Here is a 56,656-nt window from a genome sequence, read left to right as displayed (position 1 = left end):
ATCCTCTTCGTCGTCCGAGCCGGCGCGCCGCCGCGCGCGGGACGGGTGAAGCGGACTGTTGGCCGTGACCGGGGCAGCCTCTTCAAGTTCCTCGCGCCGCATCCGGGCGTGTTGCCGGGCTGTGTATCCGAAGCCCACGAAGGCGAGCACGCCGAAGGTGATCCACTGCAGGGCGTAGGAAAGGTTGGACCCCTCCTGCACGGATGGTGGGGTCAATTGCAGCGGCGTTTCATCCGGTCCGGGAGACTCCGAAGCCATCAGACCATAGCTGCCCGTCATTAGTGGATACGCGAGCTGGCGCGTGTATGCCACCAGTTCGATGCTGGCCAGCTGGCCCTCGGGCGCGGCACGGCCCAATCCGGGCTCCGCGGGCTTCAGCCGCACGACGGCGTCGATGGTTCCTTCCGGAGGAGCAGGTACGGCATCGGGGTAACCGGGCTTGAGATTGCCGATGGGCAGCCACCCCCGGTTGATCACGATTGTCTCCCCGGAAACCAGTCGAAAGGGAACCAGGACCTCATACCCGGGAGCGGAATTGTTTGGCCGGTTTCTGACGATCCGCTGATCAGACGCCAGGTAATGGCCGCGCACCGATACGGGCGTCCACTTGGCTCCGGGTCCGGCTACTTCGAAGTGCCTACGGGCAGATTCGAACGGGATGGGTTCTTTGTCATAGTTTTGTTGGACACGTTGGATCTCTGCCACGGCCTGATTCCGGCGCTCCAATTGCCAGCTTCCCAATCCGACGCAGGCCGCGGCGAAGAGTGCGGCGAGCCCCAGTATCCCCAGCCACTGCCGGGTCAGAAGGAACGAGTACGTCACTGGCCGGACCGAAGTAGCGTCCCCGGCCCCAGCGCGCCGCGCCTGGTTCCGGCAAGGCAAGGCCTGCCCGCACCTCGCGCCCGGGAGGATGTTCCGGACCGGGATTTTTCTTCAGTAATGTCGCAGTGCACATCACCACCCTAGCCGCGGGCCGGACCGTCCCCATTCCGCAAGCCAGTTTTGAGAGTCGGAGCTGTGCGTGCTCCGATGCGCGTTGGGAAGGAGCAGGGTCATCGCCCGCACACCAGCGCGAGGAACCGGCCGCGACCTGGTATCCGCCGGCCGTTCCGGAGAGCCAGCCGCTAAACTGCCAGGGTGCTAAATGAATTTTGGAACACCTCGACCGGCTCGTACAAGGCGCTCGTGTTTGGTGCCATGGGCCTGATCGCGGCCGGGATACTCCTGAACATCGCGGGAAACCTGTCCCGGATCGATGGCCTGACGGTCGCGTCCCTTCCGGTCATCGGAGTGGGCCTTGTGCTTCACAGCACAGGCGTCGTCGTCCGCGGTCAGGGGGTCCGGAGACGCCTCCAAAAGTAGCCCAGAGACGGGCGGATGCCGGGGGCGAATTCCTGGCCACCGTTGTTTCCATCCCATCCGGTGCATGGCCCGGATTCGGCATTTTCCCCCAGGCTTACCGTCGTGGTTTTTTCATCGAACATCCTTCCCGGCCCATCGTCGGTGGCGGGCAATCCGCAACTGGACAATTCGGGCCATGGCCAGTACTGCCGCCCAACGCATCAAAAAGCATCAGGTTCCCGCCGTCTCCCGCCTAGCCCGAACCCTGCATCAAACAGCAAATGCGTGCCGGTTGCTCCACCCCGAGCGGCACGGCCTCCGGCAGATTTTCCGATGTGGCCGCTCGGACCGGTCGTCATCGGGTCCCGAGCAGGCGGACTCCTCCGCTGCCGCACTGCAGGATGATTTCGCCCAGGCTGCACGGAAAGCCGTGAAGAACACGAGGCGAAGGTCAGGGTCAAGGGACCCTCATGGACGGGGCGGCCTTCCCAGCGAACGGTAAGGCGCAGCTGTGCATAATGGAGCGAAGCTTCGGTCAACCGCTATTTGACCGGAGCTTCGTCAATTGAGGGGGCCAGGGCATGCGCCTTCCGGGTCCGGATCGCTGCCTGCGCCGGCCGTCCTCGGGGTCGTGGCCGGCCCACCGTGTACCAGCCGACCCTGGGCGCGTTCCTGCTGGGACTGGGCGCCGGGGCCGTCGGCCAGATCGCAGTCAAGTTCCTTCTGCCCGCTCTACATCTGTTCAGGCGTTGCTGTAACGTCTCTGGGGGAGGTTAACGCAGCCTGTGCCTCCAGGCGTGCGCACTGTGGCGCCGCCGCAGGTGCATCCCCCAACCTCGACTCTCTCAAGGATCCATGAAAACGATGTCTCCAGCCGACGACGACCGCCAGAACCCCCTGCCGCCCAGCTCCGGCAAGGGTCCGGACGCAGGTATGCCACTGGGTGCCCGGCGCCTGGTGCTCATCGGCGGGCTTTGTGTACCGGTCGGACTGGTCGCCGGGCCCTACCTGCTTGGTCTTCAGATCCTGGCTGTCGGCGGCGTCGTCGCCGTTGCCGTGGCATTGTCATACGGCCCTGGCCGAACATGGTTCTCGCGGTGGTCCTGGCTGACGGTTGCCGCTGGCGCCGTCTGGATGGCAGCCACCATCGCGTACTGGGGGACCATCGTCGCCGCGGCAGATGCGTCCGCGCCGCTGTCGGGCTGGTCACCGGTGCTATTTAACATTGGCGTAGGAGGTCTGGTCATCATGGCCGCCGCCACCGCCGGCGGGGTCCTGACACGGTACCGGTTCCGCCGGGCGGCGGCCGCGGTGGCCGCCGCCCGGGGCTGACTCTGGTACCGGGTGGTCCGGTCCCTGGGTCGGGCGGGAGTGCGTCCCGGGCTTTAGGAGTTCTCGTTTCTCGCCCGCTTGCGGCGGGCCAGGAAGAGGATGCCGGCCAGTGCAGCGATGACCGCGGCCGCGACGCCGAGCGTGAGGAGCGCGTTGTCGTTGCTGGGTCCTTTGGCCGGTTCAACTTCTGTGCTGCCTGCTGCGGCGGGGGCGGAGGTCTGCGCCGGCGACGGCGTCGCGGGTGCGGCCGACGCAGTTCGGGACGGGTTCTGGACGGTGAACGCGTAGTTTCCGTCGATCGGGTGTCCGTCGGAGGAGACGGCCCGCCACAGCACCTTGTGGGCTCCATTGGCCCCCGGGGTGACTTTCGTGGAGATCGTGGCGCCCGTAACGGTCACTTTTCCGTCACTGATTGTTTTCCCCTCCCCGTCGGTGACCGTGATGACGCTCAGGTTCAGACTGGCCGAATCGGTCGGTGGCTCCGAGAGAGTTAGCGAGACTGTCTCTGGCGTGGAGGTCACGGTTGTGTCCGCTGCCGGGGATGTGGACCGAAGGGCATCGTGGGCCTGCGCTGGCCCGGCGGCCATCGCAGGGATTAACAGCCCGGTTGCGAGGGCCACGGAAAGGAGGGTGCGCTTTTTGTGGGTCAGGTTCATGGTGTGTTCGCAATTCTGGGTGGTTGGGAGGGTGTCGGGGACGGCCGAGCAGGCCGCTGTCCGCGGCGGCCCCCTCGCCGGGACCCGTCCGGGCGAAGTTCCCAGGTGGATGCGCCGCCCCTCGCCGGTGGCTGCGGTGCGGGACACGGGTGGCAGGGCCGCTGGAGCCGGCGGGGCTATCAGGGCCTTCAGCCATGAGGCCAGCATCCACAGCGTGGCCTCGGCCCGTGCGAGGACCAGGGCGGTGGCGAGCGTGGCCAGAAGATGCAGCCCGAGCATGGCATCGGTCGGATAGGCGTCCGGGACTCCCGGCCGGCCGACGGATCCCTGGAAGGAAACGTCCGTCCTGCCGTGTACGTGTGCAACCGGCACACCCCCGGGTGCTGCGGGGACAGACAGTGCGGCGAAGGCATGGTGGAGGGCGAACTGCCCGGCGAGGAGATAGCCGACAAGGATGGGGGCTGTCATGGTCCGCGCGGTAAGGGGCGCTGCGGTGAGGGCGGCCAGAGCGGCCAGCGCTGCCATGACCGGCGGCGTCGGCAGTGCCCCCCCGGCGCCAAGATGCGCAGCTGCGGCAAGGAAGAGGGCCGTCCCGGCCGCGGCGAGGGCCCTGGTGACCCGAAACGGCGCGCGTCGTTTCACCGTCGGGCTCCTTCCTCAGGCAGAAAGTTTTACACTACGTAGAAAGTGTTGGCCGGGCAAAAGCAGGCGGCCGTGCAGGGCGACTGCCTTATTTGGCGGCGTCGGTAAGTTTCTGCCGGAAGTCCGCCTCGGTGCTGAGTGTCAGCTTTTGGCCGTTGAGGAAGAAGGTCGGGGTGCCGGTCACTCCCAGCGCCTTGCCGTCGGCGACGTCTTTGCGGATCCGGTCAATGGTTTTTTCGTCCGCTACGGCGGCGTCGTACTTGGTCAGGTCCAGGTTCAGTTCCTGCGCGTACGTTCTGAACAGGGGCGCCTGGGAGTCCTGCTTTTCGCCCCATTGCGGCTGGGTGTCGAACATTTTGGTGTACATCTGCTCGTACTTGCCCTGCTGCGCGGCGGCCTCCACGGCCAGGGCCGCGGTTCCGGAGTTCCTGTGTCCGGGAAGCGGGAAGTAGCGGTTGACGAAGGTGATCCTGTCGCCGAATTCCTTCTTCAGTTCCTCCACGAGCGGCTGCGCTGCCCGGCAGGATTCACATTCGAAGTCCAGGAACTCGACCAGCTGGGCCTTCTCTGTGGCCGGTGAAGTGACGCGGTGGCTGTCGTCGCGGACCAGCTGCGCGTCGGCCACCGGCTGCGGTGCCGGCGGCGCCGGCTTAGCGGCGGTGAAGACCGCGTACCAGATCACGCCGGCGGTGACGATGACGCCCAGGAGGATCCAGAGGACCAGACGGACCTTTTTCGCGGGGTCCGGTGGGGCGGGGGCTGTCGTGGTCTGTGTCATCAGTGGTGGATGCTTTCCTGGTCGCGGTGGGCGGCGGGTTCGATCTGGAAGGTGGAGTGTTCGACGCTGACGTCGAAGTGTTCGGCCACGCAACTCTGCAGGTCCGCCAGGATGGTCGCAGCGTGGCCGTCCGTCATGCAGCCGTCCTCGACGGTGACGTGCGCCGAGAGGACGGGTGTCCCGGAGGCGACGAGGGAGGCGTGCAGGTCGTGGACGTCAATGACGTGGGGCAGGGCTAGGATGTGTTCGCGGACCTCGTTCATGTCCAGGCCCTGCGGGGCGTTTTCCATCAGCACGTTGACGGTGTCCCGGAGCAGCTTCAGCGTACGGGGAATGATCAGGACACCGATCAGCAGGGACACGACGGCGTCGGCCTGGACCCAGCCGGTGACGGCAATGATGATCGCCGCGACAATCACGGCCACCGACCCCAGCGCATCGTTGAGCACTTCCAGGAACGCGGCCTTCATGTTGAAGTTGTGGTTCCGGCCCGAGGCCAGAACAATGAGCCCCACGGCGTTGCCGGCGAGGCCGATGACGCCGAACCACAACATCGTTCCGCCTCCGATTTCGGGCGGCTCGATGAGGCGGCGGATGCCCTCAACGATGACAAACCCGCCGACGCCCAGCAGCAAGGCAGCCTGCCCGGCCGCGGCGATGATTTCTGCGCGCTTGTACCCCCAGGTCCGTTTGGCCGTGGCAGGTTTCAGGGCCAGCGAGGCGGCGATCAGGGCGATGAGCAGCCCGGTCGAGTCGGTGAACATGTGGCCCGCGTCGGCCAGGAGCGCCAGGCTGCCGGTGAGGACCGAGCCGATGATCTCCGCGATCATCACGGTGAACGTGATGGCGAAGACGAGAATCAGTTTGCTGCGGTTACCCGCGGCGGCCGCGCCATGGTCGTGATCGTGCCCGCTCATGGGCCTACCTTCGTCATGCGTTCCTGGCCGGTCAGCGGGGACGGCTTGTCCTGGGGACAATCGGGCTCGGCACAGCTGCAGATCGGGTCGACGGTCAGGATCGTGCCGAGCAGGTCATCCAGGGCGTGCACCAGTCGCGGGTCCGAGAGTCGGTATTGGACCCGTCGTCCTGCGGGGTCCCCGGCCACCAACCCGCAGTCGCGCAGACAGGCCAGGTGGTTGGAGAGGATCTGGCGGCTGACTCCGATCCGGTCGGCAAGTTCCGAGGGGCACGCCGGGCCGGATTTGAGTTCGAGCAGGATGGCTGCCCGGGTCGGGTCGGCCAGTGCCTTGCCGAAGCGTGCCAGAACATCGGGCGTGGACAGTATGCGCATTTCCCGGATAATACAGTGATTTCTGGATTCGGAGCATTTCGTGTTCTGTCCGGCTGGCAGTTGGGTGCCGGGGCGGAGGGGTCGCAGTGCGCTAGTTGGCCCGGTCATGGGTCCGGTCCGTTGCGGTGCTGCGTTCCTCGAGGCGGGCGAGCATGGCGTTGTAGGCGGTGAGGTCGGCGTCGTTGTTCCGGGCTGCGGCACGGTCGGTGCGCCGGGTTTCGCGGGCATCGGACCGTGACCACATGACCGCCACGCCGAGGGCAATCAGCACGGTGGGGATCTCGCCGATACCCCAAGTGATCGCACCGGCCATCTGCTGATCCTCCAGCGCCGGCAGCCCCCAGTCCCGCCCCAGACCGGTGAACCAGTCCGACTGGATCAGGGTGGTTGAGCCCATCAGGGTCACGCCGAAGAAGGCGTGGAAAGCCATGGTGGCCAGTAGCAGCAGCAGCCGCAGCGGGTAGGGCGCACGGCGCGGAACAGGGTCGGTGCCGATCATGGATAGAACAAAGAGGTAGCCGGTGATAACGAAATGGACCGTCATTAGTTCATGCCCGACGTGTTCACGGAGGGCGAAGCCGAACGCGTCGGAGTAGTAAAAGAGAACGATGGATCCGGCGAAGTTGGCGGCAACGAACAAAGGGTGGGTCACGATGGCGGCCACCCGTGAATGGACCAGAACCATGATCCATTCCCTGGGGCCGCGGGAACCGTCATGCCGTGGGGCCAGTGTTCGAAGCGCGAGGGTGACCGGGGACCCGAGGACGAGGAACACCGGGACGACCATGGTTAGAGCCATGTGGTCCAGCATGTGGGCGCTGAACAGGACCCTGCCGTAGACAGACGGACCGCCTGAGGTGAAGAACACCAGTGCGGCCAGGCCGGTCAGCCACAGCAGCGACCGGGCCCAGGGCCAGGTGTCACCGCGGACCCGGAGGCGCCGCGCGGCCCGCAGATACAGATAAGCGCCGGTCACGGCCACGGCGATCCAGAGCCAGTCCGGCCGCCAGACGGTGAACCACCGCTCTGCAGTCAGCTCCGGGGGCAGCAGGTAGCCGGTGAGGATCTCTGCCGGCGTCAGGGTCGGCCGGATGTCCTCTCCCCCGGGCGGAGGCGTCCGGCTCAGGGCCGCGGCCAGGCCGCTGGCCGCGCCCATTATCAAAAGCTCCACGACGATGAAGCGCCACAGCAACCGGGTGTGCGTCCCGGGTCCGGGCTTCAGGGACAGCTGCGGGAGGATTCGTCGGCGGTGCAGTAAGCCGATGGCGCCCAAAACGAGGGCGGCAGCTGTCTTGCCCAGAAGGAGGACGCCGTAAGGCGAGGCCAGCCCCGCGGGGAGGTCGATGCGGATGGCGGCGTTGATGATGCCGGAGGCGACCACGAGGATGAAAGCGAAACCGGCCAGGGTAGAAAACCGTTCCAGGACCGCCGCGGTGTCCTTGCCAAAGGCAGTCCCTCCGACCGTCAGCGCAATCAGCCCACCCAGCCACAAGCACACCCCCACCAGATGAAGGCCCAGGGAGTTGATGGCCTGCTCGTGGTCGCTGCCGCCGGCAGCGTGCCCGATGAGGATCATGGGAAGGAGCCCGGCCAGGGACAGCAGCGCCGCAGCGGCGAGTCCGCCGCGGGACCGGAGACCGAACGTGAGCGTCGATACCGACGCGGAAATGATGACCACCCACAGCCACGCTGTCCCTGTCGGCAACTCGGTGATGTAGGAGGCCAGCTGGGAGGCGTATTCGCTGCTGCCGGAGATGGGGATGCCGGTGATGTCGGAGAAACTGAAGACCAGGACGGCCATGGCGGACAGCGTCCAGAGCACGCTGGCCGTGGACGCCAGCACCATGATGCGGGTGAACGCGGGGTGCTCCACCGCCGCAGAGACCGGTCCCCTTCGGCCGGGGTTCCCGCGCCCCGGACCCCGCAGCGCCGGCGGGATGATGCAGGCAGCGAAAACGAGGGCGCCGATCGTGGCCGCGGCGGCGGTGTTCTGGAGAGTCTGGGCGATCCCGTAGCCCCAGCGCACCAGAGCTCCAGGGTCCCGGGTTTCCGGAGGCAGGGCGGCGCTGCCGTATGCACTGGCCGCCAGGACCGCCACCACCGCAATGACACCGGCAACGGCGAGCCAGACCAACCGCGGCGAAACCGTCGGCGTGTTGGCAGAGGCGGGGGCTTTCAACGCCACTATGCATCCTCAAAGTCGTGGGTCCGGACCCGCTGCCGTGTACAGCCGCAGGCGGTGCCGGCGCACTGCCGGTCTCAACCAGATTATCTGTAGAGTTGTTCACACGTTAAACGGACGCCCGGGGTGGTCCCCCGCCGCGGAGTAAATGCGAAGCATTAGCATTAGAGGTAATCTTGACAAATGACCACAAGCTCACGGCCCCCGACACCTGCCGGCCGGGTCAGCGAATGCTCCCTCCGCCTGGTGGATGCCGACAAAGTCGAACAGGTCCGCTCCCGGATGCCCGCGGAGGCCGAGGTCGCGGACCTTGCCGTCATCTTCGGCTTGCTCTCGGATCCGGGACGGGTCCGGATCCTCATCGCCCTGCTCGAAGGCGAAATGTGCGTCTGCGATCTGGCCGCCACCACGGGCCTGAGCGAATCCGGCGTCTCACATGCCCTGAGGCTGCTGCGCGGACCACGCGTGGTGACCGTCCGGCGCGCCGGCAGGATGGCCTATTACTCGCTGGCGGACGCCCACGTCCGCATGCTCCTGGACCTGGGCCTGACACATGTCGGGCACACCGGGCAGGACAGACTGAAAATGGTCGCCGGACGCTAACGCACCCGGCACGCCGGATCCGGGTGCCGTGATGGCGGAACCGGAAATCGACGGGCCCGTCTGGACCCCGACGCTGCCCCCTTCGCTGGCCGAATACTTGGCTCCCAACCTGCAGCCCATACCCCTGATACCGGCTCTGGCCGCTCTCGGCGCGCTGCTGTATCTCGCCGGTGCCATAAGTCTCTGGCGGCAGGGTCGGCGCTGGTCGCCGGTCCGCACCGCATCCTTCCTAACCGGCTCCCTGGCCATCATCGTGGTCATGGGCGCCGGGATCGAAGGCTACGGGCTGCGGATGTTCTCAATCTTCATGTTCCAGCAGTTGACGCTGATGATGGCCGTGCCGCCGCTGCTGGTAATCGGCTCCCCCGGGACGCTGCTGTTGCGGGCTACACCTCACTTCGGGCCGGGCCGGGTGGTCCTGCGCGCCGCCATTTGGGGTCTCCGCTCCCGCTGGGGCCGGCTGGCGATCCACCCGGCCTTCATGGTGCCGCTGTTTCTGCTCAGCTTCTACGGCGTGTACTTCTCCGGTACTGCGGATCTCCTCCTGCCCAGCTGGTACGGGCACGTCGGACTCGAGTTGCTGTTCCTGGCCGCCGGTATATTGTTCACGGTTCCGCTGATCTCAGCGGACCCGCTGCCGACGCGCCAAAGCCATTTCGGCCGGATGATCGATATGTTCGCCGAAATGCCCCTGCACGCGTTCTTCGGCGTCGTCCTCATGATGGCCACCGCGCCGATGATCGACTTCTTCTCCACACCTCCCCCGCAATGGAACGTCAACCCCATGACGGACCAGGGAGTCGCCGGCGGCCTGGCCTGGTCCTACGGGGAACTGCCCGGGGTCCTGATGCTCATGTTCATCCTGGTCCGCTGGCAGCGGGATGAGGCCAAAGGCTGGGTCCGCTCAGACCGGGCCGCCACGACGGAGGGCACTCCGGAGCTGGACGCGTATAACGACTACCTTCAGCAGCTGGCCCGCCGGCCGGAACGCCGCCGGTGATCCTCACCGCCCCTGCCCCGGTCTTGCCGGTTGCTCCGGACGAGATGAGTGGTCTATGGGCTTCCCGTGCGACTTATCCGGCCGCGTCCCCAGCCTGCCCGCAGGAATCCACGCGCCAGGGACGGGCAGGGCGCGGCGTTCTTCGTTCTTAGTCAGGACGCCGTGCCATCACCGGCTCTACGGGTGCGCCCGAGGGCCTGACGGATTCCTCCTCCGTTGCCGGTTCGCGGTAGGCGAGGAGGCGGAGGGCGTTGGCGACGACGAGCAGGGTGGATCCTTCGTGGATCAGGACGGCGAGGCCGATGCCGATGGTCCCGGTGATAGTTGCCGGGATCAGGACAGCAACGACCCCCAGGCTTGCCCAGAGGTTCTGGCGGATGATCCGGCTGGAGCGCCGGCTGAGGTTCACGGCGAAGGGGAGCCGCTCGAGGTCATCTCCCATGAGCGCGACGTCGGCGGTTTCCATGGCCACGTCCGAGCCGGCGGCGCCCATGGCGATCCCGACGGTGGCATTCGCCATCGCGGGTGCGTCGTTGACGCCGTCGCCGACCATGGCTACCTTATATTCCCTGGTGCGCAGCTCGATCACTGCCTTGACTTTGTCTTCAGGCATCAGGTCACCGCGGGCCTCGTCGAGTCCGAGTTGTCCGGCGACGGCGTCCGCTACGGTCTGGTTGTCTCCGGAGAGCATGATCATGTGACGGATGCCGGCCTGGCGCAGCCGGGAAACGACCTGTTGCGCGGAGGCGCGGGGGGTGTCCATGAGGCCGAGGACGCCGAGGTACCGGGTCCCCCGGCGGATGACCATGGTGGTCCGCCCGGATGCCTCGAGCCGGGCTGTCGATTCCGTGATTTCCGCAGGCAACGGTGCGCCGCCGATCTCGCTGAAGAGCCGTTGCTTGCCGATATGGATCTCTTCACCGTCGATCAGGGCGCTGACGCCGCGGCCGGTAATGCTGGCGACCGCACCGGCCTGGAGCAGCGGCGTCCCGTCGAGCCGGGCGCGCGCGGCCTGCACGATGGCGGCGGCCAGCGGGTGATCGCTCTGTGATTCGACGGCGAGGGCGACGCTGAGCAGTTCGGATTCCGTGACCCCGTCGACGGGTTCGACGTCGGTCATTTCCGGTTTGCCCTCGGTGAGGGTTCCGGTTTTGTCGAAGGCTATCGCGCGCAGGGTACCGAGGTTCTCCAGCGCGCCGCCGCCCTTGATGAGCAGGCCGCCGCGCGCGGCCCGGGCGAGCCCGCTCAGGACAGCACTCGGGGTCGAGATTGCCAGAGCGCAGGGACTGGCGGCGACGAGAACCGCCATGGCCCGGTACAGGGTGGCGGAGAACGGTTCGTCAATGACGAGGCCGGCGAACAGCAGCACGACGACCAAGGTCAGGACCGCGGGTACGAACACCCGCTGGAACCGGTCGGTGAAGCGCTGGGTGGGTGAGGTCTGGGCCTGGGCTTCGCTGACCATCCGCACGACCCGGGCGAGCGTGGAATCCTTGGACAGCCGGGTGACCTCGATTTCCAGAACGCCCGGCCCGTTGACGGTGCCGGCGTAGATCCGGCTTTCCGCGGGGATATCCTGGCCGCTGCGGGGCGTTCCCCGGCTGATCGGGGCCTTGTCCACCGGGATGCTCTCGCCGGTCACGGCGGCCTGATCGACGCTGCTGTGGCCGACGGTGACGAAACCGTCGGAGGGGATGCGGGTGTTCGGTTTGATGATGACCGTGTCGCCGAGCCGGAGTTGCCCGACCGGGATTTCCTGTTCAGTCCCGCCGCGCTTCGCGACCGCGGTGGCGGGGGCGAGGTCGGCCAGTGCCTGGATCGCTCGCCGTGCCCGGCCCATGGCATAGCTTTCCAGGGCGTGTCCTATGCTGAACAAGGCCAGCAGCAGGGCGCCCTCGGCCAGGTCCCCGAGCACGGCCGCGCCGGCGGCTGCGACCAGCATCAAAAAGTCGATTTCGAACCGTTTGGCCATCACCGTCTGGATGGCTTCCTTGAGCGTGTAGTAGCCGCCAAAGAAATACGCCGCGATGTACAGGGCCGTCGAGACGGCGTCCGGCACCGCAGGGCTCAGCCCGAGGAAGAAGCCCGTCGCGAGCGTCAGGGCGCACAGCACGGCGAAGATCAGTTCGCTGCGCTCCCCGAAGATCCCGCCGTGCTTATGGTCATGATCTTCATGCTTTTCATGCGCTTGGGCCTCCGGAACGGCAGCTGCGGCGCCGCCGGGCTCAGCGGCCTCAGGGCCTTCTGCGGCGCGGGGCCGGCTGGTGCGCGGTGGTGTCCCGAAGCGCTCCAGCAGGTCCACGATCGCCGGATCCGAGGTTTGGTCGGCGAAGTATTCGACCGCGACGGAACCTGTCGGAGAGACGTGGGCTTCGGCGATCCCGGCAGTGTTGCGCAGCCGCTGTTCCAGCAGCTGGGCCCGGGCGGGCCGTGACACGCCGTCCACGTCGAGGCTGAGGTGTCCGAAGTCGCTGTCGACCCGGGCACCCAGGGACAGGGCGAGTTCCCGGATGCGTTGCAGGCTGATGATGTCGGGTTCGAAATGCACGCACAGCTGCGCCGCGGCTTCCCCTTCTTTGACGTGGGCGCTGATGACGCCCTCACGGGCCTGCAGGCCGACGGTGAGGCGCCGGACGCAGGCATCCTTTTCGTCCAGCGCCTCGGGAAGCACTGTGTTCAGGTCAAGTTGTGTGTCGGTGGTCATGGGTGCCGTTCTTGGATTCGGGACACGAGGTCCGCTGCGGATGGAAAACCGGGGCGTGTCAGGTCTTACCCGAAGAGGTCCCCGAGGAATCCGCCGCGCTTGCGGCCATCGTGCCTGTCCCCGTGGCCGGAACCGCGGCCGTCGTGGCCACCGTGATGGCCCTCCCTGCGGTCAGAACCTTGCGGCTGGCCGAATTCCGGGCCGGGGGCCGGTGGTGCGTAGAAGGAGCTTTCGGCATCTATCAGGGACTCCAGTTCGCCGCGGTCCAGGAAAATGCCGCGGCACCCGGTGCATTGATCGATGACGATGCCGTTGCGTTCGTAGGGGCGCATTTCTGCCCCGCATTTGGGGCAGGTCAGAGCGGCGGGTAAAACGTTCATGAGGGCTCCTGATGGATAGGGTGCATGGCTGGTTCGGAACCGGCCGGGACGGCTGCGCTGGTGGCCGGAGAGTGGCCGACGTGAGTGATGGCCAAATCAAGAAGCATCCTGACGTGGCTGTCATCGAGCCGGTAGAAAACGTGTCGGCCCGCGCGGCGGCCCGCAACGACGCGCTGCGCCCGCATGAGCCGAAGTGCCTGGCTCACCGAGGATTCACTGAGCCCGCTCACCGAAGCCAGATCATGGACACAGACCTCACCTGCTTCAAGCAGAGCGGCCAGAATCCGGATACGGCCGGGGTCGGCCATCAGCCGGAACACCTCTGCGAGGCGCACCACGTCGGCCGCGGACGGCAAGGAATTACGGAGGGCATCGACACGCGCCACTTCGCCGGCCAACCGGGGCCCGGACACCCCGTGGGGGCTTCGAAGAGGCCGAACATGAGTGTTCATATGAACACATTATCATTTGTTCATATATTAGCCATAGGACAGGATCTATCAACGACCGGGTATGAGTGGGGCGTGGCGGACCGGACGGTAGAAGGCCGCATCCCCCGGGGATGCAGAAATGCCCGGATCCCAAGGCAGCCTAGAGGCCGGCCATGACATAGATGGTGAGGAAGCCGAGGAAAAACATGGCGCCCAGGAAGGCGGTTTCGGCGTGCTCGTGGGCCTCAGTCAGCAGTTCCTCGACTACCAGGTACAGGAGTGCGGCGGCACCGAAGGCAAGCACCAGAGCCAAGGTTTGGTTGCTGGCACCGCCGAGGGCAGCCGCTCCACCAACGGCTCCGACGCCCGTGAGCAGGCCCAGACTGCTGGTCGTGGCTACCGCCCGGGTCCGCGACAGGCCGTTCCGGGTCAGGTTGATCGTGACGGACAGGCCTATGAAGAGTATTTCGATGGTCAGAGCAATCGTCAGGATCAGGCCCTGTCGCGCACCGAGCGACGCCCCCAGGCCGACGAGGACGCCGTCCAGGAGCAGGTCGATTCCCACGGCCGCGAGCAAGCCCACCGGCAGCCCGGACCCGGGCGTTTCCTGCTTCTTCTCGAGCCGCCGGCCGAGCGCGCCAAGAGTCAGCATGACCGCCGTGCCAGCAACGAACCCGGCGATGGCCCAGGGCAGGCTTCCTTCGTTCCGCAGGTCCGGGAGCACCTCACCGGCCAGTGCTGCCATCACGACCCCCGCGGCGAAATGCTGGACAGCACTGGTGGTCTTCGGGCCCGGGGGACGCAGAACGGCGATGACCGAGCCGATGATGGCCGCCGCCACGGGGAAGGCCACAAAAACTGCAGCATCGGCAACAGCCGCTGATGTTCCCGTCATGATGTCATCTCCCGGAGCTTGTGCCCGGACGTGACCGAGGCGTGGGTTTGATGATGGAGCGGCCGACCCGAGAGGGCCTCCATCCGCGGTACGGCGCGCACGGTGGCATCACCACCAGCGAGACCAGTCCACCATGGCAGGGTACCTTCCCCTTTCGCCGGCAGGGGCCCATTCCGCGGTCTTTTGAACAATATCGGACAATCATGATTTGGCTCGCCCCTCAGAGGGGTCGTCCAGGCTTCGGCTGCTGCGGTGATTGGCGCTTTCAGGGTGCTTTCGAGGAAATGCCCAGAATTCGGGCGCTGACCTGACCCTGCTTGTCCAAAACGCGGGTCGCAGGGACAGCCCGCGGGAGGACGAACCAGGTCATCGACGGCAGGATGCCGCCAACATTGTCATCAAAGCTGAGGGAAGCCCACGGAGAAGGTCCGTTCGAAGGCCACTGCGGTCGGGCGTCGTCGCGGGCATTGACCCCGTAGAACTGAACGCCCTCGTCTTTGGAATCCTTATGGATGCGGACAGGTCCGGCGGCTCGGCACGGCCGGGACTGCAGGCTACATGCCGGACGTTCAGCACAACGACCTTGCCGGCCCGGGCCTCGGGGAGATTGCTTCCCGCTGAATAGCCGGCAGTCGAGGGAAATGTTGGCGCCCCGGGATTCCTGCGGGTATTCGCTGACGGAGCCGACTCCGGCGATGTACTTCTTGTTGTGACCCCGCCCGCGCCCGATCGGGAAGGTCATCCTGTGCTCCGCAGCCTGCCAGTGCGATTGCGGCTGCCCCGGCCCGGGGCCGGCCCTGCGGTGAGCAATTTGACCGGGTCAACTGATCGTATGAAGATATTCACAGTCCTTTAATTCTACCGGCCGTAGAACAACTCGCACTAGTCCGGGTACGCACGGGGCCAGATTGTCACAGAATTGTAACGGAAGGCCTTTGGTTGTAACGTTGATTCAGAATTTCCTGTACTAAAACTTCCGATACCGCTTCCCGGGCGGGCCGCCTGCCACGGGTCACGCATGAGCGTGCGCGATTCGCCGGGCCCGGGGCAGCTTTACTTGCCGCGGCCGTCGATCGCAGGCGACCCGAAAGGATCCCCGTGCCAGTTCCTTCCCGCCGCGGACGCCGCATGGCGACACCGAACGACCGCCGGCGCCACCGGGCCGCCCCGGCCTTGGCAGGAGGCCTCTTCACACGCGGCGCCGAAGCCAGGCCGGTTGGCCGCGGGTGGATCCCCGGCGCGTCAGCGTTGGCGGCAGCGGTGCTGCTCGCTACGGGCCTCCCTGCCGCCCACGCCCAGCTCGGACATGAAATATCCGGACCGGCAGCTGCGCAGGAGGCACCCGAGACAGCAGGCCCTGGCATCGAAGCATCCGCTGCGGCCACCCTCACCTTCCCCAGGACAGATGTCACCACCATCGCCGCGCCCGCCCCGCCCGCCCAAGTAGCGGCAGTTGTTTCCTCGGCCCCGGCTTCCAAGGGCCTGGGCGCTCCCCTGGCCGCCATGTCGGTCACCTCTCCCTTCGGGCTCCGCACCAGCCCCATCACAGGCGGACCCGGGGAATTGCACACCGGCCTGGACCTGCAGGCAGCATGCCGGACGGCCGTCTTCGCCGCCGGAGCGGGCACTGTCGTGGAGGCCGGCTGGTCCCCCAACGGCGGCGGCAACCGGATCGTAGTAGATCACGGCAACGGCATGAAAAGCACCTATAACCACCTCTCCTCCATCGAGACAACCATCGGGGCTGACGTGGCCCGGGGTCAGAGGCTCGCCGGAGCCGGAACGACAGGCAACTCCACCGGCTGCCACCTCCACTTCGAAGTCGTGCGCAACGGGCTCACCGTCGACCCCCGAGGCTGGATACAACCATGACCGACAATTGGTCCGAACCACGCGCCGGGACGCCGCGAAGACACCCGGCAGGAACATCGGAGCGTCTCCACCAACGCCTCTGGATCATCTTCGTGGCCGTCACACTCCTCACCGCCGCAGCCTTCTTCGCCATCGGCCGGCTGTCCGCCGGACCCAAGGCCGTGCCGGACACCGGTGCGGACGCCGGGTTTGCCCGCGACATGCAGGCACACCACGCCCAGGCGGTGGAGATGGCGCTGTTGATCCGGGACAAATCGGGCAACGAGGAAATCCGGGCAATCGCCTACGATATCGCCACCACGCAGCAGCACCAGAACGGCCAAATGTTTGCCTGGCTCCAGGACTGGGGTCTGTCCCCGTCAGGACCGACGCCGCCGATGGCGTGGATGCGGGCAGGAGGCGGCACCCATCAGGGTGCCACGCACACCGGGCAGGGTACCGCCGAAGGAACCATGGAAGGGATGGCCACGCCCGACCAGATGCAGGCACTGCGCAACGCGGCCGGGCCCGAAGCCGACCGGCTCTTCACGGACCTGATGATCCGCCACCATCAGGGCGGGGTCGCCATGGCCAGAGCCGCCGTTGGACTTGCCGAGACCAGCCGGGTCAGGGACTTCGCCGCCCGGATCCTGGAAGCCCAGACCGCGGAAATCACTGCCCTTCAAGAGCTGCGCGTCAGACTCTAACCATTGATTCCGAAGAAAGCGAGAAAGCCCCATGGCTGCACCGAGGAAGACGTCCGAGGAACGCACCGCGATTCTCAAAGCGCTGCAGGCAAAGCAGCGCGCTGCCAGAAGACGCCGGGCCTGGCTGATCTACGGCACCGGCGCGGTGCTCGTCGGCTCAATCATCGCGGCAGTGACCTTCGTGGTCGTCGGCGAGGTCCGGCAGCGCGAAGAGACCAAGGCAGCGGCTTCCCGCCCGGTGGAAGGCGAGCAGGACTACCCCGACCAGTCCAGGAACCACACCCGCGAACCCGTCAACTACCCGCGGACACCGGCCACGGGCGGGGACCACGCACCGGTGTGGACGAACTGCGGCATCTATACGGCCCCTGTTAAGCAGACCCAGGCGGTGCACTCCCTCGAGCACGGAGCCGTGTGGCTCTCCTACCGGCCGGATCTGGCAAAAGACCAGATCGCAGAGCTAACCGACCTCGCCGGCACGCAGGACTACCTCTTGCTCAGCCCGGTCACCGATCAGGCCTCCCCGGTGACCGCCACTGCATGGGGAAAACAGCTCTCCACAGACAACGCGGCAGACGAGCGCCTGGCGGCCTTCATCACGAAGTACCGGCAAGGCCCCCAAACCCCTGAGCCCGGCGCAGTTTGCACCGGCGGCGTCCAGGGCTGACCCGAAACGCTCCACCCAGCTAACTGCGCCGTCGGGGCAAGCAGCCGCGACCAGAGCCATCGAAGGGCAGCGACCGCGCCGAGCGCCTACGACGGCGTAGTCAACCATGGCGGACGAGATGGATACCCGGAACCTTATCGCGTCGTTGGCATGCTTATCGGCGCTGCAGCGCCAATCCATCGTCCTTGCCGATTCCGGATCTTTGACCCATCGGTGATTGCGTCAACTTGGTTGACCGGGCTTCAATTGCCGTATTTAAATGCTCAGGTGTTGCGACGATGGTTCGAATGCACCCTTATCATCGCAATCGGTGGCGATCGTTTCTGCCGTCCGGCGTATCCAGGCGAGGCTCGGGAGGGCGCCCGTCAGTGTGGGTTTCAACGGCGCCGACCGTGTCGGAGTTTCCGGGGGTCGTTTCGGACCGTGGCCGGGATCTCAGGACCAGGAAGAGACCGAGGCCGGCAAGAAAGAGCAGAGCGGAAACCCAGGTGTTCACGCGCAGCCCCATGATCGTGTTGGCATAGTCAGAGCGCATCAGCTCGAAGGCAAAGCGGCCGGCTGTGTAGAAGACGATGTAGAGGGCGAACACCGATCCGGCGCCGAGCTTGTACCTGCGATCCAGGAGCATCAGCAGCGACGCGGCGGCCACGCACCACAAGGACTCGTAGAGAAACGTCGGCTGGAAGTATCCAAGGACCTCCGGGGTGCCATCGGCAGCGGTCACCGCCCGGCCGGTGGCCGGGTTCATGGCGTGGATCTGAAGTTTCCACGGCAGAGCCGTCGGCTCCCCGTAAAGCTCATTATTGAACCAGTTACCCCAGCGGCCCAGTCCCTGTGCCAGGAGCAGCCCCGGGGCGGCGGCGTCCGCGAATGTTGCCAAGCGGACGCCGGTCCGTCGTGCCCCAATGGCGGCGCCGACAAGGCCGAGGGCGACGGCGCCCCAGATTCCGAGCCCGCCTTCCCAGATTCGGAAAGCCCCCCAAGGGTCCTTGCCCGGGCCGAAATACAGCTGGTTATCTGTAATGACGTGATAGACCCTGCCGCCGATGATGCCGAACGGAACGGCCCACACGATGATGTCCAGGGCCTGCGCAGTTGTACCGCCCCGGGCCCGGAGACGGCGGGCACTCAGCCAGGTCCCCAGAACGATGCCTCCCAGGATGCAGAGCGCGTAGAAGCGTATGGTCAGCGGCCCGAGTTCGAAAGCGCTGACCGTCGGCGACGGTATGAAGAAATCCGGCAGTACTGAAGCTCGCAAAGAACCCGTCCCTTAGATAGGAGAAGAGGGCCATGATGCCCTTCTAGATGGTATGCGCTACGACATTGGATGAATGGTCGCCAGGCATGGATCCGTCAGTCCACCGCGAGTACCCCCGCCAGCCTGTCCGCGTCCCGCCTCGGTCCTCACGCTTCGCGTCGGGGACCTTTCATAACGTGGGAACTCGCCCTCCAGCCGGCGGCTCCTGGAAAACATCAGCGAAAGCCACTAAGTTTATAGGTGCACACGTAGGCACTTGTTGATATATCCCCGATGATCCAAGGAGTCCCTTTGTTTGAAGTTCTGGCCGTTCCGGCCTACCGGAAGCTCTTTTCGGCCCAGGTTGTGGCACTGCTGGGCACGGGTCTGTTGACGGTGGCGCTGGGCCTGCTGGCCTTTGATCTTGCCGGCGGTCAGGCCGGTGCCGTTCTGGGGACGGCGCTGACGATCAAGATGCTCGCGTATGTGTTCGTTGCCCCGCTGATGGCGGCGCTGGTGGAGCGGTTGCCGAAAAAGGCGGTACTGGTTGGGGCGGACCTGATTCGCGCCGGTATCGCGCTGATGCTGCCGATGGTGGATCAGGCGTGGCAGATCTATGTCCTGGTCTTCTTGCTGCAGAGCGCCTCGGCTACGTTCACCCCGGCGTTCCAGTCGCTGATCCCGGTGATCCTTCCTGATGAACGCCAGTACACCCGGGCCCTTTCCCTCTCGCGCCTGGCCTATGATCTGGAGTCGCTGGTCAGCCCTGCGCTGGCCGCTGCGCTGCTGACGGTCTTGTCCTTCCATGAGCTGTTCCTCGGGACCGTGGCCGGGTTCCTGTTCTCCGCAGCGCTCGTGGTCACGACCAGGCTTCCTGCGGCGCCGCAGGTGCCGCAGGAAGGGACGTTGTGGCACCGGACCACCCTGGGCGCGCGGATCTTTGCCCGCAGCCCTGAGCTGCGGGCCCTGATGGCCCTGAATCTTGCCGTCGCGGCCGCCACCGCCCTGGTGCTGGTGAACACCGTCGTCTACGCCCGGGACATGTTCGGCGGTTCCAACGCCGACGTCGCGGTCGCCCTGGCCTGTTTCGGTGCCGGGTCGATGCTCGTAGCATTGACCGCGCCCAGGATCCTGGACCGGGTGCCGGACCGGGTCGTCATGCGCGCCGGCGCCGTGTTGCTTTCCGCCGGCTTGGCCGGGGCGTTCGCCCTTTTGGCCGTGCCGGGGACCTGGCCGGTGCTGCTGGGCCTGTGGGTGGTCCTCGGTGCCGGGACCTCGATGATCAACACCCCCTCGGCGCGCCTGTTGCGCCGTGCGGCAACAGACAGCACCCGGTCCTACATCTTCACTGCCCAGTTCTCCCTCTCCCACGCCTGCTTCATCATCACTTACCCTGTCGCCGGCTGGATCGGCGCCGCCGCCGGCCAGCCGGCGGCCGCCGCCGTGCTGGCTATCGTGGCTACAATCAGTACACTTGCGGCGTTCCGATTCTGGCCCGCAGGATCCAGGACCGTCCCCGTGCCGGAGTCCATGAAGGGCTGAGCCGGTGGAAAACTTACAACCCATTCGGGCCGCCAGCCTCCATCACCCCGACGCGCCGGATTCGCGCCGGCTGGACGCGGCCACGGCCACGTTCCGGATGCTCTCGGACCCCACCCGGCTGCACCTGCTCTGGCTCCTGGCCCAGGAACCCTCCGACGTCGGCACCCTGGTCGAGCAGACCGGAGCCTCACGGACCTCGGTCAGCCAACACCTGGCCAAGCTACGCTTCAGCAGCCTCGTCACCACCCAGAAACAAAGCCGCAGGGTCATCTACCGCCTCACCGACGGGCACCTGACCCGGCTCGTCATGGAAGGCCTGAACCACGCCGACCACAAAGTCACCGGCGAACCCGCTCATGACTGACCCCCTGCCCGCGGGCCAAGCCTGCTACTACGCCAACCAGGCTCCTTTACGCCGATCACGGCGTCTAAGGAACTCCCGGAACGATTTCTGGATCATGGCAGGCCAGACCGAGCCGGCGAATTGAGCGCACCCTATGGGCCAGCGGACAGCCGGACATCGGGGAACCAGCCAGCTGGTGCCATCTTTGGTTCCAGATGGTCGGGGTCGCGGTGTTCTTGCATGTCGCAGTTGTAGAACGGCCCTTGCGGGTTCAGCAGGACGCCCATGTGGTGGTCTGCGTGATCGCGCCACCAGACGCTCATGCCGGTGGCCGGGTCGAGGCGCAGGTGTTCCCAGGAGCGCCAGAGGGCCGCGACGCGGGAGACGGCTTCGGGGTGGAAGTACCACTCGATGCACCACTTCGCGGTCTTTCCGGTGACGCTGCGGACGTAGGTGGGCAGCAGCTGCTCGTGAAGGAACTCCTCGGCTGTGCCGTAGACGAGCTCCGGTGCCTTCTCCGGCTTGCCATCTTCACCCGCACCGGGGTTGGGGACGGGCGTGTCCGTGTCGAACAATCCGAAATCATCTGCCATGGCTGATTGCTTCCTTACCCGGTGACCCAGGGATTAGCGACCGGAGCGGAGGGCACCAGGACGGCCTCCGGTTCCTCCGGGCGGGGGCTGTACTTCCTGATGGACGCTTCCACGGCGTCCTTGTGCCGGCCGGTGTACCAGGGCATGGTCCGGACCAGCGTGGCCGGGGCACCGGACGCGAGGACCACGGCGCGGCCGCGGTCCAGTTCCGCGAGGTTGGAGACGTCGAAGATGCGTTCCTTGCCCTCCTGCCGGGAGCGGCTGGAGCCGGATTTGCCGGACGAGACAGAGACGTTGGTGTAGCTGTAGTCCCCGATCAGGTCCGAGAGTGCCCGGAGGAAACCTTCTTCGGCCACGCCGCCGCCGTAGACCTTGACGTTCGCGGCGGACCAGATTTTCCGCATGTTCGCCTCGCCCCAGAGCTCGACGCCCTGGGACCAGGACTGCAGGATGCCCATGACGATCAGGCCCTTGGAGCCGTAGTGGCTGAACTGATCCGGGAGGCCGGCCCAGCGGACGACGTTGGCCAGCTCATCGAGGGCGAACAGTGCCGGTTTGGGCAGGCGGCCGCCGCTGCGTTCGGCCCGTTCCTCCATCGCTTCAGCAATCGCCACCGTCAACGCTGTAGTGAGCGGGGACGCTGAGCCGGCGCCTTCCTTGGAGAGGATGTAGATCGTCTCCTGGGAGGCGGCGAAAGCGTGCGGGTTGAACTGCCGGCGGGTATCCGTGGCCACCGTCGCGCCGCCCATTGGGGCGACCCAGCGCAGCGTGTTCCTGGACTTGAGGCACTGGATCATCTTCTCGGCGGTGCCGAAGATCCCGTCGCGCTGTTTGTCGGCCAGTTCCAGGGTGGACTCCAGGCCCTTGTACTGCAGCTCGTAGTCATGCTCTTTCAGAATGTTGATCGGTTGCCGGTTCACCTGCTCGGTCACCCAGAGGTAGACCTGCGTGATGGGGAGTTCACCGAGCGCGGCCGCGAGGAAGTACGAGGAGAGAATGTCTTCGGCCTTGGGGTCGAAGTAGGCATCCGGTTTGGATCCCGGGACCCGGGAGCCAACGGAGAAGTGCTGGGTGAGTTTGTAGGCCTTCTCTTCGTCGGTGACGTAGGAGAGCGGGTTCCACCACCATTGCGGTTCTTCCTGGGCGATCTTCTGCGGATCGAAGACCCATACCGGGGCCGTGAGCTCGCGGACGCCACGGGTGCCGTCCACGACGTCACGCTTGTTCGAGGTCGACACCACAGCACCGGGTGCGTCCAGGATGGCGGGCATGACCCGTGAGGTGGACTTACCGGTTCGGGGGCCCCAGATATCGAGGCTGAGGTCTTCCCAGGACTGAATAAACGTCTGGCCGGTGGAGACGACCTTGCCGACGACGATGCCCGGAGTGTCCTTCACTCCCAGGCGCTCCGCCGTCGCCCTCGCGCCTTTCTCGGAGAACGCAGCCAGGGATTTGCCGCGGCCCAGGTAGCGGGCGGCCTTGTCGACGCGGGCACGCATGGAGGCACCCTTCCTCCAGGCCACGAGCACGACGATGGCCAGGACCAGAAGAACGCCGGCTATGAGGGCGGCAGCGATGGTGGACTGGACGGGCCAGGGCACTCGGCCCTTGATGAGCCCGGCGATCAGGTCGATGGGATGTTTGGACGGCGCGTCGATGCCGGCCATCCAGGATCCCAGGTGGGCGGCCGCGTAGGTCCCGCCGCCGAAGACGACGATGAAGCCGATGGCGAACCAGACCAGCAGGGCATCCCCCAGGCCCATTCCTTTACGGTTCGGTGCACTCACAGGGCGCCTCCTTCCAGGGGCAGGTCAGGGGTCATTGGCTCGAGGAGGGTTTCCGGGGTTTCACGCCATTTGCCCTCCGTGTCGTTGACTCCGTCCGGGCCCTGTTCAAGGGATGTCAGGCCCACCAGGACGGGGATGCCGGGCCGGCCGCCGACCTTGATCAGGAACTTTCCGCGGCCGGGAGGTTCGACGTCGAGCCCGCGGGAGTCCCAGGCGGGCGGGTCCTGCCAGGAGATGAGCTTCTGCTGTTCCTGCCGGGAGAGTGGAATGGCTGAGGTCAGCAATGGCATTTCCGAGGCAGGGAGGCCGCCGCAGATCACCATGCCGGAGCGTTCCACGAAGCCGCGGGCTTTCATCCGGTCCTCTTCCGCCGGCAGTGCCAGCAGGTCGGACATGGTGTGGGAAATCATGATCTGCCCGACGCCGACGGAGCGGTTGAGCCGGGTCAGGGCGTCCACCCGGTCCACCATGCCTTTACCCGCGCGCAGCGCCCGCCACAGCTCATCCAGGACGACGAAGTAGTTCCGGCGCGGTTCCAGACCGGCGTCCGCGAGGGCGTTGGCGACGTTGACGGTGCCGAATCCGTAGGACCAGCACGCCAGCAGAATGGCCGCCTGCAGGTCTGTTTCGGTCTCGTCAATGCTGGAGACATCGAAGACCACGGCCCGGTCGCGCATCATGGGGTTCGTGGTGTGCCGGGAGAAGATTTCTCCGAGCTTCCCGCCTCCGGTCAGGCCCAGCAAAGTGGCTTCCAATGCGCGGGTTTCCTGCAGGTAGACGTTCATGTCGCCGCGGTCCAGTGCAACCTGGCGCAGCTCATCGGGTGCGGAGATGATCACGTCCAACAGGTCTTTGAGGACGGGAACGCCGTCGAACCGGTCATCGAGGACCCGTAAGGCGCGGTCCAGGATGGTCTGTTCCTGATCGGTGGGCGGGTTGTTCCGGCTGATAGTGATCAGGGAGACAACCATGGTCAGGCGCCGGCCGTGCGCGTCGGCGCGGACCCGGGCGGCGTCCTCGTGGTGGCCGCTGTCTTCGAGCAGCTGCGCCGCTTCGACGGCCTGGCCGGGATCGAGGATGTTCAGGTAGCCCACTCCCCGGCCGAGCCTGATGACCTGCCCGCCAAGAGCCTGGACGGCCTTGACGTGCTCGCCTTTCAAGTCCCCGAGGATCAGGGGGTGGACGCCCTGCGCGGAGAGTCCAATGAACATCCGGCGGACCACGGTGGACTTTCCCAGCCCCGGCTTGCCCAGGATGAACGCGGACGGGTTGGAAATCAGGCGTGCGCGCTGGAACCAGCTGATCGGGTCGCAGCAGACCGTGGCCTGGGTTTCCTCATGGCGGCCGAGCGGGACACCGATCATGGGCGAGGACGCCCCGGAGGAAAAGGGCCACAGCCCGCAGACCTGGACCGTGGTTCCCCGGTATTCCTTCACGGACGGCACGAGCTGGGCCATGCCGCCGCCGCGTCCGGTCCAGCCCCGGGCCGACGGCCCGGGCTGACGCTGTTCCTTCTCAGCCTTCTTCTTCGGCGCGGCCTTGACCGGTGCTGCAGCTTTCCTGGCAGGGCGGGTGAAGAGTTTCATGCGGGCCATTACAGGGCATCCTTGATTTCGGAGGGCAGGAGGCTGTGCTTGGGAAGGACCAGCCCGAGGGGCAGAGACGCGGCGAACGCGGTGTCCTGGGCGCCGTAGGCGCGGCGCAGCAGCACCCGGGCGGTAACGGAGGTCTGTTCCACGGCGGCCACGGCATCGGCGAGGCGTTCCTTATCGGTCACGGTGGCCGTGACGATCATGCCGAAGTTCACCAGCCCGGCGCCCTGAGCCTCTTCCTGCGCGGTCTGCACAGCGGAGCGGGCATCGACCAGCGCCCGGGCGGAGGGCCGGGTACCGGAGGTGATGCGGACGTTGGCGTTGTTCTGGTCCCGCTCCACCACGGCCGCGGCACGGGCCGAATCCATCGGACGGTAGAGCAGTGAAACGCGCTTGCGGTCAATGTCCCCGTGCGGGGCCAGCAGCCGGGACAGAACCGAGGAGTTCACCGACCCGCGCGGGGCACCGGTCATGGTCCAGGAGACGGAGAACGCGCTGTCGTGCCGGTAGTCATCCCAGCTCGCCTGCGTCGCGGAGGGTCCGACTTCGCCCCAGGTCAAGGAGACCGGGGAGCCGGCGGAGTGCGCTTCGTCGATGATCAGGGCGGCGGGCGGATCGTAGGCGATCCGGACGACTTCGCAGAGTTCCTGCGCGGACATCGGACGGGCGATCCCGGCGCCGGTGGACTGCAGCCGGGCCGACAGCCCGGGGATCCGGGACGCGAGGTCACGGGCCACGTCCTCCGGTGTGCGCTTCTTTGAGCCTGCCCGCAGCGAGGCGTTGAAAGACAGGGACACCCAGGCCCGGACCGTGGCCGACCCTTCCGGATACGTGTTCACCACCTCGTGGAGCACGTTTTTGGCAAACTCCGGGGCATTCGGGTCAATGTTCATCGTGACCTCGTTGCGGAGCCGGTAGCCCGAATCCGGTGCGGTCTCCACCGTCACGGCTGCGGCGTCCAGTCCTGCTTCATCCCCGAGGCCGGCGATCCAGCCGCCCCAGTTCGCGACCCACGCATCAACCTGTTCCGGGTCCACCAGGGACGCACCGTCCGGTTCGGTGGAGAAGATCACGGTGTAGTGGCTGGTGGAAGGCACATGCAGGAGGGCGAACGGGCGCTTGTAGGAGTCGGTGAATTCGTACAGGGTGGACTTCGCCGCGAGGCCCGGGAGCTGGTACATGCCCCAGGCCGTGACCCCGAGGGGGCCGGAACGGTAAAGATTCGTTCCGGAGGACTTGGAGAGACGGAAGCTCATCCGTGTCCCGAACCGGTCAACAACGGACTGGCCGTGCTTGTCCTTGACCGTCAACAGCAGGGCGGCCGCCCCGGCGACGGCCAGGACCCCCAGGCCCGGGAACAGGCCAAGAAAAGCGAAGCTGATAATGCCCAGCAACAACCCGGCCATGACAATACCGGTGCCGATCGCGCCGAGGTTGCCCAGCCCGGCCGAGCGCGGGACGCGCCAGTTGCCGTAGGACGGTTCCTTGTATTCGGTATTAATTGCTGCCACTGGGGCCCTCCGCTGTTTCTGATTGGCCGGTTGAATCCTGCGCGGTCTGTTGTGCGGCCTGAGAAACCCTGGACGCTGCTTGTGCTCCTACGGCGACGGCCATGCCGGCCGGGCCTGCAGCTGACGCTGCACCCGAGGCGGCGCCTGCGCTGCCTGCGGCTGCTCCTGCCCCGGCTCCGGTGGGGCCTGCTGCGCCGGCTGTGGCGGCGCTGGCGCCCCCGGCCGGACCCGTCGCCCCGGGCGTCGGCTGGCCGCCATTTCCCCGGGGGCCGGTGGTTCCGGTGCTGCCCTTCGGAGATGCGCCTGACTGGTTGGTTTGTGTGCTGGCCGGCGTCGGGGCTGCGTTGCCTTTACCGCTTCCGCTGCGGCCCATGGAGACGGCGCCTGTGGCCATGGCCCCCACAGCAGCCCCTGCTCCTGCTCCCCCGCCGGAGGCGACGGCACCAACCATCGGGGTGACGAACCGCATCAGCGCCGGCAAAGCGAACAGGGCGACGATCATCAACGTGAAACCCGTGATGGACGTGATCAACGAATTCTTCCCGCTGTTGTTACCCATGAGCAGGAATGCGACCGAATAGACGATGGCGGCGGCAGGTTTGTAGAGGATGAACGCGATAGTCCAGCCAACTGCTTTCTGGAACCACTGCCGCCCCATCTCGGTGTTGGTGAAGGCCGCGGTGGTGGGTAGGATGCCCGCCAGGATCACCAGCATGCCGCTGCGCACCACCATCAGCACGACCTGGACGAGGGAGGCAATCAGACCAATCAGCCCCAGAACGATCAGGATAAACACCCCGACGCCGGTCTGGTTGGTCATGACCAGGATGTTCATCGCCTCTGCGAATCCCTTCCCGTCTGTCGAACGCTCGATGACGGCGACAGCGAAGGCGTCGGCCGCGATCACCAGAATTGAGATGACACCCAGGCCAAGGCCCGACACCAGAGTGAGCGTGAGCAGCGAACGGAGCAGGTCCTTGAGCGGCGCCCCGCGTTGTTCCCAGATCATCCGGATGCCTCCGAGGATGACGGCGAGTACCGCCAGCGCCAGCGTCCAGGGCATCAATTCGCTGTTGACCGCAGAAACAACGGGACTTGGCGCGGTCCCGTCCTGGCTGGCCAGGTTCACGGTGGGCATGGACACCCAGAAGGTAGACAGTGTCGTCACCATCTGGCTCATGCCCTCCATGATGGCTTTTGCAAGATTGTTGATGGCGTCGTCGGCCAGTCCTGAAACCCAGTTCCCGACTGCACATCCAGGATCAAACTGCCCGCAGGCTTTCTCTGCCATGTCAGGTCCCCGACCAGGCGATGAAGCCGTTCAAGTCTCGGAGTTGGGACATTTCGTTGATCAATTGGCCGGAGTCGGCAATTGCCAGTTTCCAGTCCCCGTCGGCCCAGTGCAGGGGAAGGACCGCGTGGCCGAACAAGCCCTTGTCGGTCTGGAAGGCGAGGTCAACGTTGGCCGCGGATGGTGAGTAGCTCTTGATTATGAAGCCGCGGAATTGAACGCTTGAGTTCGATGGCGACGTATCCGCCGCTTCCGCCATTGCGATGTCCCTTCCCGGCCCGGGCATCAAGAGCTGGTCTGTTGTCTTCCGGTTAAGGGCGGGGTCCCCGGCGGAGCCCATCGCCAAAATGTTCGCCGCTGCGTAGAGCGCTCCGGTGGGCGAATGTGCGAAGCACGAGCGAAATCCGTCCGCGTCAGTCGTCCCGGGGCCAAAGGTTTTGGGATCGGTGGGGGCGGCCATTTTGCCGACAAGCTCCCACCTGGAGTTTGGTGCTGTTCCGAGGGCTGTTTCGGTGCTTGAAGGCAGTCCGCAGACGCTCTTGCCGGCATCTGCCGTGGCGCTGGGGCTGGCTGTGCCCGGTGTGACGGACGCTGTCGTTCCCGGTGCCGGCTGGGCGGTGTCCTGTCCTTTGGGGAGCAGGAAGATGACGACGGCTGCTGCAATCAGCGCGACCACCAGCGCGGCAGCGATGAGGAAACCGGGCTTGGTGAACGGATTGCTTTCGGTGGTGCTCTCTGTTGACTGGCTCATGGTGAACCTCCCGTTGCTGGTGCTGGTTTAGACGAAGGCGCGGACGATGCCGGAGGCACCGGTGATGATGATGCAGCCCATCAGGACCCAGCCGAGCTTGCCGATGGCCTGAGCGCCCTCGCCGCGCTGGAGCTGGATGACCATGCCGATGCCGACGATGATCACGCCCAGGACACCGAGGACCAGGCCGATGCCGGAGGCCCAGTTCAGGATCGTGAGCAGCCCGCCGGCCTGTGCCGGGACAACGGGGGTGGGGTTGGGGATGACGCTTGCTGCTAGTACGGAGAAGGAGTTCATGGTGAGACCTTTCAGTTCGTGGGGCTGGGGGTTGTGTCGGTAGCCAAGGCGGCTAAGTCATTGATGAAGCGTTGGTATTCGCGGGCCGGCGGTGCGGTGGCGGAATCTCCGTGCCGCCAGGCCTCGACCCAGGGCAAGGTCCAGGACCGGGGGGCTCCCCCGCCGACGATGGCGGCGAAGTCCCGCAAGGGTTTGGGCGTCTTCCCCGGGGCGTCCGCCAGGACGGCCAGGCCGAGCAGATCAACCTCGGGCGCCGCGCCTGATGCCCACTGGGTCAGGGCGCTCTGTGCCGCTGTCAGGCCCCGGATGTCTGCGCGGCAGACCAGCAGCACCCGCGGTTTGGCACCGTCCTGGAGGACAGGCCAGCAGTGACCGGTGACCCGTGCCCCTCCGATCAGGTCAGCGATGCGGCTTTCACCGGATCCCCCGTGGACGCCGGTGACCCACAGCGCGGCCGAACCCGCGACGGTGCGGTGGCCAAGCCGGTCTGCGGCGTCCGGTTCGACCATTCCCTTCAGAGGTTCACTGATCACGGCCGCCGGCGGCTCGTGAGCTTCCGGTGCTGCGGTGTCCGCGCCGTCGGCCGGAGCGGGGTGGGTGATCCAGGGGTTCAGGGACTGTTGCATGGTTGCCTCCTTTCAGAGTCCGTGGTGGGTGGTTTAGAAGCCGGCAGTGACGGCGGCCGCGGCCGCGAGCCATGCCCGCTGGGTGGCGGGCTGGAGGGCTTCGTAGCGGATGGGGCCGTTGACCAGGGCCGGATCGTAAGGAATCCGGACGACGGCCCGGACGAACGGGGCGAAGCCGTCAGCGATTCGCTGGGCCTCGTCCTTGGCCCGCTTCAGCGCCTCGCCGCTCATGCTGCGCTTGGCGTCGGTGGACTCCGAGACGATGACAACGGCGTTGCGGGCAAGCTCCGCGTCGTGGCCGCCGCGGGATTCCAGGGTCTGCAGCGTCAGTCTGGCGGCTTCTGCGCGGTCCTCAATGGCTGTCACCGGGACGACGAGCTGGTTGGTGTGGTCGATCATCCGCCGCCAGTTCGCGGCCCGGGCCGTGTTGCCCGAATCCATGACCACGAGCCGGTAGTAGCGGGTGAGCACCTGGTGGGCGATGTCGACTTCCTCGGCGGTGACTTCGTGGTCGCCTTCTTCGTTTTCATCCGAGCGGAGGACGTCGAACTTGTCGGCGGTTTGGTGGTGGACGAACTTGGCGATTTCGGCCGCGTTCGTGGACGGGGAGAGCAGTTCGGTGGAGGCATCGATCAGGTCCAGGACGCTGCGGTCGTGGGAGCCCTTTTCCGTCCGCCACCCGAGGGTGCCCTGGGATTCGTTGTTGTCCCATGCGACCGTGGCCGCGCCGCTGTAACGGGCAAGGATGGCCGAGAGCATGACCACGGTGGGGGTCTTATTCGCCCCGCCCTTGCGGTTCACCACCGCAATCGTTTGGGGGCCGGGCCAGTGCTGGCTGACCGTGCGGATGTCCTCGCGTTCGGTGAGTTCTTCCTCGGAGGGGTCCATCCGGAGTCCCAGGCGTGTGAGTGTTCCGCGCCAGCCCTGGGTGGCAGGTTCGAGGACCGGTGCGCTGACCAGGAACGAAGTTTCCTTCAGGCTGCGCCGCGTGGGCGCAGCTTCCTCAACAAGGGCAGCTGTCAGAGGCTCAGTGTTGGCCGGAGCAGGGGCGGGCGGCCACGGCTGGGCGTCCACCGATGCGGCAGGGGCGGGAGCGGGCGCCGACTCTGCCGGAGCGGCCGCGGGCTCGTGCGCGGGTGCGGGCTCCTGCGCGGGGGCGGGGACGGTATCAATGACGGCGGGCACTACGGTGGCGGGCGTGGTTGTGGGGGCTTCTGCGCGGCGGCGGGCCGGGGTGGGCTCGTAGGAGACGGATTCGATCTTGTTGTCCGGGTGGACGATGAGTTCGCCGTGTCCTTCGGGGTCCTCGATGCGGACCCGGACGGGGCGCTGGAGGGTCTGCGCTTCACCCACGATGAGGGCCAGGGCGTTGTTGCGCATTTCCTGCATGGAGTCTCCGGCAGGGACGACGCGGGAGTTGCCCGCGACGACGACTTCGGCGGTGCCGTTTTTTCGGACGATGGCCCGGATGTTGGGAAAGGCCATAACTTCGGGTGGTGTAGTACCCATGAGCTTCTTCCTTACGTGTGTGGGATGGAGGTGCGGCGGTTAGGAGGCGGGCGGGGTGAGCCGGTTGACCTTCCACGGGGCGTCCTTGCCAGTGCGGAGCAGCTGCACCGTGTAGGTCCCGGCGTTGGTGGGAACCGCTGCCATGACGCCGAAGCCGTTGGCTTCATCGACGCTGAGGGTGGCGGTCCCGGTGACGCGGGATACGGGGACGTTGGCCGGGTCCACTGCCGAGTAGTCAGCGGTCGCCTGCGGGGTCAGCCACCGGGCCAGGTCATTGGCCCACTGCTTGTCGTCCACCGTGGGACGGGCGAAGTCCGTCATAGCGTTCTCTGCGACATCCATGGCCTCGTCCTTGCTGGCCTGATCCCAGGTAATGCCGATGGTGGCGGGGATCGTGCCGCCCGGTGCCTGGGGGCCGCTGTTGGCGCTCAGGGAGACCGGCGGGGACGACGTGGGGCTGGCACTGGCGGACGTTGGCGCTGTCGTGGTGTTGCCTGCCGGTGCGCACGAAACGCACAGCAGCGCCACACCAACCAAGGTCATGGACTTTTTCACTTTTTCTCCTCTTGGGTGGGCAGGTACAGGAAAGCTGAGGGGACAGTGTTGGCCACCGTCCGGGTGTAGTAGGTGTGGTCCGCCGGGGCCGGGTTGCCGTTGTACCCCTCTTCGACGTAGGTCCCGTCGTTCTTGACTTCTTTGACCACGCCGACGTGGCCGAAGCTCGGGTCCGCTCCCCCGGCGCCGGGTGCGTACCAGACAACGGCGCCGACCCGGGGTGTGCTGCCGGAGTCCCAGCCCTTGGCATCCCAGCCGGCCTTCCAGGTCAGGGCCGAGCCGAGGCCCTGCCCGTCCGGGCGGAACGTGCCGTTGAGGAACTTGAACGGTGCGCTGGTGGAGCCCATCTGCTGGTTCACCCGCCACAGCGCGAAATCCACGCACTCGCGGTAGTACATGCCCAGCGGCGAAGTGCTGGCCGAGTTTGCCCCGACGTCCAGCCAGGTCGGGGAGGTCCGCCACGGGTAGTCATCCCCCGCGCCGGACTGTCCGGGGACGGCGCAGCCGTTGCCCTGCAGGGAAAACTTCGAGTTCGAGAGCGCCTGGACGAGTTTGACGGCCTCGGGCCAGTACCTCTGGTAGTGGTACGGGTCGGCGTTGCGCTGGACCTTGTTACCGGCAATCGTCGGTTCCAACAGCTCCCAGCCCGGGACGCCTTTCAGGGCCTTGATGAAATTGGTGGCGCTCGTGGCGGGGTCCATGCGGTCCGCGTAGGAGCCCCACGCGCCGTTGTCGCGCTGCTGGAACAACCCACGCGAGTCCGGGCCGGCACCGTCGCCGGTATCCAGCACGCGTAACCCCGACTCCCCCAGGGCCACCATCACACTGATCATCTGCCCGTTGACCGACAAGTCCTGCGCCTTCCCGGCACCCATGATCGCTGCGGCGTTCTGCAGCTGTTCCTGGGTGTAGCCCTCGACCTTGGTGGTGTCGTCGATGACGACGGAAACCGCCGGCCCGCAGTCGGCCGCCGCAGGTTTGGAGGGGGCCAGCAACAGCAGCATGGAGAAGGCCAGACCGGTCAGCACCACGGGTACCGCGACGGCGGCTCCGGCGCTGAGCATCTTGGACGGCTTCACGCTTCCCCCTGCGCTTGTGTGCTGGTACTGCCTTGCGGTCATGGATCGTAGGCGGACCCCGGCTAAACTCGATCCCAGAAGCTACGATGGATGAATACAAGGTTTGAATTATCTGAGCTTGTTTAATTATTGGTTCAACTCTAACAGGTATTGATCACCCGCGCTTGTCTCATGCCCTTTGTCTAAGGAGTGTCCGTGCCTGTCTCAGCCGCCGAATTTCGGGAGTGGTTGGAAGGGCGATCCCTCAGCCCCTCCCCGACTGCGTTGAGTGCGTTGACCGGTATAAATCGGGGCACTCTAAACAACCAGCTCAGGCGCGGAAACGTTGCAGAGTCCACGGTGATTGCCATCGCCAGGGCCACCGGAATGAACGTCATCGACGCGCTCAGCGTCTTCAGTCCGTACCAGGTCATCGAGACCCGGCCCATAGAACCGTCCTCCGCCGAGATCTTGAGCCAGGTCCATCACGCGGACCTCATGGCAGAGCTTCAGTTCCGCACGTCCAAGAAGCACTATCCCCGTGAGCTGCGCAAAGGAATCGACCTCATCCCCTTCCCGCATGACGGCTCAGTCCGGACTTGGATCGACTCCATCGACCCGGGGGACATCCGTCAGAAAATGTCCCAGGAAACGGGTATGGCGCTTACCTACATCGCCACCCAGCTCACCGAAAACAAGCTGAACCCGTCTTTGGCGATTGCAGCCTCACGAGCCGGTGGAGGTTCGTTCGCCACCGGACTTGTGGTGACGGAATTGATCACGCCGCCCGAAGGCGGCTGGCAGATCAGGGCTCGCGAGGATGAGCTGCTGGAAGTTTCCGACGATGTTTTGGTCGAGGCCATTTCTGCCCGGATTCATCTACTGCAGCGGCGGGTGAAGCAGCGGAAGGAAGCCCGCGAATACGCGGAGAAAATGACGGAACTCCTGGGATGAACCCGCTCACCGTCGTCCCGGTAAGTTTGATGCTTATTCTTCTGGGCAGCCTGACCTTCAAACGCATCAACACTCCCGTGCTGGGACACCAGCATGCACTGCAGGGGAAAGCCAGCAGCATCGCCCTGTCGGGCATCTTCCTGACTCTCGCCTATCTCCTGCTCCTGCCCCCGGTCTACATGGGCGTGGAAGCACTCGTGCCGCTCACCAACGGCACCGATCTGATCTCCAAATACTTCGCCCTCGTCGCCGTCGCGTTCCTGGGCGGGCACCTCAGCACTGCCTACGCCTCGCCGTTCGCCCGCCGGTGGACTGTCGGGGCGCCGGGAGCGGCCATGCTCGGTATCGTCGCCACCGGCCTGCTGGGCACCCTCCTGGCGACCAAAGCCCCAAACCCGTCACCGCAGCTGCTGGACTACGCTGCTCAGCCGAGCGTGCGCCTGAATACATGGCTCGTGCTGGCCTACGTCGCCTACATCGTCTTCCCCCTCATCAAGCCCGCCTTCAAGGACTCCCGTAAGAATCCACTGAGAGTCGGCCGGATCGCGTCCGGACTGATCGCTGCCGGCTTTGCGCTGTCACTGATACGCGCCTTCGCCTATCCGGTCGAACTGAGCGCGACCGGCAACGCCACCTACCTCTTCATGATCGTTTCCTACATCTCCACGGCCTTCGTAGTGATCGGCCTGGCACTCTTCGCCTACGCCCGGAAAAGCCGCGCCGCGCAGACTGAGCTCGGCTCAGCCCTCTCCATCGACTAGAAAGGCTGCCTCATGAACCCCACTCCCCAAGAAGCCCAACAGGCCGTCAAACGCGTCCTCGCTGAGGTCAACAACGAAAATGAAGCCGCCTACCGGGTCATCTTCGAAGCGGTGAAAATCTGCATCGACGCCGGGATGAGCCGACGGGAAGCAGCAAAATTCCTTGGCGTCCAGGCCCGACGAATTGACCGCCGGGGACAGTACTTCCGATCACTCCTGGCAACCAGAAACCTGTTCCGTGGCGCACTGAACGCCGGCGGCCGCGCATATGCCGATGCTGCCGACGTCGAAGCCATCGTCCAACGCGCCTGGAAGCGCTGAACCGCGCCGCCAAACGCCCCATATCTAAAATTTTGCGAGTTTGTGACATATTTGAGTCATGACTTTTTTGATTGCCCGCGCGGTCAATGGCTGCCACGGCGTTCCATGACGGGTTCCGTGGATATTGTCGCGACACGATGCCAATATCCCACTTAAGGCAATCTGATTGATATTGGCTGGTGCTCGGTACACAAAACTTAGGAGGATCCATGGCACAGATGCATAAGGGCGATCGTCTGACCGTCACATCCAAGATTCCGCGCGCGGATGCCATAAAGCTCACCAGGGTTGTTGAAATAACCTCTGAGAGCCGCTCCGAGCTGCTCGCGCGGCTGCTGCACGAACACCTAAGCACCATCGACCTTGATGCCCTAGAAGGCCAGGAGTCCCTGCCTATCGCTAAGGCCAGTTAAAGACTGAAGGCCCGCACTAGGCGGGCCTTCAAAAAGTATGACGTTCAGATCCGAATCTTGGCGGACAACGATCTGAACTTAACAAGCTCCCCGTGAGGGGCGCTCCATTTGCTATACCCCGAGAGGACCAGCTGTTGTCTATGGTACCTGCAGTGCCCGTGCCGTCAATAACTGACGCGCTGCAATCCGCGGGTCAAGTCACACCCGCTATGGCATGGGCTCTCGCTCCATTACTCGCCGGTGCACCGACGTACCGCCCGGGACTATGGATCCGTGGCAGATTCCAGTACCCCCGCCCGCTAAACCCGCCCCGGATCACCGCTACCCTGCCGAAGCAGCCGGCAGCCGTTCCCATTCACGGAGCAGATGGCTCCGTGGCGACTCTTTGCGTTGACCTGGACACTTCTAAAGCGCTGCAAGGCGTCGTCGATGACGATGCCCGACGTCTCGGGGCCCTTCTGGAAAGCTGCGGTGTCCGCTACATCGAGGACTACTCCCCCAGTGGCGGACGCCACCTGTACATTCCCCTGGCCGAGCGCATGGAAGCACCAGCGGCTCGTGAACTGATCGAAGCCCTCGCACGGATAGCAGCCAGCCTTGACCCCAGCCCGCACCAAAACGTCACCGACGGGTGTATTCGGGTCCCAGGAAGTGCCCACAAACGCGGTGGCCACCAGACACTCGTCACACCCCTCAACGAGGCATACGACGTGCTGCGCCGCCGCAATCCCGTCCACGCTGTCGAGGCCCTCCGACGTGCCCTAGCACCGGAGCTCAAACGTGAACGCGAGCTAAAGGCTCGCGTGGCCAAGATGGCAGCCCCGGCAACGGCGAATGGTGTCAGTCCGGTGCCCTTCGGCGGGAGCCAGTCTCCCTTGCGTCTGGCGGCCCGAACCGGCCTGTACGACACCGCCAGGTACGCCAGCCCGTCAGAGGCCCGCATGGCGGTGCTGAACCACTTCGCCTCCTGTGGCTGGACCCTGGATCAGGTTCGCCTCGAACTGGGGGGCCAGTTTCCCGGCCTCGCAGCCCTCTACACCGACGCCGACCGACAGGAACGCCTCCTCGATAAAGAGTGGGCTGAGGCCCGCCGCTGGATCCAAAAACCGGGAACCCCGCTAGCCGGCAGGAGGAATGCCCGTATTAACGACACAAGCCCCCCCGTACCCACAGGGGGGGCCAGCAGAACCAGCAGCAAAGCTGGTGCACACCAGCTCGTGAACGATCTTGAAAATGTCCTCTACGCAGTCCTGGACCACAGACTCAAAGAACGCGGCCGCGAAGGCCTCAGCCTGCGCCTCCTGCTTCGCGCAGTGCTCGGCTACATGCGAACCATGGAGACTGACCTGCTGGATGTCGGCTGCCGTACATTCGCTACCGCGTTGGGCAAACACCACGGCACAATCTCCAGGCTGCTCCCGATGCTGGAACAAGCCTCAGACGGCATCCTGACCAAAATTGCCGATGCCCGCGGCCGCAACGCCGATACCTACATGATTCAACTCCCCCAGCACTTTGAACAACTTGCCCGGGAGCTCTCCTGGCGCAGCGGAAAGATCCATGGCATCCGCCCTGTATTCCGGGCCCTGGGCGACGTCGCTGCCCTCGTCTACGAATCCATCGAACGCGGACGCCTCTCCCCCACCACAGCAGGAATAGTTCGGTCCACAGGACTCAGCCGTACAGCCGTCGAAACGGCCTTGGCCGCCATGAGCAGCTACAACATGATCGGACGCCGGCACGGACACTGGAGCATCACAGCCGGGACCAGCCTGACAGCCCTAGCCCGGCGGCTCGGTGCACTTGACGACGCCGCAGAGCAGATCAGTACCCACCGAAAGCAACGCGCAGCCTGGCACGCCTGGCTGGACAGGAACCTCACGCCCGAACTCGCTGAACACGAACTGGACGAACCTGACTCTGATCTCTACTGGATCCCGCCCTCGGAAACCGAAGTGGACTTGATCGGGACGCTGTGGCGAGCTGCGTAAAGCACCGGCGTTGGTAGACCATATGGATCCACCAGATCACGTTGGTAAGAGTTTGCTTGCTTCGCCGGTTTCACAAGTGAAAAAAGCGTAGACAGGGAAACCGGTAAATCAGGCAAAGCAAGTTGATAAGCGTTTGCTTGCTTCGCCGGTTTCACAAGTGAAAAAAGCTAAGACACGGAAACAAGCTTCACAAGTAAAGCCGGTGTTACTGGCTACGCTGGGATCACTCTGGAAGGGGATTTGATGAAACACGATCTGGACCGCGGTGCCCTAAGCCGCGTTATCGCGGTAATCAACGGCAAAGGCGGGGTCTTCAAGACCAGCCTGGTGGCCAACGTAGGCGGACTCCTCGCCGAGGGCGGATCGCGTGTGCTCCTCGTGGATCTCGACCCTCAAGGAAACCTCGCCGAAGATCTCGGCTATGCCGACCAGGGTGACGGCGGCCGAAGTCTGGCGGCTTCGCTGTGTTTCGGGGGAGAACCCGACCTGCTTAGCGGCGTCCGAGCCAACCTTGATGTCATTGCCGGCGGACCCCATCTCGACGATGCGGCAGCCTTCCTTGGAGCCAAAGCCCAGAAGGACCGTGACGCTGCACAGCTGTCCCTGGCCAAACTGCTTGCCAGCGTAGCGGGGGAGTACGATCTGGTCCTGCTGGACTGCCCGCCCGGAAACGAGCCCCTGCAGGCCGCCGCGGTAGCTGCCGCCCGTTACGCACTGGTGCCGCTGAAGACCGACATGTCCAGCCGGAAAGGTGTCGCCGCCGTCGCGGCACGCATGGACAGCGTCGTCGGCCTCAATCCCTCGCTGGATCTGCTGGGTGTTGTCCTCGTAGGAACCGGTACGAACTCCAAGCAGGTTCACAAGGTCACCCGCGACCACCTCACCGCCGATTTCGGCACAGACGAAGTGCTGTTTCCGATGAGCATCCGGCACGCGGAGGCCACAGCCCAGGCGTGCCGGGAGCGTGGATTGCTGGCTCACGAGCTCGAGCGGGAGCTCAGCAAAGGACCGAAATGGTGGGAAGTCCTGCGCGGCGAAGCGAAGGCCGGACATGCCGGGCCAAAGTCGGCTTCCAGCGTGGCCGAAGATCTCCATGCAGTCGCCATGGAAGTGACCCGTCGCATTGCCGTCGCAGAATCCCAGGAGGTCAACGCGTGAGCGCCGAACCGACACCCAGCCGGCCCGCACTCGGGTTGCCCCCGCGTCGCACTGCAGCGCCGGCCACCGAGGCACCTCTGGCGCGGATGCTTCCCGGACACCGGCCGGAGACGTCAAAAAAGGCAGAACCCAAGGACTCCGAAACGGCGAATATGACGGTGAGTATCCCCGCCGCGCTGCGGAACCGGGCACGAGCAGCGTACCGGGCGACCAGCTACGCCGAAGGGGATAACACCTGGAGCCATTTCGTGGCGAAAGCCATCGAAGCAGAGACGGCCCGCCGCGAAGCCGAACACAACGAGGGTGCGATGTACCCGTCCTGGGGTGAGAATCTTCCCGGCGGACGGCGACTTAAAGACAGCTGACGCAACACGGTCTGATCCTCTACGGCGGCAGGCGGGTGTGGGCGCGTTCGGCTCTTGCCGGGCCACCAACGGGCGTTCGCTGAGTTCGAGCTCGCCCTGCTCGGTGGACGCCAGCCGGAAGGGTTCGCCCTGGCAACGCTCTACCAGTGCCTCAGGGCAGCCGCCCAGCACAGCCGAAGCAGCTGCACGCAGGTATTAAAAGAACCGAGGCCAGAACTCGAATATGTTCTGGCCTCGGACGTGTCTTCTAAGCGGCATTCTAAGGGGATTCTGCGCTTGGCCCGACCGCCCCAGCTGGCCGCACTTCACTCTGAGCGGTGCGGCCCTTAGTGCGCTGCTTCGTACTTTTCCATGATGTCTCCCTGGATGCGACCGCGGGCATTGACAGGCAGGCCTTGGCCGACAGCCCACAGCCGGACTTCGCGGGCATTGGAGGAAGCTGGACGGGCTGTGCGAGCCCGGCCGCCGGTCTTCCGGGCTGCTTTCGTGTAGGGGCTGAAGGCTTCACGCAGCTCCCGTGCGTGAGCATCATTGAGATCGATTGCGTATTCGACGCCGTCAAGGGCAAACGAGAGGGTCTCGCTTGCCTTGGAGCCGTCGAAGTCATCTTCCAAAAGGGTTACTACTCTTTGTGCCATAGAAGAAGTTTAAGGCTTCGTAATCACGCCGGATGACTGTTCGCTGCTGTCGAAGGTCAGGGGGAATTCTAAGAATTCACCAACGAAGACTTCGCGGCACCGGCCGACTTGGAAGACGGTTATGACCATGAAGCACCGGGACCAAGTGGTCCGTGACGACACCGGGAGCGGTCAGCTCACGGTCCTCCCGCACCCGGAGTTTCTCCTGTAGCTTCCCAGTCGACGTATGCGCTGTTATCAGCGTTTGTAGCGCGCAGGGACGTGCTTGTCCGGAAGAACCCTACCGTTAGGTCAGATCTTGGCGGTTACCTTGGGCCTACGCTTTTCCGTGGCTTTTCGCTTCTGGGCTACGCCCGATTTCCAATCTTCAAGGTCCTGAATGAGGGCCTTTATATCAGCAGGGCTTGGCGGTTCGTCCTGAGCTTCCTGTGGTTCGTCATGGGGCCCGAGCCGTGAGAGCTCGGTCATTGCATTTTCAATTGCAGCCCAGTCGCTGTCGTCGACCGTAACCGTGCGGACTCGGTTTGTCTGGACGGCGCGTTCGAAACGCGTCACCGCTTCGTTGAAGAGGACCTCTTCGATTGCCCTTTCCCAAGCCTTGCGCATCTCTCTGACGAGAGTTTCGCTGGCTTCCCGCCACTCCTTGTCGGCCTTGTTGTCCCAGTATTTTTCATTTTGCTGCAAGTGATTGCGGATGTAGCCGAGCCGTTTACTAAGGTTTGCGCCATACGGAGGTAATGTGCCGCTGTACGTGCCCGCTCCGGCAGAAGTGTTTTCCAGTACTCGGTACTCGATGTCGGCTCCGGTATGTGGAGCGTGGTGATTTAGCTGTTCGAGGAAGGCGATGTCGTGGGTGAAAATGACAACCTGACGCTCCAGAGCTTCGATGGCAAGGCGTTTTGCGACTTTGGCTCTGTATTTGTGATCCAGGGATGATACGGGGTCATCCATTACGATTGCAGCTTTGGACTTGCTGTACCGCAACTCCGTCAGGAATCTGGCGAGGCTGATTATCCGACATTCGCCCTCACTGAACACTTCACCGAGAGCGTTTTTTGCATCAACGCCGTCGAAAGTGAGCTTGAAAGTGCTGGCAGCATTGGCGGAACCTGCTCGACTAATGGAAACCTGAAGACGGCCAGCGCCGAGCTGCTGTAGCTCGTCGTTGAAAATTTCTCGAAGTGTCTCCGTCACCAGTTGCTGAGAGAGCTTGCCGTGTTGCTGCGTCACCGCGTTTCTCTTGGTGGTGGCGATTGCCGCCTTGAGCTTTCTTAAATCCGTCTGTCGTCGGTTCTCCGCCAGGACTGGATTCAGGTTGGCTGCCAGGACCTCACGGTCCTGTAGGGTCCGATGTTCCTTGCGGAGTTTGGCTTGGCCTTCTTCATCACAGAGTTCCGCCAGCCCACTCATCTGTAAATCCCAGTCTGCGATGGCGGTTTGGAAGCTGGCCACAATGCTGGGGACGTCCCACTCGGCATCGTCAGCTAGCGGCCGCTGGAACTCGCTTGGGGTGGCCACAAGACGTTGCATGAAATCAAGTCGGGCTTTCGCAGCCGTTGAGACGGGCGCTATCGCCTTCGAGAAGCTGAGTTCTTGGGACAGATCGGCGAGCTCGGCGGATGGAACCAGGTTCTGAACCGCTGCGGTTACTTTGCGTTGGACTAATTCGAACGCAGTAACTGTTTCGGCCCGTGCAGTTTTGAGGTCCTGTTGTGCCTTGTCATGCACATGTTTTTCCAGGGACTCCATTCGACGCTTGGCTTCTTGCCCAAGGATCTGCTGGCAGAGGACACACCGAGCATCTCCGTCCACATGTGGGAACGCATGCTCGGGATAGGCGCTGGAGCGAGAGTACGTCCGTGCGGCATCCCAAAGCTGCTTCCAAATTGTGCCTCCGAGGTCGGGCAGCTCCATTCCTGCGAGCAGAGCCGCGCTTGCTTCAGCCACCGTTGCCTTGCCGGCGACATCTTCAGCCTTGTCTCGGCTCGCTGCAATCTGCGTTTCATCGAGGCAACTGGCGAGGACCTCCAAATTCTCAATCAGTTCCTCAGCCTCTTTCGTCACGCGTTTGAGACTGGCTATTTTTATGGATGGATCTGTCCTGGAGGCTTCTTCCAAGGCCTGCGTGAGCTCCGCCAGTCTCTCCACCTCTTCTGGCGTGAGGACGGAGGCCATCCTGATGCGGGTTTCGATGCCCTCCTGGCCCAATGCAGACATCAGCTCAGTTAGCTCCGAGTCCTGGTGCAGGAACGTAAGGGGTGTGGGACCTGCTATTTTGGCGTCTATCCGTCCCTGCAGCTCCTCTTCGACCTGGCGAAGTGCAGAGCCCAGACTCTCCAAGAGTCTTAGAGCCTCAGGTGTGTACGCCGCCTGAGCACCGTCATGAATGTGGTGGTCTGCTGCCTTTGAGTCGAAGACCGAGACACTCTTCAGCGCTGCCGCCGCGGTTCTGCCATGCGTCCATTCACAAGTTTCCTCGCCGTTTCCAGTGGACCAGCTGATATTTGCTTTGGGGATTCCCTGCGCCTGCGCATAAATGTTGGGCAAGACTTGCCCGGGCAATCCGCGGACTTGGCACACTTGCCGAAGCAGGCGCGTGTACCCAGATTTTCCCGTGCCGTTCGCTCCGTATATGACAGTCAACCCAGCTGGGGCGAACTGAAGGACCTGATTCGCTGCCAGTTTATTCACATTCTGTGCGTTGCTGATCTGCGTCAGGGTTACTGGTGGAGCTGTGCTAGTCGTAACCGAAAGCTCCTCGGCGGTAACACTACGCTTTGGGAGGGAGCTGGCCTGGGACTCCGAAAGACATTTATCTGCGAGCTCGATGATTTCCTTGGGGCTAAAAGGACCCTTGGAAGCCCGTATCAGAGCATCAGCATGCCATGACGGGCGGTTCTTGATCCACTCAAGGAGTTCGAGTATTGCCTGATCCACCGGCTCGAGCGATTCGTTAGTCACTTCCCGATCTTTACAGCGCGGCCTACTGCATATGGATAGCGACACGAAGGGAGCATCATTTGCGGTCTTAGTTGAGGTTCTGGTGCAGTCAGCCGGTCTCACAAACGATCGATTGCTGAGACGGCTGGGTCGTGTTCCAGGGGACGTAAAAAATGTCGACGAACTCGCGGTCCGACACGCCCTTCCAAAGTCTCAGAATGCCGTCCAACAACAGGTAGTCTCAGAACGGCAAATTGCTCGGCTTTAAGAGAATACGGGGACGCCCATGGCTGTAATTGGGTACGCGAGGGTTTCCACCACGGAACAGAACCTTGATCTGCAGCTCACTGCACTCAAGTCCGCCGGCGCAGCCCGGACCTTTGCCGACAAGGGCGTCAGCGGATCCACAGTCGAACGCCCTCAGCTGTCCAGAGCCTTAGATAGGCTGGAGACCGGCGACGTACTCACCGTATGGAAGCTCGACCGTCTGGGCCGCAACACCCGGCACGTCCTGGACCTTATCGAGGACATCCGGGAACGGGGAGCAGGGTTCCGTTCTCTGACGGAAGGACTGGACACGACCGGGCCCATGGGAACCGCGATGCTTACGATCGTGGCCGCATTCGCGCAGCTGGAGCGCGATACGATGATCGAACGCACCAGGGCCGGCCTGGCTGCGGCCGCGGCCAACAACCGCCGCGGCGGACGACCCCGCAAAGTCGACGACGCTGCCGCTGCCAGGGCTAAAGAGCTCAAGGGCAAAGGCATCAGCGCCTCCGACATCGGCAAGATGCTCGGAGTCTCCCGCGCCACAGTCTACCGATACCTCTTATAGACCAGGAGGGTGCAGAGTGCACGGATAGGGGTCTGTCAGCGGATCCTACCCAGAGAAGTGTTCAGGCAGGTCTTCACCGGGCTGCTCAATGCGCCAGTAGCTAGTGAAGCGCGGTATTCGTCTTCTGCGGTGTGCAGCCGTGAACTCCAAGTCAATGGCATGGATGACTTCCGGGAGCTCCCAACCGTCGATAGTTTCCGGGTCCTGGTCCTTCAGCCAGATCCGCAGACGCTCCAGAATTGGTTGCGTTGCAAGTTCTACGATTCCTTCCATCTCACCGATCAGGTTGGCGAAGCTTTCGGCCACGGCTCGTGGCATCGAATGGATGACAGTCACACCTATGACATCGATGCCTTGCCCCTCGGCGTTCAAGATGGCAACAGGCAGCGGCAGGACCAGATTTGATTGTGAGTGCGCAATGGTGGTGTTGCGATACTTTCGAATGATGTCGTGGACCCCTTGAAGGGCGGTCGGAACGGCTGGGATGCCCGGCATCTCGTCGAGTCGCCTGCGAACATTAGAGAAGATGAAGGGGCGAATATACGCCGTGACGGCATGCGACGTAAGCGGCATCCACAGCTCTGATTCCTCACCCGCGGTTAAGGCGCACGCGAGGGCGTGCGAGGCTTCCGAAAGGTCGTTGGCGTGGCTGGTGAGGTCCACCAACAGCCTTGTATCTGCGGTGTCCGGCAGAACGGCGATGGGCGGCCGAGGGATAGTCAAGGGAGTTGCTGCTTCTCTTCTCGGGATTGATGTATCGCTTTCCCTACCTAAACAACCTATAGAACGCGGGCAGCCAGCCGTTCAGTTCTCAATGCCAATGACCTCGCACCGCAGTTGGGTTATTGCTGGTCCATACGGCTTGTCAGAGCGCGGCCCGGAAGGGTCAGGAGTTTGAACACACCCGCCAGGGCAAGGAGGATGGCGAAGACAACAACCTGACCAAGAAACATCAAAGCCGCCACGGCCAGTGTTCCGATGTACGTAAGGGCAAAGCTTAGCGTTGCAGCGTCAGGCATCGAGGACCATCCCGGAGAAAGGTGACAGGCGAGGGAAGGAAGGGATGAGGTTCCAGTTCACCCTAAGCTCGCAGTGGGCGTCTGGGAGGAACGCCGGGTCCGCAACTAAGAAAGCCCGCCGATCGGAGACCGGCGCCCTCAAGAGGAAATTGCATACATCAGGTTTGTTCATCGAGTAGATAAGACTTCGGCTGCTCTGGAGGGCAATTACACCCTGGGAGTCCGCTGGCTCCGCGGGAGGATTACATGGAAGGGGTTCCAAGAGCTGCGACGTCTCAGTTGTCGCGGAGTCCGAACTCCAAATCAAGTTCGTGGTGGCGGAACTCGGTTTCTGGGTGCGGTTCACCTTCAGTAACGATTTCATGATCCAGCTGACGTTGGACCTTGCTATCGAGAACCTGCAACTTTTCGTCTTTCAGCTTTTCCAGATCCTGAGGAAAAGGATCAGTAGGAGTGATCCGCAGATTCGCTGACATGGCATGTCCTTTCACTGGCGGCACTCCAGACAATCGGACACCCGCTACCGGAATATTTTATGCGAAACTAGGCAAGAGCAAGCAACCGATCTCGGCTTTGGGATGGGAACATGAGGCCCCGGCTTCCAGGCTCTACATAGGGCGGACGAGACTCCGGCGCGGAATGGCGTCGTTTGTGCACGTCAGGCGTAGGGCGCTGGCTCAGCGTGAGTCACAGGTGCGGGCACAGTGGTCACTCAGGGGTCTGAAAAGGGTCGGGACGAAAATTTACGCTGGGAGTTCCGCGCTGTCGCCCGCTCGCTGCGTGGCGCGGTAGACGGTTGAAAGCGCTACCGAGAAGAGCTCGGCAAGTTCCCCCGTCGTGTGTGTCCCTGGCCGGTGAACGGAGACCAGGTGCGCTTCCCTGTTTTTCCGAGAGCTTGCGCTGCTTCCCCGCAACGGCCCTTCACCTTCGCGACCGCCATTCCTTCACCGGGATAGCAGGAACCTGCTGTAACGCGACTACGGCAGCGCCGCAGCGCGTGCCATCCTTTGTGAATGGCACGAACCTGGTTGTCGGTGACGGTGGAACTGCTCGGTGGTCGTGGTGAGGAGCTGTGGCCGTGGCCCGGGCGCATCTTCGCGGTCGGACCGTCGCACACCTTCATGGATCTCGCCGATGCCATCAACGATGCTTTCGCCCGGTGGGACCGCTCGCACCTGTCAGTGTTCACCCTGGCCGACGGCCGGGTAATCACTGATGAAGAGACGGGAGCCGAGATGGCTGGATCGATCCGCGGGCCGATCATCGCACCAATCGACATCGCTGCTGCCAAGGTCGCCCGAACGGTAGGGCCGGGGGCTGAGTTTCAGTTCACGTTCGACCTCGGTGACGCATGGATGCACCGATGCGTGGTCGGGGAGGCGAAGGTCGACCCGCTGGAGGTATTGGGTATTCGTCCTGATGCCCCTCTGCCGTACTGGGGCTGGGGCAGCATCCCGGACCAGTACGGGCGCCGGTGGTCAACTGATGACGGGGAGAGCCGGGTGCCGGGGAGACCGGGCCGGCCGCACCCGATGCTGCTGCACGCGTGGCCCGCAGAGGTGCAGGTGCCGGGGCTCGACCTGTCCGAGCTGCGGGGAGCCATGGCGGCAGCAGATGCGTCCCGATTTCTCGCGGCGGTGACGGGACATGACATCGATGATGCTCTGCAACAGGTGGGGGCGGGGATACCGATGGCGCTGGAGCAGAGACGCCGGGACACCCAGCCGGTGGCAGTGTCGGTCATCAACCGGCTGACGTGGCGCGGCGGCCCTGGTGACCGGCTGTTGGCCGAGGACCTGCTGGCCGGTCTGCGCCGCGAGCCGCTGACGGGCCGCGTGGTGCCGGTAGAGATGGACATGCTCAGCACCGTGCTGGAAGGGGATCCTGAGCTGTCGACCGGTGGCTATCTCGACCTGCGCACCGGGCAGGTGTACGACGAGACCGCCACTGACCCGATGATGGTCGGGGAGGACGCCGCCATCGACATCGAGGAGGAGCCGGAGCGTTGGCTTCGAGTCGACCGCACCGGTTCGCGGAACGGCTGGCGGGACATGGCGGCCTTCGCCGAGCGGCAGCACGATGAGGCCCTGCGAGAGCGGCTGGAACGGGCGACCGAGGGCAAAGGCGCCTTCTACCGGTTCCGCGACCTCGTCCACGGCGAGAACCTTGGCCAACAGTGGCACGCCTTCTCCACCGACCGCCAGATCGGCCGTGCCCGCGAGTTCCTCGCTGAAAATGGCATCCGCGTGGGCTAACGAGCCGGGCCCGGTCAGCGCCGGCGCAAGACCGTCCCGCCCGCACCGTACCGAAGACTGCACCTGTGACGGTGATTGTGGCCGGGGTTGTGGGACAACATACGGGACGGGCAAGTTACGCGGCCGGCTGCCGTTTGCGGTCTGCGGGGGAGTGTCCCACCGGGGTCATCCTGGTCCCAAGGAAGTGGGATACCTCGTACTGGATACTGTGCGTTTCTGGCGATGGCCGGCCGCTAGGGTAAAGCAACCACCAATCTGCGATCGGAGTAAGTTTCAATGGCAGTAGCCCGACGGCACCACACCGTGCCGAACTTTTACCTCAAAGGCTTTGCCACTGAAGCTAACCAGATAGGCGTCGTGCAGTTGCCCGGAACGCGTCGATTCGTCCAGGCCACTAGTGACGCGACCATCCAAAAGGATTTCTACGCCATTCCCGGTCATGCCGACGGCCCTGACGTATTCGAAAAAGGCCTGTCGGAGCTCGAGGGCGACGCAACCAAGATCTTCAGGAAGATAACGGACGACGGCGTTTGGCCCTTATCCCAAGCTGACAGGGAAGTCTTGGCCACATTCCTGACCGTTCAGTTTCTGCGGGGGCCGGATCAGCGCCGCCACATGGAGCAAACTATGGCCTTGCTGACTCGACTAGAGGTCGGAGCGGGCGGGAAGGCAGGAGTGAAAGCCTGGGCGAAGAGACAACACGGCCTGTCGGTATCCCCAGATCAAGCCGAGCAAATTTGGAATGAAGCGACTCAGCCCGGAGGGCCGCCCATCAAACTTGCACCTGTAGGTCACATCCGGCAGATGCTGGAACTGACACCAGAACTAATTAGGTACTTCGCGGCAAGACCCTGGCAGATTTACCAGTTCTCCCGCCGTAGCCTGTTGACCTGTGATGCCCTGTCAGTCTCATCCCGAACCAGCACGCGCATGGGGACGAGGGAACAGGTCTCATGAATGCCTGGGCTATAACTGTGCCGCTTTCTAGGAGAACAGGCCTGCTACTGGGAGATCCTGAGGCCTTCTTCGGGAAAGTCAGTGGAGCCGAAGTATCAACTGGCCATTTCGACCACCGGGGGGAACCCTCAACGGCCGTAGCTCGAATGTTCAACGACGCCACAATCGGGAATGCCCGACAGTGGATTTACCATCATCCGGATGATAAAGCGATTGTGCCCGAGAAGTTGCCGGAGCCAAGAGCGATGGAGATACAAACCAGTGGGGCACCAGAACAATTTTCAGGTGAACCCTTCTTCGGACGTCCTTCGGAAACCCCGTCCCAATAGCTGCGCTCCTCCTGTACGAACCTTCCTTCCAGCGGGCGACCAAGCTCGTTCGCTCAATGGGTTTTGCGGTGCGCGAGCCAGGCGTCGAAATTTAAGATTGGCATCTTGGTGGCCGCATGGGGGCTGTCGTGCCAAAGGGAAAAACGATTGATCAGGTAACTGAGATATGAGTCAGCGTTATCCCACCAAACAGGATCATGCTTCGAGACCTCAAAATTGGCAGCCTCGGGGAAAAGATTGGATGCGCCAACCGCGCCAAAGTGCTCCCCTAAGGGCGCCGCGACGCTTCCGCGAGCATGACGGCCCGTAGCGGGTAGACGGGTTACGTATTTGCGGTAGACGGTCTCCCATGAGCTGACTGCCGTCGAGATGTCCTGAGGCCCTACGGGTTCAACAGCAGAGCGTTCAACCACCCGACGGAGATCCTGGAGTGCCTCGCCGAGGGCGGATGCAGCTTCACGCTGGACCGCTCGGTGGTCGGCTCGATCTTCGCGGAGTTGCGTCAATCGGTGTACCAATACCACCGACAGCAGCAACGCAATTGCGGAAACGCCGGCCGTGACCACCGGGCCTGAAAGCACGTCGTTCAAATCTCCCCGTCCGTATGTACACAAACCGTACTGGAACCTTACTGATGATGCCCGACAGCATGTCCGCGCCGCCGAAGTAAGTCCGTAACAAGGCGTCCTCCTACGAGGATGCCGCGGGCGGTGCAGACGACTTCTGTGAGTGAAATGCGGACGATTTGGATGCTCTCGCCGCCCATCATCCGCCGTTCCGAAGGAAAGGAGACGCTGACTTGGTTGCTTTCTCTGCTGCGAGAATTGGCGGATGACACCCTCTGACTTCTACACGGACCGCGTAAACGGTCCAGTTCCCAGGATCCACGACGCACTGCCCACAGCGACTTCTGCAGGCCTATACAGCCTGTTTAGGACTAGGGCTCAGGCCCATTGGCTCGCTCAGCACTTTCCTGAACACTGCTCTGATGGCAACGGAGTATGTGGCACTGATCAACATGCCCTGTGGAGCAACGTGCGGGCCTTGGTTCCCGAGCTCAAGGAACGCAACACTCTGGGGTTAGAGCAGGATCAGCCTGACGGGGTTGTATTCGACTTGATCGAGTATGCAGCGGAAAGAGTCGCTAAACCCATCGAGGGGCAATGGCACAACTACATGAACCATTACGAGCTCACCTTTGCGGAGGCGCCCGGTCGTCGGGAATTCCGCAAGGACGTTAACCAGATCCTCCAGCGCGGCGGAACCATGTACGAGCTGGACGCGGCGGGCCGGATCGTTCGAATCGGCACAGCTGAGGTCCGGGAGGTCATCAGCCAAATGACGCCGGCCAGCGGCGACGCTGAGTTGGATGGACTGCTGTCGCTTGCCAAGGAGCGTTACCTCTCTCGAAAAGCAGATGACCGGGCTTTAGCCCTTGAGAAACTGTGGGACGCTTTCGAACGCCTCAAGACAGTGGATGTTTTGGGCAACAAGAAGCAGAGCGCCAATGCGTTGCTAGACAACATTGCCAGCGCAGAATTTCGAACGTTTACCAGCATCGAGATGCAGAGCCTGACCGACCTGGGGAACCGGTTCATGATTCGGCATCACGAGACTGACAAGCATCAGGTTCCGGAGGATGCGCAGGACTATCTCTTTGCGCGTATGGGTTCGCTCATCGTCTTTCTCCTCAGAGTCAGCAACCGCCTGGGCTGACCTCAGGGAAGGTTTGGTGCAGGAAGCCTGACTGTGGCAGCCCGGCGGTCACCGACCCAGTGGGTGGCTGGTGGGTCCGGCGGTTGTCCAGATCCTGTCCACCTGCAATGCCGGCACGGTCCGTCGCAGAGCTCAGATCAATACGCCACAGAAAATTGGCGGTATGCGGAGTCGGCGTCGGTGGCTTCCAGCACGCTCTTCCTCACGTCGGGCAACGTGAGGTCGAGGACTCGCAGTTCGCCGTCGATCCGAGAAATCGACTCGATGCGATGGAAGCTGTCGCCGTGCACCTCTGCAAACCGAGCCAGTCCTCGCAGCTTGGGCAGCGCGTCAGGCAACCAGGAACCGTGCGGGTCCACGATATTCGCTTTCACAACGCCACGACCCTCGACGAAAAACAGGAAGTCGGGCCGGAGAGTTCGCCAAGCTCCATGTTGGTCCTGGTAGGCGATGCTCATTGAGTCGCGCCCGCCCGTAGGGTTGCGATACCACGCGAGGAGGTCGCCGCGCTGGATCTCTGTGTCGAGCACCTGGACCTCATCGGGGTTGAGCTTCCCGACTGGGAACATCCCATCTTCGTCTGAGAGTAGGTGGAGTGGCCGCTGGTCGAGGATCTGAGTAGCGTCGCCGACTGACCGGCGAGTCTCTTCCTGACGGTTCTTCGGCAATGCCATCGAGATCAGCTGCGGGTCAGTGCTCATGGCGGTGATTTCGGCATACAGGCTCTGACGTGACTCGGAGAGAGTCTTGATTGCGACACGGTGCTTGCCCAGCCACTCCTCGGAGAGCGAATTTGCTGCAGCGTCCAGCGCCGGCCGCGTCTGCGGCAGCATCGCTAGCCCGGCTACACGCACGTGAGCATCACGGAGCGCGTCCTCGTCATCCGCTTCGGCCGCCAAATGGTCGACGTAGGTGCGAGCAACGTCCGGCGTCACCGTGCGCGAGCCGTGACGGTAAGCCTCCTGGATTGCACGGTCGTCGGCTACTTCGGTCCATGCTTCATCTGCCCGCAGACCATACCGCGTGTGCCCGCGTACAGTGCCGCCAGCCACGGTCAGTACGTCGGACTCGGATATACCGAGCTCCATGGGGTACTGCGCTGCGAGCCCGTTGAGGACGCCGTGGAGTCGCGCATGGGCAACACGGCCAGCGTCGGGCACCAGGCCGTCTGATGCCAGCGCGTGCGCGAGAGCCGTCACGCGCTTGATCGGGTTGGCGTGCCTGCGCGGTAGCGTCTCCGCCGGCAGGTCGGTGAATAGCGTCCACACCGAGTCCGGAACCCGGTCGTTCGGCGTCATGAGCTGCGGGTCGATCAGGACGCGTTGTCCTGTACCTGTCCCACCCTCGGACAGATCGTTGCCCATAATCTGCTCCAGCACGCGGCTGGCTGTGGCCTTGTTGAATCGAGGCAAGATGCACTCGACGCTGTTCAAAACGTCGTCGCCCTCAACACGACGCGCAAGCGGTGTGCGGATCATACGGCCTAGCAGCTGAGTAATGTGCGTCTCATCCTCGGCCGGACGGAACGACACCATGACTTCTGCGCGGGGACAGTCCCATCCTGTGCTGATGGCGTCCTTCGCAAGCAGTACGCGGATGTAGGTTGCGTCCTGGACGCGTTCAGGAGAAATGTACGGAACGCTGTGTGCACCGAAAGTTTGAGCGGTATGGTCACCAAAGACATGAGCGAAAGCGTCGGAGCCGATCTCGGGCCATTCGTTCCGGATGACATCGATGGCGGAGGCCAACTCTGCTGGTGAGGGCTTGTTTGGCACTTGCAGGACAAGCAAGGGCGCGATTGGATCGTGATCGTTCTGGGCAGTGGCATATGCCGCCCACGCTGACGACAGCTCTTTCACCTTACGGACGCCTCGCCGCAGGAGAACGGTGTTGAAGTCGCCGGTCTCAGCAGGAAAGTCGAGGACGATGTCGTCTTTGAGGAGTCCTGACTCCTGGATGCGGACGGGGTCCACAGTGACAGTCCGAAGGTGTACTCGATTGTCTTGTACCTCCGCGGCGCTCATCGCGTCCTCGAACCGCTTCACGGTTGCGGAAATACCCCACACGATCGGAACAGGAGGGACAGAGCTGTGGCCGTTGATCAGACGCTTCACGATAGTAGGTGTGTCCGACGACGCACGCCGACCCATGCCCCGGTGCGCTTCGTCGAGCACCATGTACAGTGTTGTGCTTTCGTCCTCGATTGTGTTCCGCAGCGTGTCCCAGAACGTGAACGGCACGGTATCCGGGTTTGACGCCATGCCGGGCAAAACACCTTCGGCATCGTGGCCCCGTACGAGTAGGCTGTTCCGCGACAGCTTTGAGGTGTTGAGGAAGTAAACATGACCAGGTCTGAGCTTCCGATAACGGAACGGGTGCTCGACCGTGACGAGGCGATTGCGAAGCCGATCGGAGGCCTGCTCCAAGCGGTGCCGCGTCTGCTGATTTAGTGAAGGGTCGTCGCTGAACCAAAGGACTATTGCTCCTGGATCAGCGACCGTCTCAAAATCTTCGCTACCCCAGAAAAGCGCTTCGATGACTCCCGCTGCCATGACCGTTTTGCCTGCACCAGTGGTGGCGGTGAGCGCGACAGATGTTATCCGCTTGCGTGCACCGTGGTAGAACTCTCGTGCGTCAGCGAGCTCCGTCAGAGTGTCTCCGACGGCGTCTGCTTGATAGTCCTTTAGTGTGAAGCGCATCAGAAGTCACCATTGCTTTCGCAGTTCCGGAGGTAATCCTCGTATAGACGGACCGTCTCGATACCAGGGATCTCGTTCGCGATCTGCTGATAGCGACCCTCGTCGTCCGTGACGATATAGGCGACGCGCACGTTGTCTTGTAACTGGAGCGAGGTGATGAAGTCCGCTGCTAGGTCGAGTTCTTTGATGATGCCGTAGGAATCAGCGACAGCCCATCCCTGCGAAAGCTCATCGATTCGCCGCCCACTGGCGCCTGCGCGCAGCCACAGCATCGGCGCGATAGCGGCAAAGGAACGGTCCGTGCTGACACGCCACGGAGACTCGTAAGTCAGCGTGAAGAATGCGACGTTTTCCTCGAAACCGTCAGACATCGGGAACTCGTCGACGAACTTGTATTCGCCCTTGATTGCCTCGCCATCGGGCGTTTGCCCGGAAATCGCCGCCCGGATCCGCGGCTTCGTGATGTAGTCACAAATGCCCCACTGCTCCCAATCGGAATCACCGGGGCGAAGACCGTCCTTGCGCAGCTTGGTCTGCTCGTCCGCACCAACCTCATTGTTTGTCACTGAGATCGAGATGCGGCGACCGCCGTCCTGTCTGTTCAGCCGCATCAGGGCGTGAGCGGTCGTCCCGGAACCAGCGAAAAAGTCGAGAACAACAGCCTCAGGCTTGTTTGCAACGTAGAAACGGAGAGCGTCCTCGACCGCGTACAGCGATTTCGGGAACGGGAACTTACGTCCCGGCAACAGGTTACGCAGCAGTCGACTTCCAAAGTCGGCCGCAGAATGGGAGGCGAGAGCCCATTGCGTAGTCGGAACACGGCTGGTTGCAGTTGCGGCTGCTTCTACCTCAACGTGGCCCGAGGCAGACCTACCGACCTCGCCGAACACGCCAGTCAGGACTTTCGATTGCTCACCGGCTTTGAGGTAGGAGATTGCGGCCGAAGTGCCGTTGAACTTCCCAATGCGCATGAACCCGTCGGCATGGAGTGCTCGGGCAGTATCAGGCCCGACTTGCCATCTGCCTTCGCTGCCGTCCTCACGAATCGGCCAAACGGCTACAGTTCCCTCCGGGGCACGATAGTCGATGCGTTGTGAGGACAAGGGCAAGACATCGCCCACTCCCATGAGCGCACCTGATGCTTCATCAAGCAGAACCGGATAAAACATCCCCGGTCGGTCACGTCGCAACGCACCGGTTCCGGAGCGGATCATACTCACCCACCGCAGGTTCATCGTGGTGGTCTTCTTCGCACCGTCCCACTCCGGTGACAACACGAGGGGGGAAGGTGCCGCGTCACCGAATGACACGAAGAAGGCGTATTCATCACTTCGACGGAAGGCTGCATCCCGCTTTGCCCCGGGAGGACTGATTGCAATACTCACCATCTGGATGCGGCCCTCAGGGAATATCTGTTCCAGCAGAAGTCCAAGCCGAAGATACTCTTTCTCATCAATCGTCACGATCAGGACTGAGTCGTTTGGCTTCAGGAGACGCTTCGCGAGCTGGAGCCGCCGCTCCATGAATGCCAGCCACTTTGAGTGCCGGTATAGATCGTCGCCCTCGACGTAGTCGTTGTTGTATTTCCAGTCCCGTGAGCCTGTGTTGTAGGGCGGGTCGATATAGATGGCGTCGACCGAGTGTTCGTGTGTGAAGGTCAGCTGTTCCAGCACGTGAAAGTTCTCGCCGTTAATAACTGTGTGGAACGGCTTGTTTCCGCCGCGCTCCACGGTGCCGTCTTGGCGCAGCCCGGGATAGATCCAGTCGCGAAACTCGGCGACCAGGATAAGGTCATCGATCTGTGCCGTGAGGGTTTCGTCCTCGGAACTGTCCAGAAGCGAGATCTCGGCGGCGTCACCGATGACCTTGTCGACGCGCCAGAGTCGCTGGTCGCCACGAGCGCTTGATCCCCGGGGTGGCAGAACCCGGACCTTACTTCCATTGCGAATCTTGTGGCCGGCGAGCTCGACGGCTTCGGGGGCGTGGCGTTCGAAGTTGAGGCCAAATGGCAGGCGCTTCTGCAAGGGCCGGATTTCTTCTTCGAGATCCTTGCCAAGCTGTGGGTCAAGCTGTTTTGCGGTCCGTAGCAGGTCCGTTAGCCTCGACATCTCAATCCTCCACTTTCACATGAGAGGAGTTCGCGTCTCACGCTGACTGCGTGGTGCGAACTCCACTGCAAACCATATCCGCGCGGGCTGGCTCGAACGAATCCGGCCGCATATCAAGGACAAGGCGCCCTGCCGTATGTCCGCCGCCGGGTCACCGCAGCTGTTCCGTGCGCGTGAGGCCCGCGGAGGCACACCGGAAGGGCGAGAGGCAGCCGCCCCTTCGCGGCGTGGGCATCATCCCTTGGGAGCCCAATCCGCAAGCTGGCTAGAGCTTGTCAATCCAGGTGTCTTCTTCCCTGTTGTCCCAGACCGAACCTACGACCGTTGTCGGGCGGCCATCTCTGCGCTGCCGAAGGAGATTCAGTACGCGATGCGCATCTGTCGAGTAGAGGTCGCGCAGCGAGCTCACCGCGCGAACCACACAGGACTCAATGACCGCCTTCCGCTCATTTTGCTCGTGAATACCGGCCTCGGCGAAGGCTGCCCGTATCTGAGCAACCTGCCCATCAGTAATGAGCATGTGCTTTAGAGGCACTTCACCCTCTGGCGCCTCAATTTCGAACAGTGAATCAGTCATCCACTCAGCGTATCTTTTCCGTTGCAGCTGCCACGGCTGGGTCGACGCTAGCCGGTTCGGTCAAGAGGCGCCCTGCCGCGAACTGGATGCCTCCAAGGCGCGAAGCAGGGGAGAGGTACTGGTCTTGAGGAGGTCAACGGGGCGGGCTCCGGACAGGTCCCTAGATGGGGCGACCATCCAGGCCGTGAAGTAGTTGTGCGGGATGCCCAGTTCCATGGCTCGCCGAAATAGTGCGGTGACGGTTGGGTGGATTTGTCCGCCGGAGAGGAACTGGAATCCCGGACAGAATGTCCCGTCGTCTATGAAGATGCGGACGAGCTGGCGCATGACGGGTTCCGGATCTTCCATCAGCTCGGTGAGCCGACGCCGTACCTGTTCCAGGGTCGGGAGGGTGAACTCTGCCCTGATCGCGGCCCAGGTCTGGTCAGTGATCGGTTGGGGGTTCAATAGCACAGCACCTAGTCGCTGATGCTTTCCAGAAGCCACTGGGTGGAGAGAGGGTCCCGGCGCAGCGTGAACGTCCGAAGGGCCGAGTTCGACCCGAGGCGGACCTGCAACTGCCAAAACTCGACGCTCACCATGTCTCCGCTGCCGACGGCCGCGGTCCGCCGAGTGTCCCACCAGGCGTCCCGGGTGAACCAGTGCACCGGGTCGGCGGCCACGGCCCAGATCCGGCCTTCGTGCCGGACGGCCAGTGGAGTGCCGGCGGGGGTGAACCGGACATCAACTTCAGCGTCCATTGTTGTTTCATTCGCTACTGCTGTCACGGTTTACGCGCTCTCCCAGGTTTCTCGTCATCATTTCTTCCCGGCGGGTAACCGCCGAACTCCACACCCAGGTCCGGTAGATCACCGGACCGTCCTTCCAGGTCACTTCCACGGCCTTGGCCGTCCAGGCGTACACCTCGCCGTCCACCAGCTCGGCGCAGTTCGGAAAACGGATCCACGCCTTCACCGGAATCCCGGGGAACCCGTTCTTGGACGGGAAGTGCTCGAAATCCAGCTCGTCGACCGTCAGCCCTATCGGGCCGGCCCGCCTCGCGTACTGCCGCTGCAGTTCGTAGGCTTGTTCGAGTCCCATAGCACAACCTTAGAACATATATACGAATCAACACGCCAAAGAAAAGCGCGAACCCGTCGAATTGCATCAGATGCAGGATTCACGCAGAACTCATTATGGGTTGTGGCTATGACAATCGACGACCCGCGCCCGCGCGGGCGTCCATGGGACGGGGTGAACGCCAGTGGGGACAGCCTGAGCTGTGCGGAGGGCTCCACCTGCCCCCAATGGGCACAACCCGTCAGCCCGCTACTTCGGTGTCTGGTCTTCCATTGCGGGCAATTCCCGCAGCGTCGCCGCGACGGCCCGGACCGTTGCCGCGTTCTCGGTCCAGGACCGGCCATTGCGCGTGCAGGCACTGAAATTCGTGACTTCGGATGCCTGCGCTGCAGCGGTGAGCTCTGCCCAGGCGGCTTCGAGTTCTACGAGCTGTTCGGCTGTCAGCGGCTCCGGGCTGGCCTCCGCGGGCGTCGCCTCAGCTGTGCCGTCCGTTGTCCGGCGTTTCCTGAAAAGACTTCGTAACCCCATGCGCTGCCCCTTTTCGGCTGAATGCCCCGCTAGGAGGTTCACCCGGGAGATGAGTGAGCTGCGACTGGCGGGATCGTTCCACCCTAGCAAGGCCCTGATTTCCGCTGCGCTCCAACCAGGTTTGGTCGTCCGCTGGCGCGGCCGGCTGTTGGGTCCAGTGCCTCCGTCGCAGGGCTCCGGATGCCCTGGCCCTGTCTTACGTCTTCGACGTTTTTGTGTTGCTGTCCTGCGGATTCTAGGCGTCCGCTCCAGCCCGTCAAGCCCCTCCTTCGTCGGGGCCTGCGGGGCAGGAAACGTCCCTCCGGCGCTCCTGCGTCGCTGATTTCCTCCGGGAATTTCCTTCCCCTTGCCTGCGGTAGACAGGCCTCCGTCGGCCGCCGAGCAAGCGAGCTTGCCAGCAACAAAAAAACAACTGGGGGAGAGGGGAGCTGGCCGGTCATCTGAGCCGCCCCCCACCCAACTTCTCGGACAAGAAGGAACAAGACCATGAACACCACACCCATCCTCGAAATGCTCGACCCGGCCACCCTGACTGTGGACATCAACGTCCGCAAAGACGCCGCCCTGACCTCCGATTTCATCGCCAGCATCAAAGAGCACGGCGTGATGGAACCCGTCATCGCCCACCGCAAGGACGACGACACCGTGCACGTCCTGATGGGTCAGCGCCGCACCCGCGCCGCCGTCGAAGCCGGACGCACCAGCATCCCGGTGATGATCGTCGAATCTCCCGAAGAAGCCGAACGGATCGTGAGGGACTGTGGAATTAACGGTGTATCCGGCTCGACACGCCAGGCGGTCTGCTTGGCAGGAATGAGCTGGATATGCCGGTGACACTGGATGCCGTGAAGACTGCGGACACCACTGGGAAACCGAAGGAA

Annotated in this window: 53 protein-coding genes and 2 pseudogenes (1 of these 55 cut by a window edge); 21 read left to right on the top strand and 34 right to left on the bottom strand. The window is 63.8% G+C overall.

The window, feature by feature from the left end:
• Positions 1 to 822 carry the 5' portion of an SURF1 family protein gene (locus ACFVY3_RS16810; RefSeq protein ID WP_400160608.1) on the bottom strand. It extends 27 nt beyond the left edge of the window, so 822 of the gene's 849 nt are visible here — the first part of the coding sequence; it begins with the start codon at positions 820 to 822; the stop codon falls past the left edge of the window.
• 315 nt (positions 823 to 1,137) lie between these two features.
• On the opposite strand from ACFVY3_RS16810, the gene ACFVY3_RS16805 reads away from it, so the two are divergent.
• A complete protein-coding gene (locus tag ACFVY3_RS16805) occupies positions 1,138 to 1,362 on the top strand; it encodes a DUF3188 domain-containing protein (protein WP_253033716.1) in 225 nt (74 codons plus the stop codon).
• 834 nt (positions 1,363 to 2,196) lie between these two features.
• A complete protein-coding gene (locus tag ACFVY3_RS16800) occupies positions 2,197 to 2,673 on the top strand; it encodes a hypothetical protein (RefSeq protein WP_253033717.1) in 477 nt (158 codons plus the stop codon).
• Between the two features lie 53 nt (positions 2,674 to 2,726).
• Here the strand turns inward: ACFVY3_RS16800 and ACFVY3_RS16795 are convergent, their stop codons facing one another.
• The 5 genes from ACFVY3_RS16795 to ACFVY3_RS16775 form a co-directional block, all read right to left on the bottom strand.
• Complete coding sequence (locus ACFVY3_RS16795) at positions 2,727 to 3,971, bottom strand: copper resistance protein CopC (protein WP_400160607.1); 1,245 nt, start codon at positions 3,969 to 3,971, stop codon at positions 2,727 to 2,729.
• A gap of 88 nt (positions 3,972 to 4,059) precedes the next feature.
• Positions 4,060 to 4,749: a DsbA family protein gene (locus ACFVY3_RS16790; protein WP_400160606.1), complete on the bottom strand. Its 690-nt coding sequence runs from the start codon at positions 4,747 to 4,749 to the stop codon at positions 4,060 to 4,062.
• The gene (locus ACFVY3_RS16785) at positions 4,749 to 5,666 is read right to left on the bottom strand and encodes a cation diffusion facilitator family transporter (protein WP_400160605.1); all 918 of its coding nucleotides are present in this window, start codon (positions 5,664 to 5,666) and stop codon (positions 4,749 to 4,751) included. The genes ACFVY3_RS16790 and ACFVY3_RS16785 overlap by 1 nt, the downstream gene beginning before the upstream one ends.
• Complete coding sequence (locus ACFVY3_RS16780; RefSeq protein WP_011689621.1) at positions 5,663 to 6,040, bottom strand: helix-turn-helix transcriptional regulator; 378 nt, start codon at positions 6,038 to 6,040, stop codon at positions 5,663 to 5,665. Before ACFVY3_RS16780 ends, ACFVY3_RS16785 begins: the two co-directional genes overlap by 4 nt.
• A gap of 91 nt (positions 6,041 to 6,131) precedes the next feature.
• A complete protein-coding gene (locus ACFVY3_RS16775) occupies positions 6,132 to 8,225 on the bottom strand; it encodes a cytochrome c oxidase assembly protein (RefSeq protein ID WP_400160604.1) in 2,094 nt (697 codons plus the stop codon).
• A gap of 180 nt (positions 8,226 to 8,405) precedes the next feature.
• Between ACFVY3_RS16775 and ACFVY3_RS16770 the strand changes: the two genes are divergently transcribed.
• Together ACFVY3_RS16770 and ACFVY3_RS16765 are read left to right on the top strand one after the other, a co-directional pair.
• Entirely contained in the window at positions 8,406 to 8,825 is a 420-nt protein-coding gene (locus tag ACFVY3_RS16770; RefSeq protein WP_400160603.1) for an ArsR/SmtB family transcription factor, read from the top strand.
• Positions 8,826 to 8,856: 31 nt separating this feature from the next.
• The gene (locus ACFVY3_RS16765; RefSeq protein WP_400160602.1) at positions 8,857 to 9,825 is read left to right on the top strand and encodes a cytochrome c oxidase assembly protein; all 969 of its coding nucleotides are present in this window, start codon (positions 8,857 to 8,859) and stop codon (positions 9,823 to 9,825) included.
• Between the two features lie 148 nt (positions 9,826 to 9,973).
• On the opposite strand, the gene ACFVY3_RS16760 is transcribed toward ACFVY3_RS16765, so the two are convergent.
• The 4 genes from ACFVY3_RS16760 to ACFVY3_RS16745 form a co-directional block, all read right to left on the bottom strand.
• Positions 9,974 to 12,529 carry a heavy metal translocating P-type ATPase gene (locus ACFVY3_RS16760; RefSeq protein WP_400160601.1) on the bottom strand — a complete coding sequence of 852 codons (2,556 nt, stop codon included), beginning with the start codon at positions 12,527 to 12,529 and terminating at the stop codon, positions 9,974 to 9,976.
• Between the two features lie 65 nt (positions 12,530 to 12,594).
• The gene (locus tag ACFVY3_RS16755; protein ID WP_400160600.1) at positions 12,595 to 12,909 is read right to left on the bottom strand and encodes a zf-TFIIB domain-containing protein; all 315 of its coding nucleotides are present in this window, start codon (positions 12,907 to 12,909) and stop codon (positions 12,595 to 12,597) included.
• Positions 12,906 to 13,295, bottom strand: a complete 390-nt coding sequence (locus ACFVY3_RS16750) for an ArsR/SmtB family transcription factor (protein ID WP_400160599.1) — start codon at positions 13,293 to 13,295, stop codon at positions 12,906 to 12,908. Before ACFVY3_RS16750 ends, ACFVY3_RS16755 begins: the two co-directional genes overlap by 4 nt.
• A gap of 205 nt (positions 13,296 to 13,500) precedes the next feature.
• On the bottom strand, positions 13,501 to 14,235 hold the full coding sequence (locus ACFVY3_RS16745) for a ZIP family metal transporter (protein WP_400160598.1): 735 nt from the start codon (positions 14,233 to 14,235) through the stop codon (positions 13,501 to 13,503).
• Positions 14,236 to 15,495: 1,260 nt separating this feature from the next.
• Between ACFVY3_RS16745 and ACFVY3_RS16740 the strand changes: the two genes are divergently transcribed.
• The 3 genes from ACFVY3_RS16740 to ACFVY3_RS16730 are packed head-to-tail and all read left to right on the top strand — an operon-like array spanning position 15,496 to position 17,460.
• Entirely contained in the window at positions 15,496 to 16,107 is a 612-nt protein-coding gene (locus ACFVY3_RS16740; RefSeq protein ID WP_400160597.1) for a M23 family metallopeptidase, read from the top strand.
• Positions 16,104 to 16,793, top strand: coding sequence for a DUF305 domain-containing protein (locus ACFVY3_RS16735; RefSeq protein WP_400160596.1), 690 nt, complete (start codon positions 16,104 to 16,106; stop codon positions 16,791 to 16,793). The genes ACFVY3_RS16740 and ACFVY3_RS16735 overlap by 4 nt, the downstream gene beginning before the upstream one ends.
• Positions 16,794 to 16,824: 31 nt before the next feature.
• Positions 16,825 to 17,460 carry a DUF3105 domain-containing protein gene (locus ACFVY3_RS16730; RefSeq protein WP_253033726.1) on the top strand — a complete coding sequence of 212 codons (636 nt, stop codon included), beginning with the start codon at positions 16,825 to 16,827 and terminating at the stop codon, positions 17,458 to 17,460.
• A gap of 298 nt (positions 17,461 to 17,758) precedes the next feature.
• On the opposite strand, the gene lgt is transcribed toward ACFVY3_RS16730, so the two are convergent.
• On the bottom strand, positions 17,759 to 18,718 hold the full coding sequence (gene lgt, locus ACFVY3_RS16725; protein ID WP_400160595.1) for a prolipoprotein diacylglyceryl transferase: 960 nt from the start codon (positions 18,716 to 18,718) through the stop codon (positions 17,759 to 17,761).
• Positions 18,719 to 19,009: 291 nt separating this feature from the next.
• On the opposite strand from lgt, the gene ACFVY3_RS16720 reads away from it, so the two are divergent.
• Both ACFVY3_RS16720 and ACFVY3_RS16715 read left to right on the top strand, forming a co-directional pair.
• Entirely contained in the window at positions 19,010 to 20,239 is a 1,230-nt protein-coding gene (locus ACFVY3_RS16720; RefSeq protein WP_400160594.1) for an MFS transporter, read from the top strand.
• Positions 20,240 to 20,243: 4 nt separating this feature from the next.
• Positions 20,244 to 20,603 carry an ArsR/SmtB family transcription factor gene (locus ACFVY3_RS16715; RefSeq protein WP_400160593.1) on the top strand — a complete coding sequence of 120 codons (360 nt, stop codon included), beginning with the start codon at positions 20,244 to 20,246 and terminating at the stop codon, positions 20,601 to 20,603.
• Between the two features lie 131 nt (positions 20,604 to 20,734).
• On the opposite strand, the gene ACFVY3_RS16710 is transcribed toward ACFVY3_RS16715, so the two are convergent.
• The 11 genes from ACFVY3_RS16710 to ACFVY3_RS16660 are packed head-to-tail and all read right to left on the bottom strand — an operon-like array spanning position 20,735 to position 32,158.
• Complete coding sequence (locus tag ACFVY3_RS16710; RefSeq protein WP_400160592.1) at positions 20,735 to 21,175, bottom strand: DUF4913 domain-containing protein; 441 nt, start codon at positions 21,173 to 21,175, stop codon at positions 20,735 to 20,737.
• 14 nt (positions 21,176 to 21,189) lie between these two features.
• Positions 21,190 to 22,962, bottom strand: coding sequence for a type IV secretory system conjugative DNA transfer family protein (locus ACFVY3_RS16705; protein ID WP_400160591.1), 1,773 nt, complete (start codon positions 22,960 to 22,962; stop codon positions 21,190 to 21,192).
• Positions 22,959 to 24,557 (bottom strand): ATP/GTP-binding protein, encoded by a 1,599-nt coding sequence (locus ACFVY3_RS16700; RefSeq protein ID WP_400160590.1) that lies wholly within the window; start codon positions 24,555 to 24,557, stop codon positions 22,959 to 22,961. Before ACFVY3_RS16700 ends, ACFVY3_RS16705 begins: the two co-directional genes overlap by 4 nt.
• Positions 24,557 to 26,065, bottom strand: a complete 1,509-nt coding sequence (locus ACFVY3_RS16695) for an SCO6880 family protein (RefSeq protein WP_400160589.1) — start codon at positions 26,063 to 26,065, stop codon at positions 24,557 to 24,559. Before ACFVY3_RS16695 ends, ACFVY3_RS16700 begins: the two co-directional genes overlap by 1 nt.
• A complete protein-coding gene (locus tag ACFVY3_RS16690; protein WP_400160588.1) occupies positions 26,052 to 27,356 on the bottom strand; it encodes a hypothetical protein in 1,305 nt (434 codons plus the stop codon). Before ACFVY3_RS16690 ends, ACFVY3_RS16695 begins: the two co-directional genes overlap by 14 nt.
• A gap of 1 nt (position 27,357) precedes the next feature.
• Positions 27,358 to 28,107, bottom strand: coding sequence for a hypothetical protein (locus ACFVY3_RS16685; RefSeq protein ID WP_400160587.1), 750 nt, complete (start codon positions 28,105 to 28,107; stop codon positions 27,358 to 27,360).
• 27 nt (positions 28,108 to 28,134) lie between these two features.
• Positions 28,135 to 28,404 (bottom strand): hypothetical protein, encoded by a 270-nt coding sequence (locus ACFVY3_RS16680; protein WP_011689813.1) that lies wholly within the window; start codon positions 28,402 to 28,404, stop codon positions 28,135 to 28,137.
• A gap of 11 nt (positions 28,405 to 28,415) precedes the next feature.
• On the bottom strand, positions 28,416 to 29,030 hold the full coding sequence (locus ACFVY3_RS16675; protein ID WP_400160586.1) for a DUF6668 family protein: 615 nt from the start codon (positions 29,028 to 29,030) through the stop codon (positions 28,416 to 28,418).
• Between the two features lie 33 nt (positions 29,031 to 29,063).
• Complete coding sequence (locus tag ACFVY3_RS16670; RefSeq protein ID WP_400160585.1) at positions 29,064 to 30,539, bottom strand: chromosome partitioning protein ParA; 1,476 nt, start codon at positions 30,537 to 30,539, stop codon at positions 29,064 to 29,066.
• A gap of 39 nt (positions 30,540 to 30,578) precedes the next feature.
• Positions 30,579 to 31,082 carry a hypothetical protein gene (locus tag ACFVY3_RS16665; protein ID WP_400160584.1) on the bottom strand — a complete coding sequence of 168 codons (504 nt, stop codon included), beginning with the start codon at positions 31,080 to 31,082 and terminating at the stop codon, positions 30,579 to 30,581.
• An 8-nt stretch (positions 31,083 to 31,090) separates the two neighbouring features.
• Positions 31,091 to 32,158: a CHAP domain-containing protein gene (locus ACFVY3_RS16660; RefSeq protein ID WP_400160610.1), complete on the bottom strand. Its 1,068-nt coding sequence runs from the start codon at positions 32,156 to 32,158 to the stop codon at positions 31,091 to 31,093.
• Positions 32,159 to 32,512: 354 nt separating this feature from the next.
• Between ACFVY3_RS16660 and ACFVY3_RS16655 the strand changes: the two genes are divergently transcribed.
• The 7 genes from ACFVY3_RS16655 (at position 32,513) to ACFVY3_RS16625 (ending at position 38,115) form a co-directional block, all read left to right on the top strand.
• A complete protein-coding gene (locus ACFVY3_RS16655; RefSeq protein ID WP_400160583.1) occupies positions 32,513 to 33,106 on the top strand; it encodes a hypothetical protein in 594 nt (197 codons plus the stop codon).
• 29 nt (positions 33,107 to 33,135) lie between these two features.
• The gene (locus ACFVY3_RS16650; protein WP_400160582.1) at positions 33,136 to 33,867 is read left to right on the top strand and encodes a hypothetical protein; all 732 of its coding nucleotides are present in this window, start codon (positions 33,136 to 33,138) and stop codon (positions 33,865 to 33,867) included.
• Positions 33,868 to 33,879: 12 nt separating this feature from the next.
• Positions 33,880 to 34,188 carry a hypothetical protein gene (locus ACFVY3_RS16645; protein ID WP_400160581.1) on the top strand — a complete coding sequence of 103 codons (309 nt, stop codon included), beginning with the start codon at positions 33,880 to 33,882 and terminating at the stop codon, positions 34,186 to 34,188.
• Between the two features lie 209 nt (positions 34,189 to 34,397).
• Positions 34,398 to 34,601 carry a hypothetical protein gene (locus tag ACFVY3_RS16640; protein WP_354149624.1) on the top strand — a complete coding sequence of 68 codons (204 nt, stop codon included), beginning with the start codon at positions 34,398 to 34,400 and terminating at the stop codon, positions 34,599 to 34,601.
• A gap of 374 nt (positions 34,602 to 34,975) precedes the next feature.
• Positions 34,976 to 36,592, top strand: a complete 1,617-nt coding sequence (locus ACFVY3_RS16635) for a hypothetical protein (RefSeq protein ID WP_400160580.1) — start codon at positions 34,976 to 34,978, stop codon at positions 36,590 to 36,592.
• Positions 36,593 to 36,835: 243 nt separating this feature from the next.
• On the top strand, positions 36,836 to 37,750 hold the full coding sequence (locus tag ACFVY3_RS16630; RefSeq protein WP_400160579.1) for a ParA family protein: 915 nt from the start codon (positions 36,836 to 36,838) through the stop codon (positions 37,748 to 37,750).
• Positions 37,751 to 37,908: 158 nt separating this feature from the next.
• Positions 37,909 to 38,115, top strand: a complete 207-nt coding sequence (locus ACFVY3_RS16625; RefSeq protein WP_400160578.1) for a hypothetical protein — start codon at positions 37,909 to 37,911, stop codon at positions 38,113 to 38,115.
• A gap of 326 nt (positions 38,116 to 38,441) precedes the next feature.
• Here the strand turns inward: ACFVY3_RS16625 and ACFVY3_RS16620 are convergent, their stop codons facing one another.
• The gene (locus ACFVY3_RS16620) at positions 38,442 to 38,753 is read right to left on the bottom strand and encodes an Lsr2 family protein (RefSeq protein WP_226761976.1); all 312 of its coding nucleotides are present in this window, start codon (positions 38,751 to 38,753) and stop codon (positions 38,442 to 38,444) included.
• Between the two features lie 291 nt (positions 38,754 to 39,044).
• Positions 39,045 to 41,714 (bottom strand): AAA family ATPase, encoded by a 2,670-nt coding sequence (locus tag ACFVY3_RS16615; RefSeq protein ID WP_400160577.1) that lies wholly within the window; start codon positions 41,712 to 41,714, stop codon positions 39,045 to 39,047.
• 265 nt (positions 41,715 to 41,979) lie between these two features.
• Here ACFVY3_RS16615 and ACFVY3_RS16610 point away from each other — a divergent pair, with 265 nt between their 5' ends.
• A complete protein-coding gene (locus ACFVY3_RS16610; RefSeq protein ID WP_400160576.1) occupies positions 41,980 to 42,528 on the top strand; it encodes a recombinase family protein in 549 nt (182 codons plus the stop codon).
• Between the two features lie 45 nt (positions 42,529 to 42,573).
• On the opposite strand, the gene ACFVY3_RS16605 is transcribed toward ACFVY3_RS16610, so the two are convergent.
• Both ACFVY3_RS16605 and ACFVY3_RS16600 read right to left on the bottom strand, forming a co-directional pair.
• Entirely contained in the window at positions 42,574 to 43,191 is a 618-nt protein-coding gene (locus ACFVY3_RS16605; protein WP_400160575.1) for a hypothetical protein, read from the bottom strand.
• A 631-nt stretch (positions 43,192 to 43,822) separates the two neighbouring features.
• On the bottom strand, positions 43,823 to 44,023 hold the full coding sequence (locus tag ACFVY3_RS16600) for a hypothetical protein (RefSeq protein ID WP_400160574.1): 201 nt from the start codon (positions 44,021 to 44,023) through the stop codon (positions 43,823 to 43,825).
• Between the two features lie 537 nt (positions 44,024 to 44,560).
• Between ACFVY3_RS16600 and ACFVY3_RS16595 the strand changes: the two genes are divergently transcribed.
• Both ACFVY3_RS16595 and ACFVY3_RS16590 read left to right on the top strand, forming a co-directional pair.
• Positions 44,561 to 45,802, top strand: coding sequence for a hypothetical protein (locus tag ACFVY3_RS16595; protein WP_400160573.1), 1,242 nt, complete (start codon positions 44,561 to 44,563; stop codon positions 45,800 to 45,802).
• Between the two features lie 276 nt (positions 45,803 to 46,078).
• A pseudogene (locus ACFVY3_RS16590) lies at positions 46,079 to 47,088 on the top strand (DUF4238 domain-containing protein).
• A 53-nt stretch (positions 47,089 to 47,141) separates the two neighbouring features.
• Here the strand turns inward: ACFVY3_RS16590 and ACFVY3_RS16585 are convergent.
• Entirely contained in the window at positions 47,142 to 47,678 is a 537-nt protein-coding gene (locus ACFVY3_RS16585) for a hypothetical protein (protein WP_400160572.1), read from the bottom strand.
• Positions 47,679 to 48,132: 454 nt separating this feature from the next.
• On the opposite strand from ACFVY3_RS16585, the gene ACFVY3_RS16580 reads away from it, so the two are divergent.
• A complete protein-coding gene (locus tag ACFVY3_RS16580; RefSeq protein WP_400160571.1) occupies positions 48,133 to 48,804 on the top strand; it encodes a hypothetical protein in 672 nt (223 codons plus the stop codon).
• Between the two features lie 137 nt (positions 48,805 to 48,941).
• Here the strand turns inward: ACFVY3_RS16580 and ACFVY3_RS16575 are convergent, their stop codons facing one another.
• The 7 genes from ACFVY3_RS16575 to ACFVY3_RS16545 all read right to left on the bottom strand — a co-directional run bounded on the left by ACFVY3_RS16575 (position 48,942) and on the right by ACFVY3_RS16545 (position 55,775).
• On the bottom strand, positions 48,942 to 51,503 hold the full coding sequence (locus ACFVY3_RS16575) for a DEAD/DEAH box helicase (protein ID WP_400160570.1): 2,562 nt from the start codon (positions 51,501 to 51,503) through the stop codon (positions 48,942 to 48,944).
• Entirely contained in the window at positions 51,503 to 53,611 is a 2,109-nt protein-coding gene (locus tag ACFVY3_RS16570; protein ID WP_400160569.1) for a site-specific DNA-methyltransferase, read from the bottom strand. Before ACFVY3_RS16570 ends, ACFVY3_RS16575 begins: the two co-directional genes overlap by 1 nt.
• A 265-nt stretch (positions 53,612 to 53,876) precedes the next feature.
• Positions 53,877 to 54,188 carry a hypothetical protein gene (locus ACFVY3_RS16565; protein ID WP_400160568.1) on the bottom strand — a complete coding sequence of 104 codons (312 nt, stop codon included), beginning with the start codon at positions 54,186 to 54,188 and terminating at the stop codon, positions 53,877 to 53,879.
• A 60-nt stretch (positions 54,189 to 54,248) separates the two neighbouring features.
• Positions 54,249 to 54,641, bottom strand: a complete 393-nt coding sequence (locus ACFVY3_RS16560; protein WP_400160567.1) for a hypothetical protein — start codon at positions 54,639 to 54,641, stop codon at positions 54,249 to 54,251.
• A gap of 5 nt (positions 54,642 to 54,646) precedes the next feature.
• The gene (locus ACFVY3_RS16555; RefSeq protein ID WP_400160566.1) at positions 54,647 to 54,928 is read right to left on the bottom strand and encodes a hypothetical protein; all 282 of its coding nucleotides are present in this window, start codon (positions 54,926 to 54,928) and stop codon (positions 54,647 to 54,649) included.
• Between the two features lie 7 nt (positions 54,929 to 54,935).
• Complete coding sequence (locus tag ACFVY3_RS16550; RefSeq protein ID WP_400160565.1) at positions 54,936 to 55,268, bottom strand: hypothetical protein; 333 nt, start codon at positions 55,266 to 55,268, stop codon at positions 54,936 to 54,938.
• A 228-nt stretch (positions 55,269 to 55,496) separates the two neighbouring features.
• Positions 55,497 to 55,775 (bottom strand): hypothetical protein, encoded by a 279-nt coding sequence (locus ACFVY3_RS16545; protein ID WP_400160564.1) that lies wholly within the window; start codon positions 55,773 to 55,775, stop codon positions 55,497 to 55,499.
• A gap of 486 nt (positions 55,776 to 56,261) precedes the next feature.
• Here ACFVY3_RS16545 and ACFVY3_RS16540 point away from each other — a divergent pair.
• Positions 56,262 to 56,528: pseudogene (locus ACFVY3_RS16540) on the top strand (ParB/RepB/Spo0J family partition protein); the annotation flags it as partial.
• Positions 56,529 to 56,656 lie beyond the last annotated feature (128 nt).

The organism is Arthrobacter sp. BPSS-3, assembly GCF_044628475.1.
GTDB lineage: Bacteria > Actinomycetota > Actinomycetes > Actinomycetales > Micrococcaceae > Arthrobacter.
The sequence above is the reverse complement of the archived record's forward strand: the minus strand, read 5'-3'. Positions and strand labels throughout refer to the sequence as shown.

Coding starts and splice junctions, on each gene's coding strand:
- ACFVY3_RS16780 (WP_011689621.1), bottom strand. CDS start 6,040: ATGCGCATACTGTCCACGCCCGATGTTCTGGCACGCTTCGGCAAGGCA.
- ACFVY3_RS16755 (WP_400160600.1), bottom strand. CDS start 12,909: ATGAACGTTTTACCCGCCGCTCTGACCTGCCCCAAATGCGGGGCAGAA.
- ACFVY3_RS16770 (WP_400160603.1), top strand. CDS start 8,406: ATGACCACAAGCTCACGGCCCCCGACACCTGCCGGCCGGGTCAGCGAA.
- ACFVY3_RS16765 (WP_400160602.1), top strand. CDS start 8,857: ATGGCGGAACCGGAAATCGACGGGCCCGTCTGGACCCCGACGCTGCCC.
- ACFVY3_RS16550 (WP_400160565.1), bottom strand. CDS start 55,268: ATGGGACTCGAACAAGCCTACGAACTGCAGCGGCAGTACGCGAGGCGG.
- ACFVY3_RS16680 (WP_011689813.1), bottom strand. CDS start 28,404: ATGAACTCCTTCTCCGTACTAGCAGCAAGCGTCATCCCCAACCCCACC.
- ACFVY3_RS16670 (WP_400160585.1), bottom strand. CDS start 30,539: ATGGGTACTACACCACCCGAAGTTATGGCCTTTCCCAACATCCGGGCC.
- ACFVY3_RS16735 (WP_400160596.1), top strand. CDS start 16,104: ATGACCGACAATTGGTCCGAACCACGCGCCGGGACGCCGCGAAGACAC.
- ACFVY3_RS16575 (WP_400160570.1), bottom strand. CDS start 51,503: ATGCGCTTCACACTAAAGGACTATCAAGCAGACGCCGTCGGAGACACT.
- ACFVY3_RS16665 (WP_400160584.1), bottom strand. CDS start 31,082: ATGACCTTGGTTGGTGTGGCGCTGCTGTGCGTTTCGTGCGCACCGGCA.
- ACFVY3_RS16760 (WP_400160601.1), bottom strand. CDS start 12,529: ATGACCACCGACACACAACTTGACCTGAACACAGTGCTTCCCGAGGCG.
- ACFVY3_RS16710 (WP_400160592.1), bottom strand. CDS start 21,175: ATGGCAGATGATTTCGGATTGTTCGACACGGACACGCCCGTCCCCAAC.
- ACFVY3_RS16700 (WP_400160590.1), bottom strand. CDS start 24,557: ATGGCCCGCATGAAACTCTTCACCCGCCCTGCCAGGAAAGCTGCAGCA.
- ACFVY3_RS16545 (WP_400160564.1), bottom strand. CDS start 55,775: ATGGGGTTACGAAGTCTTTTCAGGAAACGCCGGACAACGGACGGCACA.
- ACFVY3_RS16645 (WP_400160581.1), top strand. CDS start 33,880: ATGAACCCCACTCCCCAAGAAGCCCAACAGGCCGTCAAACGCGTCCTC.
- ACFVY3_RS16675 (WP_400160586.1), bottom strand. CDS start 29,030: ATGCAACAGTCCCTGAACCCCTGGATCACCCACCCCGCTCCGGCCGAC.
- ACFVY3_RS16785 (WP_400160605.1), bottom strand. CDS start 5,666: ATGAGCGGGCACGATCACGACCATGGCGCGGCCGCCGCGGGTAACCGC.
- ACFVY3_RS16790 (WP_400160606.1), bottom strand. CDS start 4,749: ATGACACAGACCACGACAGCCCCCGCCCCACCGGACCCCGCGAAAAAG.
- ACFVY3_RS16555 (WP_400160566.1), bottom strand. CDS start 54,928: ATGGACGCTGAAGTTGATGTCCGGTTCACCCCCGCCGGCACTCCACTG.
- ACFVY3_RS16600 (WP_400160574.1), bottom strand. CDS start 44,023: ATGTCAGCGAATCTGCGGATCACTCCTACTGATCCTTTTCCTCAGGAT.
- ACFVY3_RS16660 (WP_400160610.1), bottom strand. CDS start 32,158: ATGCTCAGCGCCGGAGCCGCCGTCGCGGTACCCGTGGTGCTGACCGGT.
- ACFVY3_RS16610 (WP_400160576.1), top strand. CDS start 41,980: ATGGCTGTAATTGGGTACGCGAGGGTTTCCACCACGGAACAGAACCTT.
- ACFVY3_RS16800 (WP_253033717.1), top strand. CDS start 2,197: ATGAAAACGATGTCTCCAGCCGACGACGACCGCCAGAACCCCCTGCCG.
- ACFVY3_RS16690 (WP_400160588.1), bottom strand. CDS start 27,356: ATGGCAGAGAAAGCCTGCGGGCAGTTTGATCCTGGATGTGCAGTCGGG.
- ACFVY3_RS16640 (WP_354149624.1), top strand. CDS start 34,398: ATGGCACAGATGCATAAGGGCGATCGTCTGACCGTCACATCCAAGATT.
- ACFVY3_RS16650 (WP_400160582.1), top strand. CDS start 33,136: ATGCTTATTCTTCTGGGCAGCCTGACCTTCAAACGCATCAACACTCCC.
- ACFVY3_RS16565 (WP_400160568.1), bottom strand. CDS start 54,188: ATGACTGATTCACTGTTCGAAATTGAGGCGCCAGAGGGTGAAGTGCCT.
- ACFVY3_RS16620 (WP_226761976.1), bottom strand. CDS start 38,753: ATGGCACAAAGAGTAGTAACCCTTTTGGAAGATGACTTCGACGGCTCC.
- ACFVY3_RS16570 (WP_400160569.1), bottom strand. CDS start 53,611: ATGTCGAGGCTAACGGACCTGCTACGGACCGCAAAACAGCTTGACCCA.
- ACFVY3_RS16630 (WP_400160579.1), top strand. CDS start 36,836: ATGAAACACGATCTGGACCGCGGTGCCCTAAGCCGCGTTATCGCGGTA.
- ACFVY3_RS16685 (WP_400160587.1), bottom strand. CDS start 28,107: ATGAGCCAGTCAACAGAGAGCACCACCGAAAGCAATCCGTTCACCAAG.
- ACFVY3_RS16745 (WP_400160598.1), bottom strand. CDS start 14,235: ATGACGGGAACATCAGCGGCTGTTGCCGATGCTGCAGTTTTTGTGGCC.
- ACFVY3_RS16595 (WP_400160573.1), top strand. CDS start 44,561: ATGGCACGAACCTGGTTGTCGGTGACGGTGGAACTGCTCGGTGGTCGT.
- ACFVY3_RS16730 (WP_253033726.1), top strand. CDS start 16,825: ATGGCTGCACCGAGGAAGACGTCCGAGGAACGCACCGCGATTCTCAAA.